General features: G+C 68.9%; 60 protein-coding genes (1 of these 60 running past the window's edge). 27 read left to right on the top strand and 33 right to left on the bottom strand.

What is annotated here, in order from left to right:
* Positions 1–40 precede the first annotated feature (40 nt).
* On the bottom strand, positions 41–1,138 hold the full coding sequence (locus tag MED01_RS07465; protein WP_238667767.1) for a DUF3419 family protein: 1,098 nt from the start codon (positions 1,136–1,138) through the stop codon (positions 41–43).
* Positions 1,139–1,791: 653 nt separating this feature from the next.
* Between MED01_RS07465 and MED01_RS07460 the strand changes: the two genes are divergently transcribed.
* From MED01_RS07460 to MED01_RS36030, 4 genes are all read left to right on the top strand, one after another.
* Positions 1,792–2,970, top strand: a complete 1,179-nt coding sequence (locus MED01_RS07460) for an MFS transporter (RefSeq protein WP_238667766.1) — start codon at positions 1,792–1,794, stop codon at positions 2,968–2,970.
* Positions 2,971–3,060: 90 nt separating this feature from the next.
* The gene (locus MED01_RS07455; RefSeq protein WP_238667765.1) at positions 3,061–4,152 is read left to right on the top strand and encodes a hypothetical protein; all 1,092 of its coding nucleotides are present in this window, start codon (positions 3,061–3,063) and stop codon (positions 4,150–4,152) included.
* Positions 4,149–4,283, top strand: a complete 135-nt coding sequence (locus tag MED01_RS35630) for a hypothetical protein (protein WP_274525390.1) — start codon at positions 4,149–4,151, stop codon at positions 4,281–4,283. Before MED01_RS07455 ends, MED01_RS35630 begins: the two co-directional genes overlap by 4 nt.
* Positions 4,284–4,343: 60 nt before the next feature.
* Complete coding sequence (locus MED01_RS36030) at positions 4,344–5,603, top strand: hypothetical protein (RefSeq protein WP_238667764.1); 1,260 nt, start codon at positions 4,344–4,346, stop codon at positions 5,601–5,603.
* Positions 5,604–5,797: 194 nt separating this feature from the next.
* Here the strand turns inward: MED01_RS36030 and MED01_RS07445 are convergent, their stop codons facing one another.
* From MED01_RS07445 to MED01_RS07405, 8 genes are all read right to left on the bottom strand, one after another.
* Complete coding sequence (locus tag MED01_RS07445; RefSeq protein ID WP_238667763.1) at positions 5,798–6,610, bottom strand: S-methyl-5'-thioadenosine phosphorylase; 813 nt, start codon at positions 6,608–6,610, stop codon at positions 5,798–5,800.
* 148 nt (positions 6,611–6,758) lie between these two features.
* Positions 6,759–7,463 (bottom strand): acireductone synthase, encoded by a 705-nt coding sequence (gene mtnC / locus MED01_RS07440; RefSeq protein WP_238667762.1) that lies wholly within the window; start codon positions 7,461–7,463, stop codon positions 6,759–6,761.
* A complete protein-coding gene (locus tag MED01_RS07435) occupies positions 7,460–8,041 on the bottom strand; it encodes a 1,2-dihydroxy-3-keto-5-methylthiopentene dioxygenase (RefSeq protein ID WP_238667761.1) in 582 nt (193 codons plus the stop codon). Before MED01_RS07435 ends, mtnC begins: the two co-directional genes overlap by 4 nt.
* Complete coding sequence (gene mtnB, locus MED01_RS07430) at positions 8,038–8,706, bottom strand: methylthioribulose 1-phosphate dehydratase (RefSeq protein WP_238667760.1); 669 nt, start codon at positions 8,704–8,706, stop codon at positions 8,038–8,040. Before mtnB ends, MED01_RS07435 begins: the two co-directional genes overlap by 4 nt.
* The gene (gene mtnA / locus MED01_RS07425; RefSeq protein ID WP_238667759.1) at positions 8,703–10,235 is read right to left on the bottom strand and encodes an S-methyl-5-thioribose-1-phosphate isomerase; all 1,533 of its coding nucleotides are present in this window, start codon (positions 10,233–10,235) and stop codon (positions 8,703–8,705) included. Before mtnA ends, mtnB begins: the two co-directional genes overlap by 4 nt.
* Positions 10,236–10,453: 218 nt before the next feature.
* Positions 10,454–10,873, bottom strand: coding sequence for a Rossmann-fold NAD(P)-binding domain-containing protein (locus MED01_RS07420; protein WP_238667758.1), 420 nt, complete (start codon positions 10,871–10,873; stop codon positions 10,454–10,456).
* Between the two features lie 1,040 nt (positions 10,874–11,913).
* Positions 11,914–12,945: a zinc-dependent alcohol dehydrogenase family protein gene (locus MED01_RS07410; protein WP_238667757.1), complete on the bottom strand. Its 1,032-nt coding sequence runs from the start codon at positions 12,943–12,945 to the stop codon at positions 11,914–11,916.
* Positions 12,946–12,950: 5 nt separating this feature from the next.
* Complete coding sequence (locus MED01_RS07405) at positions 12,951–13,373, bottom strand: hypothetical protein (protein WP_238667756.1); 423 nt, start codon at positions 13,371–13,373, stop codon at positions 12,951–12,953.
* A gap of 115 nt (positions 13,374–13,488) precedes the next feature.
* Here MED01_RS07405 and MED01_RS07400 point away from each other — a divergent pair, with 115 nt between their 5' ends.
* Positions 13,489–14,292: a helix-turn-helix domain-containing protein gene (locus MED01_RS07400; RefSeq protein WP_238667755.1), complete on the top strand. Its 804-nt coding sequence runs from the start codon at positions 13,489–13,491 to the stop codon at positions 14,290–14,292.
* 293 nt (positions 14,293–14,585) lie between these two features.
* Here the strand turns inward: MED01_RS07400 and MED01_RS07395 are convergent, their stop codons facing one another.
* A complete protein-coding gene (locus MED01_RS07395) occupies positions 14,586–14,966 on the bottom strand; it encodes a DUF4288 domain-containing protein (protein WP_238667754.1) in 381 nt (126 codons plus the stop codon).
* 838 nt (positions 14,967–15,804) lie between these two features.
* Positions 15,805–16,377 (bottom strand): hypothetical protein, encoded by a 573-nt coding sequence (locus tag MED01_RS07390; protein WP_238667753.1) that lies wholly within the window; start codon positions 16,375–16,377, stop codon positions 15,805–15,807.
* A gap of 220 nt (positions 16,378–16,597) precedes the next feature.
* Here MED01_RS07390 and MED01_RS07385 point away from each other — a divergent pair, with 220 nt between their 5' ends.
* Both MED01_RS07385 and MED01_RS07380 read left to right on the top strand, forming a co-directional pair.
* The gene (locus MED01_RS07385) at positions 16,598–17,674 is read left to right on the top strand and encodes a cellulose-binding domain-containing protein (protein WP_238667752.1); all 1,077 of its coding nucleotides are present in this window, start codon (positions 16,598–16,600) and stop codon (positions 17,672–17,674) included.
* A 304-nt stretch (positions 17,675–17,978) separates the two neighbouring features.
* The gene (locus MED01_RS07380; protein ID WP_238667751.1) at positions 17,979–18,335 is read left to right on the top strand and encodes a transposase; all 357 of its coding nucleotides are present in this window, start codon (positions 17,979–17,981) and stop codon (positions 18,333–18,335) included.
* Between the two features lie 6 nt (positions 18,336–18,341).
* Here MED01_RS07380 and MED01_RS07375 read toward each other — a convergent pair whose 3' ends face one another.
* Positions 18,342–18,944: a TetR/AcrR family transcriptional regulator gene (locus MED01_RS07375; RefSeq protein WP_238667750.1), complete on the bottom strand. Its 603-nt coding sequence runs from the start codon at positions 18,942–18,944 to the stop codon at positions 18,342–18,344.
* A gap of 66 nt (positions 18,945–19,010) precedes the next feature.
* Here MED01_RS07375 and MED01_RS07370 point away from each other — a divergent pair, with 66 nt between their 5' ends.
* Together MED01_RS07370 and MED01_RS07365 are read left to right on the top strand one after the other, a co-directional pair.
* Complete coding sequence (locus MED01_RS07370; RefSeq protein ID WP_238667749.1) at positions 19,011–19,709, top strand: alpha/beta hydrolase; 699 nt, start codon at positions 19,011–19,013, stop codon at positions 19,707–19,709.
* Positions 19,706–20,050: a nuclear transport factor 2 family protein gene (locus tag MED01_RS07365; protein ID WP_238667748.1), complete on the top strand. Its 345-nt coding sequence runs from the start codon at positions 19,706–19,708 to the stop codon at positions 20,048–20,050. The genes MED01_RS07370 and MED01_RS07365 overlap by 4 nt, the downstream gene beginning before the upstream one ends.
* A gap of 128 nt (positions 20,051–20,178) precedes the next feature.
* Here the strand turns inward: MED01_RS07365 and MED01_RS35620 are convergent, their stop codons facing one another.
* From MED01_RS35620 to MED01_RS07335, 6 genes are all read right to left on the bottom strand, one after another.
* Positions 20,179–20,508, bottom strand: a complete 330-nt coding sequence (locus MED01_RS35620; protein ID WP_274525387.1) for a cold-shock protein — start codon at positions 20,506–20,508, stop codon at positions 20,179–20,181.
* A gap of 162 nt (positions 20,509–20,670) precedes the next feature.
* Positions 20,671–21,090 (bottom strand): barstar family protein, encoded by a 420-nt coding sequence (locus tag MED01_RS07355; RefSeq protein WP_238667747.1) that lies wholly within the window; start codon positions 21,088–21,090, stop codon positions 20,671–20,673.
* Complete coding sequence (locus MED01_RS07350; RefSeq protein ID WP_238667746.1) at positions 21,087–21,590, bottom strand: ankyrin repeat domain-containing protein; 504 nt, start codon at positions 21,588–21,590, stop codon at positions 21,087–21,089. The genes MED01_RS07355 and MED01_RS07350 overlap by 4 nt, the downstream gene beginning before the upstream one ends.
* Before the next feature lie 101 nt (positions 21,591–21,691).
* A complete protein-coding gene (locus MED01_RS07345) occupies positions 21,692–22,147 on the bottom strand; it encodes a PH domain-containing protein (RefSeq protein ID WP_238667745.1) in 456 nt (151 codons plus the stop codon).
* Positions 22,148–22,566: 419 nt separating this feature from the next.
* The gene (locus tag MED01_RS07340; RefSeq protein ID WP_238667744.1) at positions 22,567–23,073 is read right to left on the bottom strand and encodes a hypothetical protein; all 507 of its coding nucleotides are present in this window, start codon (positions 23,071–23,073) and stop codon (positions 22,567–22,569) included.
* A 25-nt stretch (positions 23,074–23,098) separates the two neighbouring features.
* On the bottom strand, positions 23,099–23,260 hold the full coding sequence (locus MED01_RS07335) for a hypothetical protein (RefSeq protein ID WP_238667743.1): 162 nt from the start codon (positions 23,258–23,260) through the stop codon (positions 23,099–23,101).
* A gap of 158 nt (positions 23,261–23,418) precedes the next feature.
* On the opposite strand from MED01_RS07335, the gene MED01_RS07330 reads away from it, so the two are divergent.
* A complete protein-coding gene (locus MED01_RS07330; protein ID WP_238667742.1) occupies positions 23,419–24,183 on the top strand; it encodes an ATP-grasp domain-containing protein in 765 nt (254 codons plus the stop codon).
* 135 nt (positions 24,184–24,318) lie between these two features.
* On the opposite strand, the gene MED01_RS07325 is transcribed toward MED01_RS07330, so the two are convergent.
* The 4 genes from MED01_RS07325 to MED01_RS07310 all read right to left on the bottom strand — a co-directional run bounded on the left by MED01_RS07325 (position 24,319) and on the right by MED01_RS07310 (position 28,758).
* Positions 24,319–25,155, bottom strand: a complete 837-nt coding sequence (locus MED01_RS07325) for an NAD(P)H-binding protein (protein WP_238667741.1) — start codon at positions 25,153–25,155, stop codon at positions 24,319–24,321.
* Positions 25,152–26,045, bottom strand: coding sequence for an NAD(P)H-binding protein (locus tag MED01_RS07320; protein ID WP_238667740.1), 894 nt, complete (start codon positions 26,043–26,045; stop codon positions 25,152–25,154). The genes MED01_RS07325 and MED01_RS07320 overlap by 4 nt, the downstream gene beginning before the upstream one ends.
* 1,391 nt (positions 26,046–27,436) lie before the next feature.
* Complete coding sequence (locus MED01_RS07315; RefSeq protein ID WP_238667739.1) at positions 27,437–28,030, bottom strand: DUF4240 domain-containing protein; 594 nt, start codon at positions 28,028–28,030, stop codon at positions 27,437–27,439.
* A gap of 257 nt (positions 28,031–28,287) precedes the next feature.
* A complete protein-coding gene (locus MED01_RS07310) occupies positions 28,288–28,758 on the bottom strand; it encodes a GNAT family N-acetyltransferase (RefSeq protein WP_238667738.1) in 471 nt (156 codons plus the stop codon).
* An 86-nt stretch (positions 28,759–28,844) separates the two neighbouring features.
* Between MED01_RS07310 and MED01_RS07305 the strand changes: the two genes are divergently transcribed.
* Both MED01_RS07305 and MED01_RS07300 read left to right on the top strand, forming a co-directional pair.
* The gene (locus MED01_RS07305; RefSeq protein WP_274525383.1) at positions 28,845–29,426 is read left to right on the top strand and encodes a low temperature requirement protein A; all 582 of its coding nucleotides are present in this window, start codon (positions 28,845–28,847) and stop codon (positions 29,424–29,426) included.
* A 299-nt stretch (positions 29,427–29,725) separates the two neighbouring features.
* Positions 29,726–30,619: a sigma-70 family RNA polymerase sigma factor gene (locus MED01_RS07300; RefSeq protein ID WP_238667736.1), complete on the top strand. Its 894-nt coding sequence runs from the start codon at positions 29,726–29,728 to the stop codon at positions 30,617–30,619.
* Positions 30,620–30,679: 60 nt separating this feature from the next.
* Here MED01_RS07300 and MED01_RS07295 read toward each other — a convergent pair whose 3' ends face one another.
* On the bottom strand, positions 30,680–31,063 hold the full coding sequence (locus MED01_RS07295) for an ankyrin repeat domain-containing protein (protein ID WP_238667735.1): 384 nt from the start codon (positions 31,061–31,063) through the stop codon (positions 30,680–30,682).
* Between the two features lie 108 nt (positions 31,064–31,171).
* On the opposite strand from MED01_RS07295, the gene MED01_RS07290 reads away from it, so the two are divergent.
* Entirely contained in the window at positions 31,172–32,071 is a 900-nt protein-coding gene (locus tag MED01_RS07290; protein WP_238667734.1) for an ABC transporter substrate-binding protein, read from the top strand.
* A 70-nt stretch (positions 32,072–32,141) separates the two neighbouring features.
* Here MED01_RS07290 and MED01_RS07285 read toward each other — a convergent pair whose 3' ends face one another.
* Genes MED01_RS07285 through MED01_RS07265 form a run of 5 tightly spaced genes read right to left on the bottom strand, consistent with a single transcriptional unit; the run spans position 32,142 to position 37,278 of the window.
* Entirely contained in the window at positions 32,142–32,822 is a 681-nt protein-coding gene (locus tag MED01_RS07285) for an ABC transporter ATP-binding protein (RefSeq protein ID WP_238667733.1), read from the bottom strand.
* Positions 32,819–33,826 (bottom strand): ABC transporter ATP-binding protein, encoded by a 1,008-nt coding sequence (locus MED01_RS07280; RefSeq protein WP_238667732.1) that lies wholly within the window; start codon positions 33,824–33,826, stop codon positions 32,819–32,821. Before MED01_RS07280 ends, MED01_RS07285 begins: the two co-directional genes overlap by 4 nt.
* Positions 33,823–34,707 (bottom strand): ABC transporter permease, encoded by an 885-nt coding sequence (locus MED01_RS07275; RefSeq protein WP_238667731.1) that lies wholly within the window; start codon positions 34,705–34,707, stop codon positions 33,823–33,825. Before MED01_RS07275 ends, MED01_RS07280 begins: the two co-directional genes overlap by 4 nt.
* A complete protein-coding gene (locus MED01_RS07270; RefSeq protein WP_238667730.1) occupies positions 34,700–35,719 on the bottom strand; it encodes an ABC transporter permease in 1,020 nt (339 codons plus the stop codon). The genes MED01_RS07275 and MED01_RS07270 overlap by 8 nt, the downstream gene beginning before the upstream one ends.
* On the bottom strand, positions 35,689–37,278 hold the full coding sequence (locus MED01_RS07265; RefSeq protein ID WP_238668139.1) for an ABC transporter substrate-binding protein: 1,590 nt from the start codon (positions 37,276–37,278) through the stop codon (positions 35,689–35,691). Before MED01_RS07265 ends, MED01_RS07270 begins: the two co-directional genes overlap by 31 nt.
* A gap of 188 nt (positions 37,279–37,466) precedes the next feature.
* Between MED01_RS07265 and MED01_RS07260 the strand changes: the two genes are divergently transcribed.
* On the top strand, positions 37,467–37,982 hold the full coding sequence (locus MED01_RS07260; protein ID WP_238667729.1) for a signal peptidase II: 516 nt from the start codon (positions 37,467–37,469) through the stop codon (positions 37,980–37,982).
* Here the strand turns inward: MED01_RS07260 and MED01_RS07255 are convergent.
* Genes MED01_RS07255 through MED01_RS07240 form a run of 4 tightly spaced genes read right to left on the bottom strand, consistent with a single transcriptional unit; the run spans position 37,971 to position 41,500 of the window.
* Positions 37,971–38,603, bottom strand: a complete 633-nt coding sequence (locus tag MED01_RS07255; RefSeq protein WP_238667728.1) for a LutC/YkgG family protein — start codon at positions 38,601–38,603, stop codon at positions 37,971–37,973. The two genes, MED01_RS07260 and MED01_RS07255, sit on opposite strands and share 12 nt — an antisense overlap.
* A complete protein-coding gene (locus MED01_RS07250; RefSeq protein ID WP_238667727.1) occupies positions 38,600–40,045 on the bottom strand; it encodes a LutB/LldF family L-lactate oxidation iron-sulfur protein in 1,446 nt (481 codons plus the stop codon). Before MED01_RS07250 ends, MED01_RS07255 begins: the two co-directional genes overlap by 4 nt.
* Positions 40,042–40,752, bottom strand: a complete 711-nt coding sequence (locus MED01_RS07245) for a (Fe-S)-binding protein (protein WP_238667726.1) — start codon at positions 40,750–40,752, stop codon at positions 40,042–40,044. Before MED01_RS07245 ends, MED01_RS07250 begins: the two co-directional genes overlap by 4 nt.
* A 28-nt stretch (positions 40,753–40,780) precedes the next feature.
* Positions 40,781–41,500, bottom strand: coding sequence for a GntR family transcriptional regulator (locus MED01_RS07240; RefSeq protein ID WP_238667725.1), 720 nt, complete (start codon positions 41,498–41,500; stop codon positions 40,781–40,783).
* Between the two features lie 112 nt (positions 41,501–41,612).
* Between MED01_RS07240 and MED01_RS07235 the strand changes: the two genes are divergently transcribed.
* The 6 genes from MED01_RS07235 (at position 41,613) to MED01_RS07210 (ending at position 47,189) form a co-directional block, all read left to right on the top strand.
* Positions 41,613–42,452 (top strand): fumarylacetoacetate hydrolase family protein, encoded by an 840-nt coding sequence (locus MED01_RS07235; RefSeq protein ID WP_238667724.1) that lies wholly within the window; start codon positions 41,613–41,615, stop codon positions 42,450–42,452.
* A 26-nt stretch (positions 42,453–42,478) separates the two neighbouring features.
* A complete protein-coding gene (locus MED01_RS07230) occupies positions 42,479–43,240 on the top strand; it encodes an SDR family NAD(P)-dependent oxidoreductase (RefSeq protein WP_308193430.1) in 762 nt (253 codons plus the stop codon).
* Between the two features lie 12 nt (positions 43,241–43,252).
* Positions 43,253–44,161, top strand: a complete 909-nt coding sequence (locus MED01_RS07225; protein WP_238667722.1) for a hypothetical protein — start codon at positions 43,253–43,255, stop codon at positions 44,159–44,161.
* Between the two features lie 164 nt (positions 44,162–44,325).
* The gene (locus MED01_RS07220) at positions 44,326–45,324 is read left to right on the top strand and encodes an RNA polymerase subunit sigma-70 (RefSeq protein WP_238667721.1); all 999 of its coding nucleotides are present in this window, start codon (positions 44,326–44,328) and stop codon (positions 45,322–45,324) included.
* 4 nt (positions 45,325–45,328) lie between these two features.
* Positions 45,329–46,069, top strand: coding sequence for a DUF6069 family protein (locus MED01_RS07215; RefSeq protein ID WP_238667720.1), 741 nt, complete (start codon positions 45,329–45,331; stop codon positions 46,067–46,069).
* A 46-nt stretch (positions 46,070–46,115) separates the two neighbouring features.
* Complete coding sequence (locus MED01_RS07210; protein WP_238667719.1) at positions 46,116–47,189, top strand: carbohydrate-binding domain-containing protein; 1,074 nt, start codon at positions 46,116–46,118, stop codon at positions 47,187–47,189.
* A gap of 115 nt (positions 47,190–47,304) precedes the next feature.
* Here the strand turns inward: MED01_RS07210 and MED01_RS07205 are convergent, their stop codons facing one another.
* Positions 47,305–48,078 carry a FadR/GntR family transcriptional regulator gene (locus tag MED01_RS07205; RefSeq protein ID WP_238667718.1) on the bottom strand — a complete coding sequence of 258 codons (774 nt, stop codon included), beginning with the start codon at positions 48,076–48,078 and terminating at the stop codon, positions 47,305–47,307.
* 183 nt (positions 48,079–48,261) lie between these two features.
* Here MED01_RS07205 and MED01_RS07200 point away from each other — a divergent pair, with 183 nt between their 5' ends.
* From MED01_RS07200 to MED01_RS07170, 7 genes are all read left to right on the top strand, one after another.
* Entirely contained in the window at positions 48,262–49,500 is a 1,239-nt protein-coding gene (locus MED01_RS07200) for an ABC transporter substrate-binding protein (protein WP_238667717.1), read from the top strand.
* A gap of 75 nt (positions 49,501–49,575) precedes the next feature.
* Positions 49,576–50,523 carry a carbohydrate ABC transporter permease gene (locus MED01_RS07195; protein ID WP_238667716.1) on the top strand — a complete coding sequence of 316 codons (948 nt, stop codon included), beginning with the start codon at positions 49,576–49,578 and terminating at the stop codon, positions 50,521–50,523.
* Positions 50,520–51,335 (top strand): carbohydrate ABC transporter permease, encoded by an 816-nt coding sequence (locus MED01_RS07190; protein WP_238667715.1) that lies wholly within the window; start codon positions 50,520–50,522, stop codon positions 51,333–51,335. Before MED01_RS07195 ends, MED01_RS07190 begins: the two co-directional genes overlap by 4 nt.
* Before the next feature lie 7 nt (positions 51,336–51,342).
* Positions 51,343–52,491, top strand: a complete 1,149-nt coding sequence (gene dgoD, locus MED01_RS07185; RefSeq protein ID WP_238667714.1) for a galactonate dehydratase — start codon at positions 51,343–51,345, stop codon at positions 52,489–52,491.
* 31 nt (positions 52,492–52,522) lie between these two features.
* Positions 52,523–53,752 carry a D-mannonate dehydratase ManD gene (manD, locus tag MED01_RS07180; RefSeq protein ID WP_238667713.1) on the top strand — a complete coding sequence of 410 codons (1,230 nt, stop codon included), beginning with the start codon at positions 52,523–52,525 and terminating at the stop codon, positions 53,750–53,752.
* Complete coding sequence (locus tag MED01_RS07175) at positions 53,742–54,332, top strand: gluconokinase (RefSeq protein WP_238667712.1); 591 nt, start codon at positions 53,742–53,744, stop codon at positions 54,330–54,332. Before manD ends, MED01_RS07175 begins: the two co-directional genes overlap by 11 nt.
* A gap of 56 nt (positions 54,333–54,388) precedes the next feature.
* Positions 54,389–55,816, top strand: the 5' portion of a protein-coding gene (locus MED01_RS07170; protein WP_238667711.1) for an ABC transporter transmembrane domain-containing protein. The gene runs 279 nt beyond the window's last position; 1,428 of the gene's 1,707 nt are visible here — the first part of the coding sequence; the start codon lies at positions 54,389–54,391; its stop codon lies off the right edge, out of view.

The raw sequence follows: 55,816 nt of genomic DNA, 5'->3' as shown, positions 1-55,816 counted from the left end.
CATTTGGAAGTTGCCAACCGTGCGGTCTGCCTCGCGCCACTCATCGGGTGCCGCCAGCTCCTCGCACGAGCTCGCCGACGGTGACCTCGCGATAGAGCATCGAGCGCTCCTGCTCTGTCAGCTCTTTCGACAGCTCCTGACGGATCTCGAGGTGGTCACCGAACACCGGTGCCAGCTGCCCCTCGCCATACATACTCCGGTGCAGGACGATTGCTCCGTCGGCTGACGAAGCCTTTCGAGCCTTGCCCGCGAGGGCCTCGTGCTGCGAGGGGCTGCCCCAGTCGAAGATGTTGGACAGGTAGAAGGCGTCCACGTCCGTCACGGTGTCGAGGCACTGGTCGACCGTGCTGTTGACCAGTCGCATCTTGTCGATGTTGCGGCGTGCGGTCGTATATCCGTCGTCGGAGAGATAGGCGGGTGTGCCGTCGACCCGGTCGTGGAGGTAGCGACCGGTGAGCAGCTGATGTAAGAAGTAATTGTTGGCGACTGGCTTGCCCACGATGGCGTCCTTGATTTGCGCCGCGTAGAACTCGCCGAACTTGGACTCAGGGCTACGTGCGGACCACAGCGGTGGGTAGAAGTGCGACTGGGTCCAACGGCTGAACAACACCCGCACGGCGGTGTCCCAGCGGTCGTTGTCGAGGTGCTCGGCGAAGAAGGCACGCTGCTCGTCCATGGTCGAGCACGCGAAGAGGAGGTCGACGTTTTCGGCGCCGAGGATGAGCTGCGTCAGGTTGTCGCCGACCAGCCTGTAGAGGCGATCCGTCACGCCACAGCCGTTGATCCCCGACGCGATGCGCGCCTGGTGGCTCCGCCAATACGCGCGGGCTCCGTCGGGCAGGGCTTCTTCCAACTCGCGGAAGGTGCCGAGGCGGTTCACGGCAGGCCGCTCGCCGACGAAGGCGAGGTAGTCCTCCCGTTCGAGAGCGATCAGGGCGGCCTTCTTGAGCTCGATGAGCGCGCACTGGGCCGGGTTCGCGTCCACGACGACGAGGCTCTCCAGCTCGTCGTCCAGCAGCGAGAATGCCGTGCAGCCGCCCGAGCCGATGGTGAGGACCCTCCGGGCCCCGTAGCTGGCCTGTAGTCGACGTTCGATGCGTGAGTCCTCACGGATCTGTGCGAAATAGATCTCGCTCATCGACGCCACCCGATCGGACGTCTCGGATCCTGAAATCGGAATCGCAACTTGATCAGACCCCCGAAGTGAGAACAAGAAAATGGATCATCGCATTGTGACTGCAGGCGGTCAACCCCTCTATTTTGGAGTCTGGCTCCTCGCACGTGAGCTTCGATCGTCCGCGGCGAGGGGGTCTGCGTGTGGCGGCCGGCTGACTCGATGGCCGACGCGGACAGCCCTGCGCGCAGGATTCTGAGGCGCTCCGGGGTGGACTCGAGGAACGGCAGGGCGGACGAGCGCCGACTCGATGACGCCCAGCTCCACGAGGGGGTCGATGCTGTGAGCCGCGGAGCTGGATCCGGCGCCGGCAGTGATCGCCACGCGGCCCGCCGCCGCCTCGACCGAGATGCGGATGACCGCGATGCTCCGTCGTGGTCCAGGGTCGCGGCCTCTTCTTCGGATCCTGCCCCTCGACCTGGGTGAGACGGCTGCCGATATCCCATGGCACGCGCCACCGGTTACTTTGTCCGCATGAAGCACTCCACGTCGAGCCGGTGCGGCGACCTCCAACATGATCACGCGCTGCGGGGTCGACTATGCACCGTGAATACCGCGGGGTCGACTTTGCGCCGCCGTGGGTTAATGCGCGCGTGAACAAGGAATCCAGCACGGGGGTGCAGGCATACAGGGCCCTGCTCGGCGAGCGGGACATGCGCCGGTTGGCCGTCGCGGCCCTGGTAGCGCGCCTGACCATGAGCATGTGGTCGGTCGTGCTGTTCCTGCTCGTGGCCGACCGACGCGACGAGTCGTCGGCCGCCCTGGCGTTGGCCGCCTATACGGTGGGCCAGGCACTCACGGCCCCCGCACGGGGCCGATGGATCGACCGCCGGGGCGTGCAACCCGTGCTCCTCGTCACCACCAGCCTGTACATCCTGATGGTGGCCGTCCTGGTCGCCGTCATCGAGGGCTCGTCGATGCTGGTGATCGCAGGAGTCGCCGTGCTGAGCGGCGCTTTCATGCCGCCGGTCGCTGCCACGATCCGTGGACTCTGGATCGCCCTCACCCTCCCGGGAAAGGGCCGGCACACAGCGATGGCCCTCGACGCTGTCCTGCTCGAGGTGGCCTTCGTCGTCGGCCCCGCGGCAGCGGGCCTGGTGGCGACGTGGACGGATCCGGCCGTCGCGGTCCTGCCCGTCATCGCCCTGCTGGTCCTGTCCGCGGTCTTGGTGATCCGGTCGGAACCGGCCGAGCAGGTGCTTGCCTCCCGGAGCAAGGGCGGATGGGGGCCGGTTGCCTCTTCGCCGTTCAGGACGACCCTGCTACTCGCGCTGGTCCCGTCCCTGGTCAGCGCCGCCGTCGAGGTGCTGCTGCTGACGATCAGCCACTCCGGCGGCTACGAGTGGGCGGGAGGACTGCTGCTGGCCGGAATGGCAGTGGGCAGCCTCGTCGGAGGACTTGTCTTCGGCGCGTACGGCAGTGGACGTACTCCGCAGAGCTGGTTGCCGATCATGCTGCTGCTGACGGCCGGCGGCATCGTGATGCTGCTCCTGGGTCAGGCCGCGCCATGGAGCTTCATCGTCGTCGCTCCCCTGGTCGGCGCCACCACGGCACCCTGCCTGGCCACGGTCTTCTCGCTCTCGGCGGCGACCACCCCCCCAGGGCAGCGGACCGAGGCGCAGTCCTGGGTCAACACGAGCCTCGCGCTGGGCTTCGCCATGGGTGCACTCGTCGTTGCCCCCTTCGCCGATCAGGTCGATGTCGCCGTGGTGCTTCTCGTCGTGATCGCTGCGGTCGGCGCGCTGGCCGCCCGGCTCGTGGGCCCCTCGCTTGCCAGGCACGCGGGGCCGGAGTAGCACGGAGATCACCGTTATACTGGTCGATGTCAGACGACGCGCCGTGACGACGTCGATGCATGTGTCTGCGACAGACGAAAGCCGGAGGGAATGATCAGCTCCACTGTCCCCTCAGCCTGGCCCCAACCAGAAAGCTTCTACTCCTCGCCGAACTGGCTGCGCTTCGTCGACTCCGACGGCATCGGTCGTCCCGCCTACCTGATGAAGGACGGTGCCGGGCTCGTCGCCCACCATGCGCCGGACGAAGGTCATCCGGACTATCGCTTCGAGACCCTGCTCGACAGCGAGGACGACAGTGCGCGGCTGCTGCTCGGTGGACGCCGGGGATTCTGCTCCCCGGTGATCGGGACTCGCCGGTCGCCCGCAGCGCTGGCGGAGCTCATGGGCGCGGCCCTCGAGGCGTTCCCCGAGGTACACGGCGCCTGGTGGTGGCCATACCTGCCGTCGAAGGACGTGCCACACGTCGTGGCGGCCGCGCGTTCGCTCACCGGCGAGACCCCCGGGGTGCACCTCGTCGACGCCGACTGCACCGTGCAGCAAATTCCTGCGGATGGGCCCTTCGAGTCGAAGCTGACGAAGTCGCAGCATCGACACTGGCGCCGCGAGTGGCAGCGCTTCGTCAAGAGCGGCCTCGAGCTCCGGCAGGTGTCGATCGACGAGATTGTCGCATGCGGGGCTCCGCTGCTGCAGCAGGTCGAGCTCAAGTACGGCAACGAGCACGAGGAGGAGAACCTGCGGGCAACCCTCGGCCGCCAGGCCCGCATCCTCCGCGAGGAGGCCGTGGCGCACGCCGTCTTCGACGGCTCGCGCATGACCGGGTACTCGCTCGGCTACCGGTCGGGCCAGCAACTCGCGCTTCGTTCGATCGGCCTGAACTACGGGGAGCTGCGCAACGCCGCGGAGTACGCGGTGCTCCTAGTGCACGGGCCCGTACGGTTCGCCCAGGAGAACGGCATCGAGTCCCTGCACCTCGGCACCCGCAGCTACGAGGCTAAATGTCGGCGAGGCGCGCGGGTCCGCGGCCTGTGGGCGGTGGCACCTGGAACCACGACGTCGAAGAAGAAGATCGAGGAGCTCGCCGGGTCGGTCCTGGCCCAGCTTCCCGCCACGGATGCTGCGGCGTTCCGCTCGGAGATCGACGCGGTCCTGGCCTCACTCCTCGTCGAGAGTGGTCAGGCGTGACACTCCCTGTGTCAACCTCGGGCAGCGAGGAATTGGTCTTCTCCAGCTTGGAGGAGGCGTACCGCGTTGCCGTGCCGGGCCGGGTTGTCGACGAGGCCTCGAAGGGCGACCGCCACAAGCCCATCTGCTGATCCTCGCCGAGTTCCGACAGGACGTTACTTCCAAGATCTGATCGAAAGGATGGTGCCGTAGTGACCGCCCACGCCGTGGTCCTGACCACCGTGCGCCGCGCCTTCCCGTTCCGTCTGCTCGACGCTGCATCCGTCGACCACGTGACCATCGTGGCGGAGGCGGGCCATCCCCACCACTTCCCCGACGGCGGCGGCGCGTCCCGTCTACCTACCATGCAGGTCATCGAGGTCGACGACATCCGCGACACGACCCAGGTGCTCGTCGCCGTCCGGCGGGTGGCCGCGTCACGTCCTGTGGATCGCATCATCTCGCCGGTCGAGTTCGGTGTACCGACCGCTGGCTTCCTGCGGTCCTCGCTCGGGATCCCCGGAGATTCGTACGACGTCGCACTCGCCTTCTCCGACAAGTTCCTCATGAAGCGACGCCTCATCGAGGCAGGCCTGAAGACAGCTCAGGTCCAGCGGGTTTTCGAACCGACCGACGTCCCGAAGGCGGGCGACAGCCTGGGATGGCCGGTCGTCGTCAAGCCGACGTTCGGCGCCCTCTGCATGGACGTGACCCGGATCGACGGGCCGGAGGCAGCGAGGGCCTGGGCGACCGGGCCGACCGGAGCGCGTCTGCGCGCCGAGGAGATGCCGGTGGCCGTGGAGCAGTACGTGGCGATGGACCGGGAGTTCCACGTCGACGCCGTTCTTCACGAGGGTAAGGTGCTGTTCGCCGCCGTGTCGATCTACTTCGACCCGCTGCTCGGCCGGATCGACGACTTCGACGGATCGTGGATCGTCCCCCCCGACCACCCTGACCATGACGAGGCGCTGGAGGTCGCCAGCCGGGCCACGATCGAGTTGGGGCTCCGCGACGGGGTCGCCCACGTGGAGCTCTACCGGTCCCGCGACGGCTTCCGGGTCGGCGAAGCGGCGTGCCGGCCCGCGGGCGGCGGCATCGTCGAAGCCATCAGTCACCAGCACGGAGTCGATCTGTGGGAGGCATTCTGGTCCCTGGGGCTCGGGTACACGCCGGCGCTGGACGTCACGTCGACCGACGGCATTGTCGTCAACGTGAATCTTCCGATCCGTCCGGGCCGGATCGTCGAGATGTCCTCTGAGGAGGAGATCCGCGCGGCGATCCCTGGACTGATCGACATGCGGATGACCATGAGCGTCGGCGACGTGGTCACGTCGGACCTCAACTCGTCGTCGACGCCAGGGGTCGTCTTTTTCCGCGCCCGCGACGAGGCAGAGATCGCTCCCACGATGGCGGCGCTTCGGCGTGCCTTCCGGCTAGAGGTCGAGCCTACGGATGGGTCAACGATCGTGTGAAGAGCAGCGGTAAGGCTGTCCAGAGGCCCTGCCGTGGGCAGGTGCCGCAGCGTCGCCGGTCCCTCCGGCTCCGGCATGCCGATCGCCTCCGTCAGGTGCGCCTGAGGGTCGAAGTCGAGGATGAATACCCGGTCCCCGGCCTCGTCATGGTCACCGCCTCGAAGGTGCGCGAGATGAGGTGTATCAGGACCGTGTCAGCTGGGCACGGCATCCCGGGCGACTGCGATGCCGTCGAGGCTTTCCCGGCACGGGCAGGTTCGATCGGCAGGCAGGTCGGCCAAGGCATTCAGAACAATCGACCGGAGGCGGTTGGTGTTCTTCGCGAAGACGTCGAACACCTCCCTCTGATTCACGGCGGAAGCGCTGTCCAGACCGGCGTCGAGGTCAGTGACCAGCGCCACCGCCGTGTAGCACATCGCGAGTTCGCGAGCCAGAACTGCTTCCGGGAGGCCGGTCATGTTGACCACGGACCAGCCCTGAGCCGCGTACCACTGTGACTCGGCCCGGGTCGAAAATCGGGGTCCCTCGACGACGACCATGGTGCCTTCATCCGTCACGGGCATCCCCTCGCGACGCGATGCCGCGATGACTACCTCACGCCCCTGCGAGCAGTACGGGTCGGCGAACGGTACATGTGCCGCGCCGGAGTCGTAGAAGGTCTGCTGGCGGCCGCTGGTGCGGTCGACGAGTTGGTCCGGGACCACGAGGCTTCCCGGCCCGAGCTCGGGTCGCAGTGAGCCGACGGCGCACGGGGCGATGATCTGGCGGACACCGATCGAGTGCAGTGCCCAGAGGTTGGCGCGATAGTTGATCCGGTGCGGCGGGTAACGGTGGTCGCGGCCGTGCCGGGGGAGGAACGCCACATCGCGGTCGCCGACGCGACCAACAAGGACGGCGTCCGACGGTTCGCCGTACGGGGTGCTGACATGCACTTCGCGGGCTTCGTCCAGCAGCGAATAGAAGCCGCTTCCGCCGATGACGGCCAACGACGCTTGTAGCGCTGACATGATCTCTCTCCTCATGCATGGAACTTCGTGAGTCGATGGATTGCCCCGTCGGTGTCCGGGAAGCCCTGCCGAAGGTTCACCGAACCGGAGGCCTGGGCGAGCTCGGTCATCCCGCGGAAGATCGTCGAACTCTGATGCCGCGACCGGCTCATGTCGGCCTGCCGACCGGCTGCGGGCGCACAGACGAGAAATCAGTGACCCAGGCGTGGGCGCCGAAGTCCGTTGGCGGGTTCCCGGGTCGGTGCACACCCAGGGTATGCCAGCCGGCGGCGCGGGCGGCGGCCAGTTCGACGGGCCGGTCCGAGGCGAACAGGATCCGGTCCGCGGCTACGCCGATCTCCCGGCTGATCCGTTGGTACGCCGCGGGATCGGTCTTGGCGCCCATGCCCTGCGCGTCGAAGAGCCGGTCGACCAGCGGTCGCAGATCACCCAGCTCGGTGTGGCGCAGCCAGTCGTGTTGCGCCTGGACGGAACCGGAGGAGAACAGGTGCACGCCGAGGCCGTCGGCACGCCACGTCCGCAGCGCGGTGGGGACGTCGTCGAAGACGTGTGCGGTGAGCGCTCCGCTCGCGTACCCGTCCGCCCAGATCATCCCCTGCAGCGCCTTGAGCGGTGGCGCTTTGACATCCTGGTCGATCCAGCCGTTGATGACGACGACCAATTCTGCGCGTGTTGCCGTCGGCTTGCCCGCCAGAGCCGCGGTGGCCCGGAGGACGTCCTGGACATCCGTCGTGTCGCGTTCGAGATACGTGGCGACTCGCTCACGAGAGTAGGGAAAAAGAACATCACGGACGAAGGCGAGGGAACCTAACGTGCCCTCGACGTCCAGGACGACTGCGTCGGCTCGGCTCACCAATTAGCGCCGATCAACTCGTCGAGGTAAGGGATCTGACGGGCGGTCGGCTCGCCGGTGAAGTCGGCGATCCACCCGTCCTCCTCCTGGAAGAACCGGATCGCCGTGAATTGGGGCTGCCGGCCCATGTCGAACCAGTGCCGCGTGCCGCGCGGCACCGATAGCAGGTCACCAGCCTCGCACACGACGGCGTGCACCATGCCGTCCAGATTCAGATAGAAGCACCCGCGTCCCTCGACGAAGAACCGGACCTCGTCCTCGTCGTGCACGTGTTCCTCGAGAAACTTCTCCCGTGCCGCTCGGGCAGTGGCGGGCCAGTCCGGGTCGGCGTCGTTGGGCCGCATGCGTACGACGTCCACCAGCCGGTAGCCGCCGGCCTCGCTGATCCTGCGTACGTCATCGCTGTAGGCTTCGAGCACCCGACTGGAGTCGGCGGCAGCATCGAGCGTCCGGGTCGTGGCCCATCGTTCGAACACGATGTTCCAGCGGGACAGTTCGACGCGGATGCGGTCCTCGTCGGTAGTGCGCAGTCGAATGTCGTTGCCGTCGGTAGCCGGCATCACCTGAAGCAGTGTCATAGCAGACCCTCCTGGAATAGATCCGTGTTCGGTGAGGCACTTGCGGCGAGCAGTGTCAACTGGCACATCGCCTCAAGGCATTCGAGGCGATTGCGGGCCACCTCGAGCGACGGACCCCAGGCAGTGACGCCGTGCCAGGCGAGCAGGAACACCGGCGGTGTCGCTGCGGACTGCGCCAGGTGGTTCGTTACGTCGGTACCGATGCGTGCGACGTCCGGCCAGTTGGGAAAGACCGGGACATGGACGCTGGCCGGGTCGACGACGCCGAGGCCCTTGATCAGTTCAAGATCGGCGAACCGTACCGACGTCCGGCTGGCTCGGGCCGCCAACACGGCGACAGCGGTGGCGTGCGGGGAATGCACGTGGATGACCGCGCCACAGCGCGGATCGGCGGCGTAGATGGCGGTGTGGATGCTGGTCTCGGCGGACGGCTTCGGCCCGATGGGCTGCACGGGCAACCCGGTCCGCACGCTGACGGGTACGGTATCGCTCTCTGTCAGCCGTCCCTTGCTGCGTCCGCTCGTGGTGATGAGTATCGTGTCGCTGGCGTCGTCGAGCCGCGTGGAGAGGTTGCCGGACGTTCCCTCGAGCCATCCCCGCAGGTACAGCTCCCGGGCTTCCCCCACCAGGTGAGCGGCGCCGCGGGTGTCGATGATGCCTGTCACGCGGTGGCTCCTTCGTCAGCAAGGGCAACGACCAGGCGACGTCCGTTGAGGCGCTCGACACCGCCGAGCCCGGCGACCTCGAGCAGCACACCGAAGCCCGCGGTACGGGCATGGCTGGCGGAAACCAATTCGGCTGCGGCGGCGAGGGTTCCTCCAGTGGCAAGGACGTCGTCGACGATCAGCACCCTGGCGCCGGGAGCAAGGGCGTCCATCTGCACCTGCAGCGTGTCAGCGCCGTACTCGAGGCCGTACTGGACGCTGTGCACCGCGCCGGGCAGCTTGCCGGCCTTACGGGCGAACGTCAGCGGGCAGCCGAGCAGTTGCGCGACAAGTGTTCCGACGGGAAAGCCCCGGGACTCGATGGCGAGGACATGGTCGCACCGTCCGCGGAAGGTATCCGCCAAACGGCGGGCGAGGGCCGCAAGAGCACGCGGGTCCGTGTATACGCCAGCGAGATCGCGGAAGGTCACGCCTGGCTGTGGGAAGTCGGCTACGTGGCGGACAAGCGAAGTGTCGCCGATGCGGGTGGGCCGGATGACCCGGTCCTCGGTGACAATGGCGGTGATCAAGTCGATCGGTGTGACGTCGAACGCGGGGTTGTACACCGCTGTCCCGGGCTGCGCGATCTGTGCACCCGCGATCTCCAGTACCTCGTCGGCGGGCCGGTCCTCGATGAGGATGTCATCGCCGTGCGGCGTGGTGACGTCGACCGAGGACTCCGGTGCGACGACGATGAACGGGATGCCGTGGCGCGCTGCGGCCAAAGCCAACGCATAGGTACCGATCTTGTTGGCGGTGTCGCCGTTTGCGGCGATGCGGTCCGCCCCGACGATGACGCAATCGACCGAACCACCGGCCATGGCCGCCGCGGCGGCCGAGTCGATACACAGGCGGTGCGGGATGTCCGCCTCGGCCAGCTCCCACACGGTGAGTCGGGCGCCCTGCAGCAGCGGCCGGGTCTCGGTCGCGAGCACCGAACCCAGATCACAGCTGGCCGCCAGCTCTCGGATCGCGCCCAGGGCGGTCCCCCAGCCGCCGGTCGCCAATCGGCCGGTGTTGCAGTGGGTGAGAACGTGCATCGGCCGCCGCGGGGACACCTCACGGATGAGGGTCGCGGCGCGTGTCGCGGCGGCACGGTTCGTCCGCTCGTCCTCGGTGATCATGTCGAGGGCCTCTTGCAGGACGGCGTCCGGGCCGTCCGCCAGCCGGCCGAGCGCCCGCTGGACACCCCACCGCAGGTTCACGGCGGTTGGTCGGGCGGCCGCGAGCAGTTCGGCGTCCGCCCGTACGGCAGCATGATCAACCTCGCCGGCGACTGAATGTAGGTGCGCCGACAGAGCGACGCCGAGCCCACCCGCCAGTCCGAGGGCCGGAGCGCCCCGGATGGCCAGGCGCTGAATCGCTGTGATGATCTGATCGATGCCGGTCATGTGCAGGACCGTCATCTCGTGAGGGAGTGTCGTCTGGTCGACAGCGACGACGCAGCCGGGTTCCCAATCGACCGAACGCTGCATGAATTGCTCCTCCATCGACAAAAGGCTGAAGTCGGCAGGTCGATACGGCGCTTTGAGGCGTCCCGGAACGTGGATGCGAGTGGCTGCACAGCGTCCACAATTGTCGAGTTATGTTGATCACCAAGGTGGCTCCGCCTTGAGTGGCCTCCACCCCTTTCGGTTGTCTCGATACCACTGCACCGTCGCAGCCAGCCCGTACTCCAGATCGATGCGTGGCGCGTACCCGACCTCAGTCATGATCTTGCTGGTATCGCGGGAATGGCGACGGTCGTGGGCCCTTGCGGTCGGCGACTGGCACGGTCCTGTCCGGGCCGGCCTGGCGTTTCGTGCCGGGGCGCGGCGTCGGGCAGTGTCTGCGTGCCGAGCGCGTTGGTGGTGACGAACGGGGTGGCACCCGCAATGGAGCGGTCGACATGAGAATCAGCGGCGAAGCGGACGATCACGACATGACCCGCAGCCACCGCGTCGATGAGAGCGGTGTCAACGCCACAGTGGACGAGATCTGGGCGTGTGTCCTCACCCACGGTCTCGAGGTTGCGCAGGCTTCCGGAGTCGGCCAACTTGGTCAGCACAGTCACCCGGGCGGGCTCGACCGACGGTTCCCCCGGCGCGCTGCTCTCCGGGGTGCCGCCGGCCTGAAGGATCTCGCGCACCTAAGGATCGTATCCGCAGTCGATCGAAGTACGTCACTCCCGTCTCACGCAACAAGATCACGTAAACTCGCGGAGCGTGAAGATCATCGTCGCCGATGTAGCCGGTTTCATCCGGTCCGGATACGTGCGCATGCTGCGGCGGCCGGATGCCGGCTGTGGTCGCTCACCCTTGCGGTGTCCACACAGCTCATGCCGGTCTTTCACAAACCGATGATCTGCTGTCTACTGTCGACGTTGGTCTTGGCAGCGTGTCCGAAATCCTTGGTGCGGCAGCCGCCAATGGCTAGCTGACCGGGGCGTGACAGACCCAATGGCGGCTGCCGTACTAACTGTCGGTGACGTTACTAGCTCCAGGACCAGGCCACCAGAAGGACTCATTCAGAGGATGCGGTTCAATTGTGAGAGCCGCCAATGCGGTGGCAATCTCCTGCAACGTCGCCCGCACATAAGTGGCCACTGACAAGTGCGGTGATCGTGGGCGTGCTCCCCGATCGACCGATGCGGCCGCAGGAGCCGGCGCTGGTGCCAACCAAGGCACTGGGCCGGCAGCTCACGATCGGTCGGCGGCCCGGCGGCCCGGCGGCCCGGCGCGAGCCCGGTTTAGGGGGAGCAGATTGGGTGCAGGTTGGCGAAGAGGTCACCGCGACCGAAGTGCTCACCGACGCCGGACAGAGACGAGGACTCTGACCTGCGGTGCTGCGGCCGAGCGGTGCGCCGTGACCTCCCGGTAGAGATCGAAGTGGTCAGGCATGTCGTTCCGGGATGGCTGGGGTCGGCCGGTATCTCGAGTCGCCTAACGCCGTGCCTGTAGGTCTGCTGTAGATCGATCTGCGGCATTGTGGGCGAGCCTGCTGGAGTTCGTCACGGTACCGTCATCTGAGACGCCGATCCCACGGGCAGCGACGTGACAAGGCCCTTCAGTCTGGAGACCCCTTCGGCGGACCCGAAGTGGTCGGCCAGTTTGCTCCCGGTCGTCAGTCGAGCGGCGTCCGCTCATGTCGATGAGCGTGCGCGGCGGATTGCGCCGCCACGCACGCCGGTCATCGGATTTCGATGATGACCTTTCCGAACGGGCTGGTCGATTCGTAGTAGCGGAACGCCGCGGCGGCTTCCTGAAAGGGGAACACTCGGTCGATGACGGGCCGAAGCTGATGCGCGGCGATGATCTCGTTCAGCTGAGTGAACTGCGCGTAGCTTCCGACGGCCAGCGCTCGGATCGTCGCGGCGACACCGAACACCAGGCGAGGGTCGAGTGGCGGCCAGTCACCGGAAAGGGACCCTACGAACGCGACGTGCCCGTTGATGGCAAGCGACCTCAGTGACTGCCCCAATGTTCCGGCAGTGTCGACGACCCGGTCGACCCCTCGCCCGCCGGTGACGTCGCGGACCGCAGTGTGCCAGTCGGGAACGGCCCGATAGTTGACGACCTCGTCAGCGCCCAGGTCACGAAGGCGCTGCTCCTTTTCCGCCTGGCCGGTCGTGGCGATCACTCTCGCACCGAGAAGCTTGGCCAGTTGTACCGCGAACAGTGATACGCCGCCCGAGCCGGTCGTCAGTACGGTGTGCCCCGGTTGGATCCCAGGACCATCCCCGGTCAGCGCGTTCCACGCCGTGACTGCGGCGCACGGCAACGTCGCGGCCTCGGCGTAGGAGAGGCGTTCAGGGATCGGGACGAGGGCTTGCTCCGGCAGGACGGCGAGTTCGGTGAGCATGCCGTCGAGGGAGCCTCCCAGTTGTGGCAGGTATGACTGTTGCAGGGGGCCGTCCAGCCATTGCGGGAACAGCGTCGCGGTAACCCGGTCGCCCGGTCGCACCCGCTGAACACCTGGGCCCACGGCGATGACCTGCCCGGCACCGTCCGAGACGGGAATGACGTCCGGCTTCACCGGCAACACGTACTGCCCCCGCAGCACCAGCAGTTCGCGGAAGCTGAGCGAGACGGCGTGGACCGCGACCGCGACCTCGCCGATACCTGGCGTGCGCGGTTCGTGGCAGCGCAGCGACAGACCATCAATGCCGTCACCGCTGTTGACATGGTAGCTGCGCACGGACGGGGGCAGCGTCGCAGTCATCGCGGTCATCCCTCGATGAACTGGTAGTCGCGGACGATCCGTCCGTCGGCGCCGAGCACGAGGATCTCCAGCCCGACACCGGCCACGTCGCCACCGTCGCGAGGCACCATCTCCCAGCGAAACTTGACCACGTCGTGGAGCCGCTCGGCATCCCCGCGGGAGCGGAACACAAAGGTGCCCGGGGCGATGAACTCCTCGTACGAGCGCGTCACCCGCACCTCCAGTTCGTCATGCCCGCGCGCCTCCAAGACGAGACGATCGAACCCCAGGCCTTCGGCGGCCTGTCGCATTTCCTGAGGCGGCTGCAGGACATGGACCCCGTCGGTGGACCAGAGCTCGCGAACGGCCGCGCGGCGACGTTCCGGGTCGGGTTCGCTCCACACCGCGACGTAGCGGCCGGTGAGGTTCTCCAGGTCAATGTCAGCCATAGTGATCCTTCGGTCGTGGATGATCGTTGCGACCACGACTGTTCTGCGCCGGAGGCGCAGCGACAATTCCCCGGAGGGAATCGCCAACCGGCGCGGCACCCGGTACACAGGAAGAATGATCACCGAATCCGCGAGCGGCGGACTCGCGGGTGCGTTGCGCACATGGCGCACCCGACGACGCGTCAGCCAACTCGAACTGGCGGTGCGCGCTGGCACCACGCAACGGCACGTCAGCTTCATCGAGAGCGGACGCTCGACCCCCGGCCGGGCGATGATCATACGGCTGGCCGAGTCGCTGGAGGTGCCGATCCGCGATCGCAACGAACTGCTCCTCGCCGCAGGATTCGCGCCCGCGTACCCACAGACCGACCTGGACCATCCCCAGTTGGCGCCGGTCCGGACCGCCCTTAATCGCGTCCTGCACGGCCACCTGCCGTACCCGGCTGTGATCGTCGACCGGCACGGCGACCTCATCTCCGCCAACGCCGGCTTCCACATGATCACCCGCGGAGTGGACCCACACCTGCTCACCCCACCCGTGAGCGTCCCCCGAGCCCTGCTGCACCCCCGCGGTCTCGCACCTCGCATCGTCAACCTTGAGGAATGGGCCTGGCACATCATCGACAGCGTCCAAGCCGAAAGCGTCCGCAACCCGAGCGACCGGCTCCAGCACCTCGTCGAGGAACTCGTCGACCTGGCACCCCCGCGGCCACGGCAACTCTCGCCACACCACCTCGGGTTCGCGGTGCCGCTGCACCTGCGCACGAGCAGCCCGGACAGCCGGGAACTGCGGCTCATCACCACTCTCACCCACTTTGGTACCGCCACCGACGTCACCATCGCCGAACTGCGACTGGAAGCATTCCTACCTGCCGACGAAGCGACCAGCGCTGCACTGACCGAGCTCGTTACGTGGTGAACACCATCCGCTCATGCCGCTGACAAGGCGCGGTGACCGTGGGCGTGGCTCCCCGGTCGACCGATGCGACTACGGGAGTCAGCGCTGGTGCCAATCAAGGCACCGGGCTGGCAGGTCACGATCGGTGGGCGGCCCGGTGCCAGCCCGGTTGGGGGAAGCAGGTTGGAGCAGCGGGTGTCGGCTCCGCCTGAAGACTGACCACGTGGTTCCGGCTGAATCGGGACCACCTTTTGAAGCATCGGGAGGTGCTGAGCGTGGAGGACTGGGCGGAGCGGAATGAGCAGCAAGGCTGCTCAGGGGCGGCATCCCTCGTCGGATACCGCCCAGACGTCTCCTTGTCTCTCCTGGCCGGTATCGAAGTACGCCGTCAGGTATGCCTGCGGGTTCAGCTCGCTATCCCTGATCAGTGAGAAGATCTCCGCTCCATGTCTCGGGGCGTCGAACATTCGGTACGCCTGAGTGAGTCCCGCGAAAATCGTGTCTGTCCGGTCAGCCGCGTACCCGAGCGCCTCGGCCTCTGCAAGCTCGATCGCCTGGTCGAAACTCTCCGCACGCCACAGCGTCAGCCATTCCTCGTACGACTGACCCCTCGGATCGGACCCGACGCGGAAGACACACCGCACGGAGAACCAACCCACCTCACTCAACTGCGCCTCACCGCTCGGCCTGTCCATCCGCACATCATCCAGCAGGAGCCGTCCATCAGCGAGCCTGATATGCCTGTATAGTCGCGCTTTTGCCGCCGCCGGGCCCAGTGGGAGGCAGCCAGCGGGGGCCGCCGAAGCCCTTTGAACAGATAGATCCACTCGGGACGCAATGCCGCGATCACCTGCACGCGATCATCGTTGATGACGACTGCGTGCGACAGCCGCAGCACCACAGTTGCGGGAACTTCTGGTTGCGGCGCCGCATCTGCCAGTCGACGCGGTCGTCCCCTTCGTTGATCACCCGATACGCGAACGCGTGATCGCGACGTCGATGACCTTCTGCGGTTGCCACCACCACGCCCGGACACGCAGCTCGCCGCGATGCACGAACTGACCCGCATCCTGTAACCCCGGTCCCTGCACGTGGCGGCGGTGATCTGCCCGCTGGTGCGGCGCTGGAATTCCTGCAGTGACCAGCAAAGCCCGGACTGGTGGCGACGATCAGAAGGCTTCCGGTGCCACCGGATCGGTAACTGGTGTAGTCAGCTGAGACACCAACTCCACCGGATGGTGTCCTAACCAGCGCATCCGCTGTGACGACCTCTTCGGCGGATCTGAAGGCGTTAGCGTTGGCATCCCGCAGATGCGGTATCGCGGCTTCCCTTCACAGCCGATGACAGGATGCCGGAGCCGGCGTGGCACTGAACCACACCGTCGACTCAGTCCTGCGTTCACCCACCGACTGGCCTCACCGACCTATGGCGCAATGCCACACAGCAGCTTCGAGAGCCCGGGCACCCTTATTGCCCGATTGCGCTGCCCGTGGCCAGAGGCCGGCCCTCTCAAGATGGCCGGCCTCTACGCGTCACGCTGCCGCCCGGCTCATCGCGGCGCTGGCTAGCCCGTTCAACGTGGTCAGGTCGGCCGCCCCCAGGTACGAGTCCGACATCATGACCACCACCACGTAGTGGCCGACCGCGGCGGCGACATAGCCGACGTAGCGGTCGCCCTCGTCGTAGGTGCCGAGGAACAGCACCGTGTCCGGCCCGAGGTGGTCCTCGGCGACCGGATCGAAGCCCTCCTCGTCGCCGCCCACCCCGCACCGGGCGAACTGCGCCTTCAGTTCGGTGATGTATGCGTGTGCCCCATCGCCGCGGTACCAGGCGACGTTTTCGTAGATCCGAAATCGGGTACCGAGATCGGTCGCCTCAGTGCGGCTCACGACCGGCTGCGGCACCGGCGTGTCCGCGCACGGCTGGGGTAGCAGCGACCACACCAGCCCGTCCTCCGCCGGCCCCGGCGCGGCCCCGCCGAGATCGTCCGGCTGCAACATGACCCGGTCGGGGATCCCCCGTGGCCGCTGCTGCCCCGCCGCCGGCCCGCTCGCCGACACCAGCCCCAGGATCACGGCCGTCATCACCATCAGTGTCCTTCGCATGCGAACCATCCTCTACATCGCTGGTAACCGATGGATGGGCAGGCCTACCTAGCTTTCCCTAAGTACACGTACTCCCCACCGGGCCGCTACCGATCAGCCCTGGCGGGCTGTCCGTTGTCCTGCCGGCGGCAGGACTGCCGTGCGTGCCTTGACAGGAAGGCGGAGCAGCAGGACAGTCGACACAGTCATAGACGTTCAACTATCTACGACGAGGTGTGCCATGCGGAAGTCGCTGACTGCTGTGGCCGCCATCGCTGCTGCCATGGTCGCGATGATGGCCGCGATCTCACACGCCAGTGCGGCGAACGCGGCGGCCGGGTGTCGGGTGAACTACGTCGTCACCAGCCAGTGGACCGGTGGCTTCCACGCCGACATCGCGGTCACCAACTTGGGTGACCTAGTCAACGGGTGGACGCTGCGGTTCGCGTTCCCTGCAGTCGACCAGCGGCTCACGCAAACCTGGAGCGCCACCTGGGCCCAGGCGGGCCAGCAGGTCAGCGCGACCAATCTGGGCTGGAACGCGACCCTGGGCACCAATGGCTCCGCGAACATCGGTTTCGTTGGCGCCTGGTCGGGCAGCAACCCCATACCGGCGTCGTTCACGCTTAACGGCGTAACGTGCACCGGCGGCGTCCTGCCCAGCGTGACGCCGACCCGGACGACCACACCGCCGGTCGCTGACTACCCAGCGATCGTCACCTGGCTCAGCCCGACCGCCGGCGCGGTGTACACCACGCCGGGAACCGTCCCGCTGGCGGCGACCGCGACCGTGGGAGGCGGACACAGCATCACCTCGGTGTCGTTCCGGGTGGACGGCGTCACGGTGGCCCGGGGGGTGAGGACGACCGGTGACCGGTACGAGGCGCTGTGGACACCACCGATCGGGGAGCCCGGCACCAGCACCACCTTCGTGCTGTACGTCTCGGCCGGCACCGACCAGTCGCTGCCTGGCGCTGCGCCGCCGCTGCTGGTCACGGTGGTGACGCCGGCGTCCACCGGCACCAACCACCCGCCGGCGGTGGCGTTGAGCACCCCCGGCGGGCAGACCTACTTCCTCGAGCCGACGACCGTCACGCTGGTCGCCGACGTCGCCGACACCGATCCTGGGGACCTCGTCACCCGGGTGGAGCTTTACCTCGGCGCAACCCGGCTGGCCGTGACGCCGACCAACAGCGGACAGCGCTACCAGTTCCAGACGGCCCTGTCGGCCGGCACGTCGTCCACCTTCACCGTGCGGGTCCACGATTCCCACGGCGGCCTCGGCATCTCGAACCCGCTGACCTTCACCATCCGTTAGCGCCTCGGCCCTCCGTTAAGGGCTGACCAAGTTCCTTCCACTGGCCGTCTACCCGACCTCGCCACGTCGTTGTGGTCGTACGGGCGCGGTAAGGAGTCGTTGATTGGCCTGGCCTTGCAGCTGGGAGCAGGTTGGGTGCAGTTTGGCGAAGTGGTATCCGCGCCCGAAGCCGTCAGCGTTGGCACTCCCGTGGAGGCAGTAGGGCGACGTCCGCACATAGTCGATGAGCGGATGTACCGACGCGCTTTGAGCCGGTGCGCGAAGCCGTCGAATCCGAGGGCCGTCCAGCTCGCCGGTTTCGTAGGTGCTGTCATCGACCTGCTCGACTGCTACCCGCCCATCGCCGGCCGCCCGGGGCCGGCCACGGCGCCGCTTCGACGTCCTGCTGGCCGACAAGGGTTACAGCAGCCAAGCCTTCCGTCAGGCCTGCCGCGAACGCGGCACCGAACCGATCATCCCCAAGTCCAAGACGCCGGGGATCAAGGGCCTGGGCAAGCTGCGCTACGTCGTCGAACAGACCTTCGCCCTGCTACACCAGTTCCGCCGCCTCGCCGTGCGCTGGGAAGGCCGTCTTGACATCCACGACAGCTTCGTCAGCCTCGCCTGCGTTCTGATCTGCTGGCGCAGATTGATCAACTGGACCAAACCGAGATCGTGTTAGGAGCAGTTAGGCCGAGTGTGAGCGACTCAGTCGTTCACGTATGTCGCCCTTGCCGGCGGTCGTCAGGAGGACGAGAGCGTCCAGGAAATCGTCGAAGGCGCGATCGGCTCGTGGCGTGTCGCCGGTGGCCTCGACGTCCATGATGAGGCCGCGGATGACGGCCAGCACTAGGGTGGCGAGTTCGGGGCGGCCGACGGTACGCATGCCGTCCTCAAGGGGCTGCAGCCAGTCGGTGGTGGCCTCGCGCCGGAAATTCGGCCACAACTGCTGTTCAGCGTCCTGGCGGAGCTGACCGAACATGGTGAGGTAGGGGCGGCCCTCGGGGCCGGTCATGGCCTGCCACGTGCGCCGCAGCGTGCTCAGGTAAGGCTCGCCCGGCTTGGGGGACAACAGGTCGCAGTAGAACTCGCGTTGAAGCTGCCGCGCCCGGCGCAGGGTCTCGCGCAGCAGCGCGTCGCGCGTCCCGAAGTGGTAGATCAGCATGCGGGTCGAGCAGCCCGACGCCCTCACCAACGGTTCGAGACGGTCGGGCAGGCCGTGGGCGAGCGCGTGATCGACGCAGGCGTCGAGGATGCGGTCGCGGATCTCGGGTTGTTTGTGACGTCCCACCACCACATTTTTTCACGTAACTGGCGGTACGTCTATCGTTGATCCCAGCCGAAGAAGGAGGCAGAGATGCGAGTGGTATTTGTGCACGGTGCGTGTGTCCGGGACGGCGCCTGGTGGTGGCACCCGACCGCCGAAGCACTGCGCGAGCGGGGAATCAGCAGCGTCGCGCCGGCGTTGCCGAGCTGCGGTGAGGGCGACCGGCCCGCCGGTTCGAACGGTCCCGGCCTGCCGGAGGACGTCGCGGCGGTGCGGGCGGTGCTGGCCGCTGGCGATGAGCCGACGGTGGTCGTGGGACACAGCTATGGCGGGATCGTCGCGGCCGAGGCCGCAGTGGGCGTCGCGTCGGTGCGGCACATGGTCTTTGTGTCGAGCTATCTGCCCGAGCCGGGCGAGTCGCTGTCGACCTTCGGCGCTCCGGAACCGCCGCCGTTTCTCGACTTCGACCCTGAGGGCGGCACGTTCGGCGCGGTACCGCAGTTGTTCGCCGAGACCTTCATGCAGGACTGCCCGCCGGACATTGTCCGCGAGGGTGCGGCTCGCCTGATCCGGCAGACGATTGCCGTCACCCAGCAGCCGGTGCGGCAGGTGGCGTGGCACGGCCTGCCGACGACGTATGTGGTGTGCGCCGACGATCGCGGCACTCCAGTATCGGCGCAGCGCGAGTTCTCCCGCCGCGCCGGCAAGGTCGTCGAACTGCCGACGGGCCACCATCCGTTCCTGTCCGACCCGCAGGCCGTCGCCGACATCCTGACCGGGCTCTCATGACCACGCCGCCGGAGTTGGTGCGCCGCATGTACGCCGCCTACAACCGGCGGGACGCCGACGGCCTGCTCGCCCTGCTGGCCAACGACGTCGACTGGCCGGACGGCGATGCCAGGCTGCACGGCAAGGATGCGCTCCGCCGCTACTGGCTTGAGCAGTGGACCCGGGTCCACACCCACGACGAGCCCATCGAGCCGGTCGAGCTGGGTGATAGGCGCATCGCGGTCCGTGTCGACCAGACGGTCCGCACGCCGGACGGGTCGCCGTTGTCGACGGCGCGCTTCGTCCACCTGTTCCAGATCCGCGATGGACTGACCGCCCGAATGGACATCAAAACAGCTTGAGCAGGGCTTCTTGAACGGTGATCTCGTCGGCGGCACTGAAGGCGTCAGCGTCGGCGCCCCGCAAAGGCGGTACGGCCGACGTCCGCACATGTCGAGATGCGGATGTCTACCGGAACGACCGGCCACGGCTACTCCTGCGGCCAGGTCATGTCGGTTCGGGTCGGATCATCGAATGTCAGGGTCAGCGAGCTGCTGTAAGCGTTGGAACTGCCCTGAACGCGGGGGTGGCCGGGCGGCTCGATGTCCTCTGTCCAGACCTTCACTGCTCGGAAGCCGAACCCCTCCTGGTTCGCTGCCTCGGCACGGAACGAGACGAGCTGTCCTTGCACCAACTGCCGGTATCCATCCGTGGCAATGGCGGAGAAGTGCACCCAGCATCCGCCAGGCACGTCCGGAGCGTCGATGACACCCCAACCTTCGTCCGGATCAAATGTGCGCACTGAACCGACGCTCGTCATCGCTCCAGTCTGCATGACGCTTGCTGACATTCGCCCGCGCCCGGCCTCGTCCTCATTTGCCGCGGCTCGCGCGTTGCTGGGAGTCGTGGCCAGCGGAGGCGCGGTCCGGGTCGGCGGATGCCGCTGGGGTCGGGCAGCGACGGTCAGGAGGGACCCGAACGGTTAGAGCAACTCGAGGATGATGCCGTCCTCGGATTCACTGCCGCCTGGGCCGTGTTCGTGGATGATCTCTACGAGAATGTCGAACAACGTCTGACCTTGGCGACGCTGTGCGTCGTTGAGCCTGGCCTTGATGCCCGCGCGGTGCGATGGGTGGCAGGTGAGGAGGGTCTGCTCCAGCCATCTGACCGTCGCGTCATGACCGAGCGCGATGCGGGAGGAGTCAGAGTTGACCCACTTGAGTACCCAGCCAGTCTCGGGGGTGCCGAAGCCCTCGCGCAGGATGTCGTTGAAGGCATCGAGATTTCCGTTCCAGGTTCCGTGACAAAGTAGCTGCGAGAACTCGCGTATGAAGCCGGCGAAGTCGGCGAATGTGACTCCGTCGATGACGAGCACGGGGAGGGCATCGCTCTGCTTGGTCACAGGGCAAGTATGGGCACGACCCCAGCATCCGGATCTGCCGCCAAGCGGGCGCGCGCTGTCTCAGCGCGCCGATCACGCTGAATACTGCTCGCCGCGTCTGCCACAGTGAGTAGTGCTTGCGTCGCGGCGTGGTTGTTTCGGACGGCCCATTCGAAGGGCGACAGCCCGTTGCCGTGGTCTTCGCGGAGGTTCGGATCTCCGCCCCGGGCAAGGAGTTCGCCGACGACCTCGGCATGCCCCCACGCTGCGGCTCCCGTCAAGGGTGTGCCCTCCTCGCCGCGCCCGCTCTCGATATTCGGGTCCGCACCGGCGTCGAGGAGGATCCGCACCGCCGCGCGCTTGTTCTGCAGCGCGGCCAGGTAGAGAGGCGTGGTGCCGTCACGATCCGCCGCGTTCGGGTCTGCCCCCGCGCGCAACAGCGCACGCACCGCCGGAAGATCGTCACGCAGCAGCGACGCCATCAGACGGGCGGTGAGCTTCTTGCGCTGCCGGACGTTCACCAGCACCAGAATAGGCCGTCCGGTTCACCACGAGCAGTCCACCGCGCGGCTCCAGGACATCCGCTCATGCCGCTGGTCGGGCGCCCGCCTCTGCGTCTCGGTCAGGAACGCGCGGCGCTGGCCTTGAGGCTGTGCAACTGTTCGACCTTGCGCTCGGCGTCCTGCCGCGAGTACGAGCCGATCCCCGATAGCGGCATGGCGTCGTCGCCGAGACGGAGGACGGGAGCGTAGAGCGGCAAGTCTCCCCGTACGTCGATCTGTACGCAGTCGACCGACTGGATCGCGCTCCACGGTGTGACCTGGTCACGGCTGTCGAAGCCGCGCACACGGACACCCTCTCCGCCGATTACCACGCCGAGTCGAAGAGCTCGCCAGATCCCGGCCATGCCGCTCGTGACGAGTAGGCATCCCAGCACGACGCCGAACCAGTCGCGCTCGGCCAGTACGTCCCCGGGGGTGAAGTACGTGACGCCTAGCAGGGTCCACACAGCGAAGATCGCGACAGGACTGGAATCTGGATGCGTGGCCTGAGGACGATGCCCTGCATGGCGGAACATGCTACGGAGGCATGTCCGGCCAATTGGCGTAGTCCAGTCCGGCTGCGGCGTTGGGGACCAACAGATCGTCGTCACGATCGATGCACGGATCTTCCGCTGACAAGGCGCGGCGATCGTGAGCGTGCTGCCCGATCGACCGATGCGGCTGCGGGAGCAGTGCTGGCGCCAATCAAACACTGGCCGGCAGCCCGCAGTTCCGCCCCGGGCGGACTCGATTGGCCGCGACCCGCGGGACCGGTGGTACGGGGGTCTGCTCATCGCGATCGCGACATCGATCGCGGCGAGCATCCTCCTGTGCGGACTACGACAGGCACTCGGCGACTGGTACGTGCCCCACGAACCCACCAACTGAGTGCCTCAGCCCAGCCCATGATCACCATCCGTTGGGCTACGAGTGCTGAACTTTTGGATCGTAGGGATCAGCCGCGGCCGGCGATCTCTACGAGAGTCTCCGGAGCGAGGGGTTTTCCGTTGACGTCGAGTGGCGTCACCGGAACTGCCCGATCGGTCGATCGGATCACCGACGTAGAGACGAGGAACACTCCGGAGTGAACCCGGGCGCGCACAGGTGTAGGCGACCCGACCGCGACGGCCGTCGCGCCAGCAAGGGACAACTGGCCCACCAGCCCATTGAGGACCTCGCTCACGCTGGACTGGTCGCCACCACTGCCTGCTCCGACGGCTGCCTGGTGCCGACCGGACAGCATGCTCTCGACATACCAGCCGGACGGCCCGGTCCAGAGCCGTAACGTGTGCTCGTCGTCGAGCGAGACCGTGTCGGCCAGGACATAGCCAGCTGGTGGTCGCCAGTCGCGTTCAGGTACAGCAGGGTTCGGGGCGACACTGATGATCGCCGCGACGGCCAGGCAGACGGCCGCCAGCCCGATCAGCCTACGCATGTTCGAGCGGAATCCGGCGATGGCCATGATGCGATGCTCGCAGCAATCGGGGTCAGTCGGAGTGTCGGATCTTTCGCATGAGCATCGCCCACACTCCGTATCCGGAACCGACGTTGCCGGTGATCGTGCCAGCGGCCGAGCCCATAGACAGGGCGTTCGCGCAGTCCGGGCAGACTTGCCGGCCGGTGATGGTCTTCTCGAACGGCTTGCTCACGCGCCGACCACAGTCAGGGCAAACCCTGCCAGACAATCCCATTCACGCCTCCTCCAACAGGTGCTCGAGAGGATATCTCTGCGTCTTCATCGTCGAGGTCGCCGATGAGCAGCAAACCGCTGTAACTGCGACGGTGTATTCAGGCAGGATCATCGGCCGTGACACTCGTCCTGCCGCCGCGCCTGACAGCCTCGGCTCAGAGCTTGCGCGACGCCGCTCATCGACGCGGACTACGCACCGTCCAGCTCGGCTCTTTCGAAGTACCCGCCGGGTTGCGTGCTGATCACCTTCACGCGGGACCGAGCTTCGCCGACGTCGTCGCACCGCTGCTCGGGATCGCGCCCCTGGAGGCTGAACCTGGCTGGCTGACTAGCCTTCCTCGTGAACTCACCGGCCGCGAGATCACCTTGGTCGCCATTGGCGAATCCTACGAGCTCCGTCGACCGGCGTTCATCAAGTCGCCCAACGACAAGGACATCCCGGCGATGATCTACACCGATGGTTCCCGCCTGCCCGGCCCGGATGCTGTCGATCGGCGGACTCCAGTGCTCGTCAGCGACATCGTCGACTTCACCGCCGAGTACCGGCTACACCTGCTCGACGGTGTGGTCTACGCAGGCAGCCAGTACGCCGCGCACGGCCGGTTGCACCTCGGCCCTGCGTCGACCGACGCGCTAGCCTTCGGCACCGATCTCATCGCCGGATATGGGCACACGTTGCCCTCCGCCATCGTCGTAGACGTAGGACTGGTCGACGGCCACTGGGCCGTGATCGAGGCGAATGCCGCATGGGCAAGCGGCGCCTACGTAGCGGATCCAGACCTGGTCCTCGATGTCGTCCTCCGAGCGGCCAGCCCAACGGCTTCGGTGACCGCCCGCGACAGACAGTTCATCCGACGGCCTCAGCCGACCGCTGCGCTTTAAGCCAGCAGGTCCATACCGGTGTACTGATCTGCCGAGTTGGGGATGTTTGCGCGGAGTGTGCGTTGCGTCGTGCTGGGTTGACGGTCGTGTGGGGCATGTGGCCCGGGCGGCCCGCCATGCCCCACGATGAGCGGTCTAGCGGAAGTCGGCCGCGTGGTCGGTGGCCCATTGCGCGAATGTCCGCGCGGGTCGGCCGGTCAGGCGCGGGACGATGTCGGCCCACTCCTGGTTCGTCGGGGCAGGATCACGCGCGGATCCCGCCCACATGGTGAAGATCCAGTCGACGAACGTCTCCGGATAGCCGTTGCTGATCCACTCGGCCCGGGCCTCGGCCGGATCGAGTTCGTCGAACCGCACCGTGGCACCGATCGCCGTGCCGATCGCGTCGACCTGCGCGACGGTGGTGAGCGCCTCGGGGCCGGCGAAAGTGTAGGTCCGTCCGGCGTGGCCGTCCTCGACGAGCACCGTCGCGGCGACCGCGGCGATGTCCGCCTCATGGGTGGGCTGGGTCACCGCAGCCCCGTATGGGCGGCGAACCACCCGACCTTTCTTGATGGCCGGGGCCCAGTCCAGCCAGTTCGCGGCGAACTCCCCGGGCCGGACGTGCGTCCACTCCAGACCGGAGTCCTCGACCGCACGCTCGACCGGCCGGTACCCGTCCTCGCTGTCGTCGGTGTCGGCCAGCGCCCCGGACAGCACGACGATGCGCCGCACGCCGGCCCACTTCGCAGCAGAAACGACGTCACGCGTCGTCCGTCCGACCGAGAACAGGTACATCCTCTCGACGCCGTTCAACGACGGCTCCAGGGACGGCGGGTCCGTCAGATCGCCGCCGACGACCTCCACCCCATCCGGAAGACTCGCCGCCGACGGCGTCCGCGTCAGTGCGCGGACCCGATGGCCGGTCTTCACCAGTTCGGCGACGACGTGTCGGCCCACCATGCCGGTGGCACCCGTAACCAGAATCGTCATCGCGTCACCTGTAGCCGGAAGTCGGCGGCGTGATCGTTGGCCCACTGGGCGAACGTGCGCGGTGGTCGCCCCGTCACCTGCAGATAGGTGTCCGTTGGCGGCAGCGCACCCGTCCCGTCGACCGCGTCGGCGAGCAGCGCGATCATCCAATTGGCGGTCTCCTCATCGAAGCCGTCGCGCAGCCACTGCCTGCGCGCCTCGGTTGGATCGAGCTCCTCGAACCGCACCTGCACGCCGATGGCGGCACCGATCGCGGTGACCTGCTCCGCCTGCGAGACCTTCACCGGGCCGGTGACGGTGTATGCAGCACCGACATGGTCGTCGGTCAGCAGCGCCGCGACCGCCATGTCAGCGACGTCGGCCTCGTGGACCACCGGGTAGCCAGCGGCCGCGTACGGCCCGCGCACCACCCGTCCGGTCCGGATTTGGTCGGCCCACTGCAGCGCATTGGCGGCCAACAGGCCCGGCCGCACATGGGTCCACTCAGCGCCGGAGGCCTCCACCAGCAGTTCCAGCCCGCGGTGCGCTTCCCGCTCTTCGGTCAGGTGCCGCCCGAGGGCGCCGTTGCCTCCGGTTCCGGGTGCGAACCCGGCCGCCGCCGCGGAGTGCACGACGAACCGGGTGACGCCGGCCTTGACCGCCTCATCGACGAACCCATGGTCGGTCGCGGCGTACGCGAAGGGGAACAGGTACACCGACTGCATTCCGTCCAGCGCCGCTCGCCAGGTCTCGGGACGTTCGAAGTCTCCCTGGACCACCTCGGCCCTATCCGGCAGCCGACCCGGGTGCGGCTGGCGGGTCATCGCCCGCACCGGTCGCCCGGCCCGGACCAGTTGGGCCACCACCTGGCGACCCACATTTCCGGTCGCTCCGGTTACTAGGATTGTCACGTTGCTCCTTCCCGAATACCTGGAGTGGGGCAATAGACCGCCGCCGCGAATCCACGGCCCATGGCGCGGCGGCGGTCACCACACGCAGGCTAGGCGGAGATCTCAAAAGTCGCACATCGTACATATGTACGACATGCACGGCCACCGCAGTCCGGTTGCGTCGGTGTTCCGGTTGGCGCGGGTACCCCTACGCACGGCGTTGCTCCGCCGGTGCGCTGCGCGCCGCCAGGGTCGACGCCGCCCGGCTGCTCCACCTCGAGGCTCGAGGATGAGACAGCCGCGGGCCAGGAACACCTGACCGCGCGACAAACGGCGCGGCTCAAGCCCAGTGAGTATCCGGATCTGCCGCGATCCGCGCGACTGCGGCTCAACCGTTGGGTCCCGGTTGAGCCGTTTCGGGAGCCCGCTCACAATGAGCGGGCTCCCCGGAGCCTGGCCCGGCTTGAACGGTGCTGCCATCCCTGGATCAGTGACGTGCGGTACCGGCGCCGCACGTTGGGCAGGCCGGCCTCCGAGGTTAGTGCGTCCAAGCCCTGGCGGGGAGTTCGTATACCTCGCCGCCTGTTCCTGCTCCCCATTCCGGTGGGGCCCGGCCATCAGCCATGGCGCAGCTGCGACGAGGTGGCTGCTCCGATGGCGGTACCTCGGGCCAGTGTCCGTGATCTGGCGAGGAACGACCTGCGGGACTATCCACCGCCGGTCGACCGCCGCAGCCCAGCTACGAGCCGGGGATCGGGGGAGCAGGTGGGGAGCAACAGGGTGCACTGAACGGCCTTCATCTGCACTGAACTGCACCCGACGGCCCGCAACTGCACCCACCCCTGCCTGCGGTTTCTCATCTCCGCAGGTCAGAGTCGGTGCAGCGTCCTGTTTCCCGCGGAGTGCTCTGCGGTTCTGCGCTTCGGTCGACAGCGCTCTATGTCGCCTGGCAGGGGAGTGTGCGCAGGTCAAGGCGGTAAGGAGCAGTTGGTTGCGCGGGCCTTGCATCTGGGAGCAGGTTGGGTGCAGGTTGGCGAAGTGGTCTACACGCCCGAAGTGCTCACCGACGCAGGGCAGAGACGAGGACTCTGACCTGCGGTGGGGCCGTCGAGCGGCACGGTGTGACCACCCAGTAGAGGTCGAAGTGGTCAGGCGTTGCTGCGTCCGGGATGGCTGGCGCCGGCCGGCGTCTCGATCAATGTGGAGCGTTGCGGGTGAGCTATTTGGGTCGGCCGCGGTTCCGTCATTCGAGACACCGATCCCACGGGCAATGTCCTGAGCAGGCCCTTCAGGCCGGAGACCTCTTCGGCGCACCCAAAGGCGTCAGCGTCCCCGCCCCGGGGAGGCGGTAGGGCGGTGTCCGCTCATGTCGACGAGCGCGTGTGAGACCCGAGGTAGTCGACCGTCTGCCTTCAGATGTTCAAAAGTGGCCCGTTTGCTGCGTGTCCGAGGCTCATGGATGGAAATAGCGCACTGAGCCGCGGGAGGCGCCGGCTCATCTCGGTCTCGTCGTCGAAGGCCCACCGGTCCCCGGTGGGCGCCGGGTCTTCCGGATAGTCGTGGTGGAGTGCCCGCAACGCGTCGATGATGCCCTCGCTCTCACCGGTCGCTGTGTCATACGCCTGACGGCTGACATAGTTGAGGGCCTCCCACTCCGGCCAGTCAACGTCGGTCCACTGGTCCACCCTCATAGTGGCCAGCCGGCGCACCTGCGGGACCTCGGCGAGCGCGTCGGGGTCGGCGGTGAGGCGGTCGAAGCTGTCCCGGCCGAGACCGACAAGCCACGGTAGGAAATACCAGAAGCCGTCGCCGGAGCACAGTCCGGACGTGATCCGATATGCGGCGGCCCACATCGTCCACGTCTCGGCCCGGCGGCGCGCCGCGGTGAAGGCGACGTCGAACTCCACGATCTCGGCCGGCGTCCGGGCCGCGAGCCGACACTCGATCCACCCTGCCCGGTCCGCGTGCCCCGCAGAATCCTCGATCAAGGACCAGAAGTCACTCACGCCGGGACGATAGCTGTGGCCAAGAGGCAGCACCCCGGCGGGCTCAGCGAGCCTTGAAACCATCCCCAACCGGCGCTACTGCACCGCGCCGATCCATATCTCGGATCAACCGACATGGACCTCGGGGCAGTACGTCAATGGCTCGACCACCGAGACGACGCCGATCGACCGGCCGCGCACGGATCTGCCGCCGACCGTGCACGCTGGTGGTGTAATCGCAACTGCGTCTACGCGATCGAGAGCGGCCGCCGTTCTCGTCAGAGAAGTAGCTCGTAGCGGCTGACAAGCGTTCGGGTGCCGCCGCCGGAACGCTGACCGGGAGCGCCGCCGACTTCGACGTCACCGCGGTGGTGAAAGCCGGCGGCCTCGTAGTAGGCGCGCAAGCCGGGATTGGTGGCCACGCAGTCGAGCCGTAGCACGGCGGCGTCGTGGGCGCGTGCCCGATCCGCGGCCCAGGTCAGGATGGCGCTGCCGGTACCGGCAGCCCACCTTTCCACCGCCATCCGGTGCAGGTAGCCGGCTCGACCCAAGCAGTCGCTCCATACGGGATCGGACCAGTCGAGCGTCACCGTGCCCGCGGTGCGACCGTTGGCACGTACCAACCAGGTTTCCCCGCGCTCAACGGCCGGTGTTATCCATTCGGTGACAAACCGGTCGGGCCATTGCTGGATGCCGGCGGCGGTGAGCCAGGCTGCGGCGTGGTCGAGAACCGCCAGGACGTCCACCACGTCCGCGGCCGTCGCACGAACGAACAGCAGATCCCCGTGGATTCGGCTCGTCATGCCACCAGTTTCTCAGCGCCATTCCGGTTCGCTTGTCCCGACCCCGGGCCACGCCAAGCGGAGGGCCGCTGCGACATAGGCTTCTGCCGCTGACAAGGCGCGGCGGTCGTGGACGTGCTTCCCCATCGACCGATGCGGCTGCGGGAGCCAGCGCTGGCGCCAAGCAGGTCCCGCTGGTCATCGGGGTGCTCTACATTGCCTTGGGCATGGAGCAGGTACTTGATCAACTGGCGCACGAGTCGGCCCAGCGCGGAGCCGAGATGCAGCTGAGCTGGATCGCTACGGCCACACTATTTGGCGGAACCGCGCTGTACTTCGGCGCCCGAGCAATCTTCATGAAGGTTGCCGCCGGCTATTCCATCCGGGGGGCGCTCATCGCGGTCGGCCTGGCCGTCCTCCTGATACCTGCCGCCCGGGCTCTGCCCGCGATCGCCGCGCTCGGCCTACTTACCGTCTTCGTGCTCGCCCTGGTCGTTCAGGAATGGGGCAGCCCGCCCGGCTACGACCCACCGCAGGTGGTCGGCGAGGCGCCTGAACGTACTGCAACGGGTGACGTGTTCCGGGGCCGCGGACAGCAGTTCCTATTGCCTCGTCATGCAGCCTTGAACAGGTAGTCGGGGTGGCGGATCTTGGATCTGGTGGCGAATCCGGATTTCGGGCGGGCTCGCTGGTTGCGCCAGCGGATGTAGTCGCCGAGGGCGGGGTCCTGCGAGGCACGCCAGCAGGCAGCCTGACCTCGCATCAAGCCCGATCCGATTACGCCGCCGAGAGTTACACCGAAGAGGTCACTGGTTCGATACCAGCATCGCCCACTCTCAGTTTGCGCAAGTCAGAGGCCGCTTCCCGGCCGTGTCACGTTCGTCGTACCTGAGGGCTCATCTCTGTGGGCCTTGGTGATGGGATGGTGTGACCGATGGACGAGAATGACTGGTTGGCCGCGCGCTTCGAGCAGCACCGACCCCGGCTGCGGGCGGTGGCTTATCGAATGCTCGGTTCGCTGGCTGACGCGGACGACGCTGTTCAGGATGCCTGGTTACGGCTGAGCCGGTCCGACGCGGATCAGATCGACAACCTCGGCGGATGGTTGACCACTGTCGTCGCACGGGAGTGCCTGCACACGTTGCGTTCTCGCCGACGCCGCCGGGAGGTTCCGTTCGCCACGCACCTGCCCGACCTGGTCGTCATCCCGGACGGGGACCTCGACCCCGAGCAGGAGGCGTTGCTGGCCGACTCGGTGAGCTTGGCCCTGCTCGTCGTGCTCGACCAGCTCACTCCTGCTGAGCGGTTGGCGTTCGTGCTGCACGACATGTTCGACCTGCCCTTCGAGGAGATCGCCGGCATCGTGGGCCGCACCCCGGCCGCCGCGCGACAACTCGCCAGCCGGGCACGGCGCCGGGTGCACGGTGCCGAGATCCCTTCAACCGGTCCGGATCTGGCGCGCCAGCGGCAGGTCGTCCGTGCCTTCTACGCGGCTGCGTGGACCGGTGACTTCGACGCCCTCGTGCAGGTCCTCGACCCCGACGTCGTCCTGCGCACCGACTTCGGCACCGCCAGGCCGGCGACCGTCGTTCGCGGCGCGGCGGCCGTGGCCAAGCAGGCGCGCGCACCACGCGGTGGCCAACTGCGCCCCGCCCTGGTCAACGGCGCGATCGGAACGTTGATCAGCCGCGACGGGCAGCCGTTTTCTGTCATGGCCTTCGCTGTCGCGGCCGACAAGATCGTCAGGATCGACGTTGTCCGCGACCCCGACCGCGTCCACCGCCTCGCGTCCGCCCTCCTGAACCAGGCGGAGCGAACAATGGGGTGAATGCCAAGCCTCACTTCCATGAGCTGTGGGTCTGATGCCGCCTGACCGGACGGCGCAGCATCAGGCCAGGGACTCGAGATATTTCTGGGTTTCCCGCTTCTTGAAGTACTGCGCCCAACCCGCCGGCTGCGCGTTGAACCCTGGTTCGCGGGTGGTGTGGTCGGCACCGTGCTCGACCAGCAGGCGCGCGATCGACAGTTCCCCCGCTGCCGCCGCATGGTGCAGGGCGGTGGCCCCGGCGGCGGTGACACCGTTGACGCCGAAGCCAAGATCGATGAGCAGCCGGACCGTTGACCAGTTGCGCGCCTCGGCCATCCGCGTAACCAGGTCTGCATGCCGATCGCACAGTCCAGGGTCGGCGTACAGCATCGACCGCATCGTCGCTTCGTCGGCGGCCTCGGCGGCTTCTTCAAACTGCATTGTGTACTCCTCGCGTGTCTGCACTCGTGCTCATGAGCCCAGACGAGGAGCCGATGTGACAGGGCGAGCCGCCGTGATCTCTCTCTGTCGGGGAGTGGACGTGGTTCGGTCGCGCCTGGTAGGCAGGCCGGTGTGCGAATCGTCTCCCTGTTGCCGGCGGCCACGGACATCGTGGCCATGCTCGGCCTGACCGGGCATCTGGTCGGGCGTACCCACGAGTGTGACTGGCCGCCGGGGGCTCTGGTCGACGTCCCGGCGGTGACCGCGACGTCCCTGCCGGAGACCCTGACGAGCCGGGAGATCTCGGCGGCGATCGCCGGTAACCCGCACCGGGGATCGTCGTTGTACCAGCTCGACGTCGCCGTGCTGGAGGGGTTGAAGCCGGATCTGATCCTGACCCAGGATCTGTGCGACGTGTGTGCGGTCTCCTACGAGCGGGTCAACGACGCGGTTGGTCTGATCGATCTCGACACCACTGTGATGTCCCTGGAGGCGAGGACCATCGCCGGGATCCTCGACACTGTCGATGCCGTGGCCGCGCTGACCGGCACCGAAGGCAGGGCGGCGGAGATCCGAGCCGACGCCGAGCGTCGCCTCGCCGCGTTGCCGGGGTCGGCGCCCGGCGGGCCGACGGTGTTGTTCGTCGAGTGGCTCGACCCGCTGATGCCTGGTGGGCACTGGGTGCCGGAGCAGATCGCCTACGCGGGCGGGCGCTCGCTGCTGCTCGGGCCGGGCGCGCACAGCACCCCGCACCTGTGGTCGGTGGTCGCCGACCTGGCTCCCGAGGTGGTGGTGTTCGGGCCGTGCGGGTTCACGCCTGAGCGAACCTTCGACGAATTGTCCGTGGCGGTCGGGCAACCCGGCTGGGCGGACCTGCCCGCGGTGCGTAACGGGCAGGTGTGGGTGGTCGACGGGCCTGCCTACTTCAACCGCCCCGGCCCGAGGGTCGTCGACGGCGCGGAGATCCTCGCCGGCATCCTCGCCGGCCGCCCCGACTCCCGCGCTCGGCGGGTGCCCCTCGACGTCGGCTGACGCTGCCGCGTCCGAGTGGTGGAGGCCGATCGCCCGTTGCCCCGGCATTCGCACCGCACCGCACCGCGGTTCAGGAGCGTGCCCCCGCTGTGCTGGCGAGGTCGACGATCCGGTCGCTCCAGCGGGCCAGCAGGGTCTGGTCGTGGGTGATGACCAGGACACCGGCCTGCTGGGTCCGCTGGTAGTCGCGGATGACGGCGGCGACGTGCGCCTGGGTTGAGGCGTCGAGCATCGCGGTGGCCTCGTCGCAGAGCAGGTAGTCGGGGCGGTGTACGAGGGCCCGGGCGAGGCAGGCGCGTTGCAGTTGCCCGTCGGACACCGCGTGGGGACGCCGGCTGCGCAGATCCGCTGTGAGGCCGACGAGGTCGGCGAGTTCGGCCACCCGTTCCCGGACCGCCGACTCGGGCGTCCGGGTGGCGCGCAGCGGTTCGGCGATGAGATCGGTGAGGCTCAGTCGAGGATCGGCTGCGGCGCGCGGGCTCTGGAAGAGGGCGGCGACGCGGGTCCGTAGGGCGACCGGCACGGCATACCGAACGGCGTCGACAGGGGTGCCGTCGATGCTGACCCGGCCCTGGTCGGGGCGGTGCAGCAGGGCCAGGACCCGGACCAGTGTCGACTTCCCGCAGCCGGACGGCCCGCGCAGTCCGACCGTCTCTCCCCGGCCGATCCGCACTGTGACGTCGTCGAGGACCACCTGGCGGCCGTAGGAGACGCTCACCTCGTCGGCGAGCAGGTGCTGCGCGCTGGTCACGTGGTGGCTCCGGTGGTGGGGATCGGGTGGTGGCAGGCCACTGTGCCGCCACCGGCGACCGGTGTCGGCTGTGGTCGGTCCGCGCAGGTGTCGGTGCGGCGTGGGCAGCGGGGCGCGAACGCGCAGCCCGGGGGCAGCGCGGTGAGCATCGGCGGGTCGCCCGGCACCGGCCGGAAGGCCCGGTCCGGCAGGGCGTCGAGCAGCGCCGAGGCGTACGGGTGGGTCGGCGCGGTGAACAGCTGGTCGGTGGGGCGGTGTTCCACGATGCGGCTGGCGTACATCACGGCGACGGTGTCGGCGACCCGGTGTGCGGCGGCCAGGTCGTGCGTGATGAGCACGACTGCCGCGCCGTTGTCGCAGCGACGGCGCAGCAGGTCGAGGGTGTGGTCCACCAGCGGCCGGTCCAGCCCGGTGGTGGGCTCGTCGGCGATGAGCAGCGACGGGTCGGGCGCCAGTGCGAGCGCGGTGACCAGACGCTGTGCCATGCCACCGGACAGCTCGTGCGGGTAGCGGTCCAGGTCCGCCGGGTCGAGTCCGACATCGACAGCGAGGCGGTCGGCATCGGCGCGGTCGCGGCCGTGCGCCCGCAGCGTCTCGGCGAGCAGTCGCCGTCCGGTGCGGACCGGGTTCAGGGCGGTGGCCGGGCTCTGCGGGACCAGTCCGACCCGGCGCCCGCGTACCCTGCGGGCAAGCTGGCGTTGGCCGCAGGTGACCAGGTCGACCGGGCCGGCGCCGGGGTGGTGCAGCACGGCGTGACCGGTGGTCGTGGCGTTGCCCGGCAGGAGGCCGAGCAGGGCGTGGGCCAGGACGGACTTGCCGCAGCCGGACTCGCCGACGACGGCCAGCAGTTCGCCGGGCCGCACGGTGAGGCTGAGATCGCTGACTGCGCGCACGCGCGCGTCGCGGAGCCGGAACTCGACGCCGAGGCCGTCGACGGCGAGCAGCGGCTGCCGCGCGGCGGCGTGGGGCGACGCCTCGGCGGTAGCGGATTCGGTGGTGGTCACAGGTGCAGCTCCGCTCGGATCCGGGGATCGAGGCGGTCGCGCCAGCGGGCGGCGAGGACCGCGATGGCGAGGGTGACGACCACGATGACAGCGCCCGGTGCCAGGCTGGCCCACCAGGCACCGGTCAGCAGCGACCCCTGGCCGTCGTTGATCATGTTGCCCAGCGAGGCGAGGTGTGGCGGCAGGCCGAGCCCGAGGAACGACAGCGCGGTCTCGTGCCACACCGCGTGCGGGATCATCAGGGTGGTCGCCAGGGCCAGCCGGGGCAGGACGTGCGGCAGCAGGTGCCGGGTGAGGACCCGGAGCCGGCCGGCTCCGCCGCTGATGGCGGCGTCGACGAACGGTCGGGTCCGCAGGCTCAACAACTCGGATCGGACGATGCGGGCGGTGGAGAGCCAGTGGGTGAGCCCGACGGAGGCGATCACGGCACCGAGGCTGGGACGCAGCATGGCGACGATGAAGATGCCCAGCAGCAGGTGCGGCATCGCGGCGATGGTGTCCACGATCCGCATCAGGATCCGGTCGACCCGGCCGCCGAGCGTGCCGGCGATCCCGCCCACCACGCCCCCGAGGACTGTGGCGACGAGCGCGGCGACCGCGCCGACGAGCAGCGAGACCCGCAGCCCGTAGACGGCGCGGTGCGCCACGTCGCGGCCCAGGTCGTCGGTGCCGGCGAGGTGGGCCCAGGAGGGCGCCAACCGGGTCTGGTCCAGTGCGACAGCGCTCTGGTCGAGCGGCCAGACGAGCGGAGCGAGCAGCGAGCCGGCGACGGCCACCAGCAGGACCAGGCCGGCCGCGACGGCGCCGGCCCGGCCGGAGCGCAGCCGCAGCCGCGACCGGGCCACCCGGAGCAGCGGCGGTCGGGCAGCGAGGTCAGCCATCGAGTCGTACCCTCGGGTCCGCGGCGGCGTAGGCGAGGTCGGTCGCGAGGTTCGCGGCCAGCACCACCGCTGTGGTGACCAGCGTGATCGCCGCCAGCAGCGGAAAGTCGCTGCCCAGCGCGGCGGCGACAGTGACGGCGCCGAGGCCCGGCAGCGAGAAGACCGTCTCGACCAGCACCGCCCCGCCGACCAGTTCGGGCAGGTGGGTGCCGACCAGGGTGAGGAACGGCAGCAGCGCGGTCCGCAGCGCGTGTCCGAACAGCACCGTCCGACCGGGCAACCCGCGGGCCCGCGCCGCGAGCACGTGGTCGTCGCGCATGCTCTCCGCGACAGCGTCCCGGACGAACAGCACGAACCACGGCGCCTGCGACACGGCCAACACCCCGACCGGCAGGATCAGGTGGTGGGCCACATCGGACCAGGACGTGCTGGTCGCTGTGACGTCGGTGAGCCCGCCCGCCGGCAACCAGCCCAGGGCCAGCGCGAACACGGCGATCGCGGCCAGGCCCAGCCAGAAGACCGGCATCGACTGCACCGCGTACGCGGCCGCCCGCAACGCGCGGTCGAACACACCACCGCGCCGGTACGCCGCCAGCGCGCCCAGCAGCAGGCTCGCGACCAGGACCAGGGCGAGGGACACACCGATCAGGAGCAGCGTCCAGCCGGCCCGGGCGGCGAGCACCGAGGCGACCGGTTCGTGGCGGCTGGTCGACCAACCCAGGTCGCCCTGCACCAGGTTGCTGATCCAACGCAGGTACTGCACCGGCAGGGGATCGTCGATGCCCCAGTTCGCGCGCAGTTGGGCCAGGTTCTCCTCGCTGGCGGTGAAGGCCGCAGCGCCCGCGTACTGCTTCGCCGGGTCGACCGGCGAGGCGGCGCCGAGGGCGAACATCCCGACGCTGGTCGCGGCGAGCACCGGCACGGCGATCAGGAGCCGACGCCGGACCACCGCGCCGGCCCCGGCCAGTCGGCCGGAGCGGGTCACGACCGCGTCCAGGTGTCGATGTTCCACCAGAGGCTGTTCGCCACCCCGTGCTCGTGCGCCTCGACCCGCGGCGCCACACCCTCAACCGAGGACTTCAGCACGTAGGTGTGCCGCAGGTAGGTGAGGAACAGCCACGGTACGTCGACGGCCAACTGCTTCTGGAACTGCGCGTACGCGGCCTTGCGAAGGGCGGGGTCGATCTGGTCGCGGCCCTCCTGCAGGGCGCGGTCGGCGACGTCGGAGCGGTATGAGCCGGGGTTGAAGTAGCCCTGCCCCGCGAACGTCGAGCCGAACAGCTTGTACGAGACGAAGTCCGGGTCGTACGGCGTGCCGTAGCCCATCAGCAGGGCGTCGGACTTCATCCGTGGGTCGATGGCGTCCCAGGTGAGGCCCGCCGGAGTGACCTCGATGCCGACCTTCTTCGCGTCGGCGGTGACGGCGAGGGCCAGGTCCTTGCGCAGCGTGTCGCTCGCCGGGTACATCAGCGTGAACCGGGCCGGCCGGCCGTCCTTGACGCGCACCCCGCCGGGGCCGGGGGTCCAGCCGGCCGCGTCGAGCAGCGCTCCGGCCGATGTCGGGTCGGCGGTGGGTCTGCCGATGATCGACGGGTCGGCGAACTCGGAGGTCGGCGGGATCGGCCCGAACGCCGGTTCGCCGGCGCCACCGAGGAGCCCGGCCACCATCGCGGCCCGGTCGACGGCCAGGTTGAGCGCTCGGCGGACCGCCGGGTCGGCGAGGATCGGGTTGCCCGTCGGCAGCATCACGCCGCGGTAGTCGGCGGTCGGCGCCCGCTGCACCCGGTACGTGGTGTCGGCGTCGAAACCGGAGGCCAGCTTCGGCGGCAGTTCCGCGGCGTCGAACTCGCCGGCGCGCATCCGCTGGGCGCGGACGTTGTCGTCGGCGACGAACGCGACCACCACCCGGTTGTTCTTCGGCCGGCCACCGAAGTAGCGCTCGTTGGCGGTGAGCACCAGGCGGTCGCCCGGGGTCCAGGAGTCGACCCGGTACGGCCCGGTCCCGATCGGCTTGCGGTTGAACGGTGCGGTGTTGATGTCCTGCCCGCTGAGCAGTTTCGCCGGCACGATGCCGAGGGTGAGCCGCTGCAGGAACGGCGCGTACGGGTAGCGCAGCCGGAACACGACAGTGGCCGCGTCGGGCGCGGTCACCGACTCCACCATGTCCAGGTCGGAGCGGAGCGTCGAGTCGACGGTCGGATCCAGCACGGCCTGGTACGTGAAGACGACGTCCTGGGCGGTCAGCGGGGTGCCGTCGTGGAACTGCACGCCGTCGCGGAGCTTCGCGGTCACTGTGCGGCCATCGGGTGACAGCTGCGGCAGCGCCGTGGACAGGCCGGCGACGAGGCGGTTGTCGTCGTCGCGGCTGACGAGGCCGTCGAAGATCAGTGAGGCGCCGTCGACGCCGTAGTTGAGCACCGGGTTCAACGCGTCCGGCTCGTCGGAGGTGGCGACGACCAGTGTTGCGCCGCCGGATGAGCCGTCGGGGTTGGCCGGGGCCGAACATCCGGCGAGGACGAGCATCCCCGCCGCCGCGGTCGCCGCCGTGAGGCGTCGGAAGGTCGGACGCATCCGGGTCACAGAGGGCTCCTGTGGTGTGGGGAGGAATCGTTTGTCGGGTGGGCGCGACGCCGACCCCGTTGATCATCACGGTGACACAGTTGCCACTCTTTGGCAATTACCAAACGTAGGCATCTTCTGGTTGATCAGGAGCCATTCGTCGGTGGTGACGGTCATCGGCGACCGGCTAGGGTTCCGGAATGTTCCGCGCCGTCGTGTTGATCGCTGCTGTGGTGCTCGCCGCGGATCAGCTCACCAAGTACTGGGCCGAGTCCGCGCTCTCCGGCGGGCAGACCATCACCGTTCTCGGTGACCTGCTGCAACTGCGACTCCTGTACAACCCGGGCGCCGCCTTCTCGATCGGGTCCGCGTACACCTGGATCTTCGCGGTGGTCGCGGCGGCGGCGGTGGTCGCGGTGACGGTCGTGGCGTGGCGGGTCACGTCGCGCGCCTGGGCGGTGGCGTTGGGCCTGGTGCTCGGCGGCGCGGCGACGCACCTGCTGGACCGCCTCCTCCGGGAGCCGGGGTTCGCTCGCGGGCACGTGGTGGACTTCATCGACTACGCCGGGTTCTTCGTCGGCAACGTCGCCGACATCGCCCTGGTGGTCGGCGTGGGCATCGTCATGCTGCTCAACGTGCGCGGCACTCCGCTGCGCGCGACCGCCACCCCCGGCGAGAGCCGCAGCGACGAGCAGCGGTCCTCGTCAGACGCCTGAGCCGCCCGCTGGAACGACTTCGTCGTCCGGGCTGATCAGGACGACCTCCAGCCGGCGCGGGCCGTGCACTCCCTCCACACGGTTGAGTTCGATGTCGCTGGTGGCGGACGGGCCGGAGATCCAGGTCAGCGGGGCGTGCGGGTCCAGTCGGGTGAGCGCCTCCGGCAGCAGACCGACGACCTGGTCGGTGCGGACGACGCAGATGTGCCGGTCGGGCACCAGGGTGAGCGCGCGCCGCCCCTGCGTCGGGCCGGCGTCCAGGATGATGGTGCCCGTGTCGGCGACCACGACGGCGCAGCCGGTCAGGACCGCGTCCAGGTCGTCGAGCGCTGCCGGTGACAGCGGGGGCGCGTCGCGGTGCACCTCTCCGGCGTAACCGGCCAGCCAGTTCGCGGGGACGTCAGTGGGAACGGCGAGCCGGTCGACAGCGCCGAGCAGTCGGGGCAGGGCGTCGATGCCCCTGTGGACGACGGCCCGGTAGTCCTCCAGGCGGTCGACCAGGGTTTCGATCACGTCGGAGCGGTGGTCGACCCGGCGGTACCCGCGGGGCACCTGCACCGGCGGCGGGCTGTCGGCCAGCGCGGTCCGGAGCCGCGCCAGGATCTCGTCACGGGCGCTCACTGCTTTCCCCACCATTCCCTGAAGGTCTGCGGCGCGGGCAACGGCAGGTCGCGCGACCGGGTCCACGCCGAGGCGGGCCAGGGCAGTCGCCGCAGCGTTCGAGCGCCGGTGCGCCGTTCACGGTACGCCCCGAGCGGCCCCGCGCCGGCCCGAGCCAGGCGCAGGGCGGCGGCCCACCGTCGGGGGCTGCGCATCACCCAGGACAGGACGCGCATGGCGGCCCGTTCGACGGGCGGGTGCGGTGCCTGCTGGCGGAGATGAACCAGGATCTCCGGGATGTTGATCTTCACGGGACAGACGTCGTAGCAGGCGCCGCAGAGGGTCGACGCGTACGGCAACGAGGCATTGTCGGCCACACCGGTCAACTGCGGCGACAGGATCGCCCCGATCGGCCCCGGATACACCGAGCCGTACGCGTGCCCGCCGGCCCGCTCGTACACCGGGCAGACGTTGAGGCACGCGGAGCAGCGGATGCACGACAACGCCGGCCGCCCGACCGGGTCGGCGAGCACCGCGGACCGGCCATTGTCGACGAGCACGATGTGCACGTCCTGCGGGCCGTCGCCGGGGGTGACGCCGGTCCACATCGAGGTGTACGGGTTCATCCGCTCGCCGGTCGAGGATCGCGGCAGCAGTTGCAGGAAGACCTCCAGGTCGGTGAAGGTCGGCAGCAGCTTCTCGACGCCGACGACGCTGATCAGCGTCTCGGGGAGGGTGAGGCACATGCGGCCGTTGCCCTCGGACTCCACCACCACGAGTGTGCCGGTGTCGGCGACGGCGAAGTTGGCGCCGGAGACGGCGACCCGGGCCGAGAGAAAACGCCGTCGCAGGTGGGCGCGGGCCGCCTCGGCCAGCGCGGCCGGTTCGTCGCTCAGGTCGGCCGGCGCGTCGGCCATGCGACGTTGGAAGATCTCCCGGATCTGGGCCCGGTTGTAGTGGATCGCCGGCACCAGGATGTGCGAGGGGGTGTCGTCGCCAAGCTGCACGATCAGTTCCGCCAGGTCGGTCTCGTACGCGGCGATCCCGGCGGCCTCCAGCGCCTCGTTGAGCTCGATCTCCTGGGTCGCCATCGACTTGACCTTCACGACCTCGTCGGCCCCGGTGGCCCGGGTCAACGCGACAACGATCCGGCACGCCTCGGCCGCGTCGCGGGCCCAGTGCACCGTGGCGCCGGCAGCGGTGGCGGACGCCTCGAACTGCTCCAGCAGCTCCGGCAGGCGACGTTGGACGTCCGCCTTGATCGCCGAGCCGGCGTCCCGCAGGGCCTCCCAGTCGGGTACCTCGTCGACGACCCGTGCTCGCTTGGCGCGGATGGTGCGGGTGGCCCTGTGCAGGTTGGCCCGGAGTTGCGTGTCGGCGACGGCCGGCTTGGCGGCGGTGGGGAACGGCAGCGGGGTGCGGATCCGCCCGCCCCCGGTGGCGGGTGCGACCGGATGGCTCATGAGAGGGCTCCCGTCTCGGCGAGAATCTCGGCGTAGTGCACGGCCCGTACGCCCGAGCGGTGGCGGTCGAGACCGCCACCGATGTGCGCCAGGCAGGAGTTGTCGGCCGCGGCGAGCACCCGCGCGCCGGTGTCGCGGACCCGGGCGCACTTGTCGGTGAGCATCGCTGTGGAGACGTCCGGGTTCTTCAGTGCGAACGTGCCGCCGAAACCGCAGCACTCCTCGGCGTCGCCCAGCTCGACCAGCTTGATCCCGCGCACCTGGCGCAGCAGGGTCAGCGGCCGGTCGCCGAGGCGCAACATGCGCAGGCCGTGGCAGGTCGGGTGGTAGGTGACCGTCTCCGGGAACTCCGCGCCGACGTCGGTGACGCCGAGAACGTCGACGAGCAACTCGGACAGCTCGTACGTGCGGGCGGCCACCGAGGTGGCGGCCGGGTGCAGGCGCGGGTACTGGTCGCGGATCATCGCGGTGCACGACCCGGACGGCGCGACGATGGCGTCGTAGGAGTCGAAGACGTCGACGTAGTTGCGCACCATCGGCATGGCCTCGGCCCGGTAACCAGTATTGGCGTGCATCTGCCCGCAGCAGGTCTGCTCGGCGGGGAAGTCGACTGTGTGGCCGAGTCGCCGCAGGATGCGGGTGACCGCGATGCCGGTGGCCGGGAACGCGAGGTCGTTGACGCAGGTGATGAAGAGGGCGATCCGCACGGCGGCTCCTCGGATGGGTGGGGGTGGGTCACGCCGAGTCGCGCGGTGTCGCGGGGACGGGGAGCTGGTCGAAGGCGGGCAGGTGACGCTCCCGGGCGGCGCTGAGGTGGGAGCGCATCGCCCCGGTGGCGGCTGCCGCGTCACCGGCGACGATGGCGGCGGCGATGCGCTGGTGCTCGGTGTTGGTGTCCGCCGCGCCGGCGACCGGGAAGTACAGCCGGTGCAGGTGCAGGTGTGAGTGCAGCCGCGTGATGCTGTCGCGCAGCAGCGGGCTGCCGGAGACCTCGGCGATCAGGTCGTGGAACCTCGCGTCCAGCGCGGTGAACGCGGCGTGCCGGCGATAGCCGTCGCCGGCCTCCACGTCGATGCTCGCCGCCGCCTCGGCACTGATCCGTTGGCGGGCCTCGGCGGAGGCATGGGTGGCGGCCCGTCCGGCGGTGGCGCCCTCCAGCAGTTGGCGCACGTCGAACAGGTCGTCGAACTCGGTGCGGCTCAGCAGCGGCGTGGTGGTGTAGCCGGAGAGCGGGCGTTTCCGGACCAGGCCGTCGGCCTCCAGCCGGGCGAGGGCCTCGCGGACCGGGGTGGGGGAGACGTCCAGCTCCCGGGCCAGCGCGTCGATGTTGACCCGCTCGCCGGGGGGAAGGATGTGGTCCATGACCAGCGTCTTTATCGACTCGTAGACGTCCTCGGTGAGGGTGAGTCGCCGGGCGGGACGAAGTCGACCCTCGCGAGGTTCCTGCTGGGCCATCTCGTCTCCTCAGCAAGCCCTTGACTGTGCCGGTGTGAGCGAGTACACACGAGCCAAACAACATCCTATAGGAAATTGGGTCCTTTGCGACCCATGCGCTGGAGGTCGGTTCGTGAGATTCATGCGCGTCGGGCCCGTGGGGCGGGAACGCCCCGTGCTGTACGTCGACGGGCGGCACTTCGACCTCTCGTCGCTCACCGTCGACATCGACGGCGAGTTCCTTGCCGGCGACGGCGTCCGGCGGGCCCGCGAGGCCACCGACCTGCCCGAGATCGACGTCACCGGTCAGCGGGTCGGCGCGCCGATCGCCCGGCCGGGGGTGGTGCTCTGCGTGGGGCAGAACTACGCCGCGCACGCCGCCGAGTCCGGTGCCGCCCCACCGACCGACCCGATCATCTTCTACAAGGCGCCCAACACCGTCGTCGGCCCGTACGACGAGGTTCTGATCCCGCGCGGCTCGACGAAGACCGACTGGGAGGTGGAGCTGGCGGTGGTGATCGGCCGATCGGCCCGCTACCTCGCCTCACCGGCCGACGCCCTCGGGCACATCGCCGGGTACGTGCTGTCCAACGACGTCTCCGAGCGGGACTTCCAGCTCGCGGTCTCCGGCGGCCAGTGGTCGAAGGGCAAGTCCTGTGAGACGTTCCAGCCGCTCGGCCCGTGGCTGGTCACCGCCGACGAGATCGGCGACCCGCAGGCGCTGCGGCTGCGCTCCTGGGTCAACGGCGAGCCCCGCCAGGACTCCAGCACCAAGGACATGATCTTCGACGTGGCGCACCTGGTCTGGCACCTGTCCCAGTACACGGTCCTGGATCCGGGCGACGTCATCAACACGGGCACCCCGCAGGGAGTGGCACTCTCCGGACGCTTTCCGTATCTGGCCGCCGGCGATGTGATGGAGGTCGAGATCGACGGCCTCGGTCGGCAGCGCAACACGCTCCGGGACGCCTGATGCGGTGCGACGGTCTCGTGGCGGTGGTGACCGGAGGTGGATCGGGGATCGGCCTTGCCTGCGTGCGGGCGTTCGTCGCCGCCGGTGCCCGGGTGGGTGTCCTGGACCTGGAGCTGTCCGGTCTGCTGGAGGATCCCGGCGTCATCGGCGTCCGGGCGGACGTGGCTGACCGGTCCTCCCTCAGCGCGGCCGTCGCCTCGGTCGCGGAGGCGTTCGGCGGCATCGACATCCTGGTGAACAACGCCGGCATCTCGGCCGTGGGCACTGTGGAGGAGGACGACGACGAGCAGTGGAGCCGGGTGCTCGACGTCAACGTCTCCGGCGTGGCCCGAACCAGCGCCGTCGCCCTGCCGTACCTGCGTCGGTCGTCGTCCGCGGCGATCGTCAACATCTCCTCGATCGCGGCGACCGTCGGCCTGCCCCGACGCGCCCTGTACTCGGCGTCGAAGGGCGCTGTGCACGCCCTCACCCTCGCCATGGCCGCTGACCTGGTGACGGAGGGCGTCCGGGTCAACTGTGTGGCCCCCGGCACCGTGGACACTCCCTGGGTGGCCCGCCTGCTCGCAGGCGCGCCCGACCCGACGGCCGAGAAGCGGCAACTGGCGTCCCGGCAACCGACCGGCCGCCTGGTGACAGCCGACGAGGTTGCTGCCGCCGTCGTCTACCTCGCCTCGCCCGCGACCGGGTCGGTGACCGGTTCGTCGCTGCCGGTGGACGGCGGCATGTCCGGCCTGCGCCTGCCCGCCCGGGTCCCGCCCGTGGCCGGCACTGCCGAACCGGGCGCGTGACATGATTGCGGGATGGGGAAACAGCAGGACGTCGGCGCAGCCGACAGTCACAGCGGGTCCGGCACCACCGCCCACCGTCCGATCGGTGGCAGCGCTGACGCTCGGCTCGCCCTCGCGCAGGACCCCACAACGCCACAAATGACCCTTATCGACCTGGCGTCCGATCCGTCGGTCCTGGTCCGCAAGGCGGTCGCCTCTCGGGCCGACGCACCCGCGCAGGCCCTCCGACCGCTTACCCGCGACCATGATCGTCAGGTCCGGGAGGCCGTGGCGAGGAACCCCTCCACCTCGATCGCCAACCTCATGCGCCTGGTCAAGGACGCCGACCGGTGGGTCCGCTGGGCGGTCGCCGGCAACCCGGCCTGCGACGAGTCGATCCGCCAGGTCATGTCGCAGACTTCGGACAAGGAGCTTCGCGGTCTCCTCGCGGAGAGTCGTGACCTGGAGCCGGAGCTGGCCGCCAAGCTGATCGGCGACGTGTCACCCGAGGTACGGGAACGACTCGCCACGCACACCCACGACCCCGACGTGATCAACGCCCTGCTGGCCGATCGCACCGCACGCGTACGCAAGGGGGTTGCCCGCAACCCGCGCACCACCGCCGAGCAGCGCAGCGCGCTCGCCGCGGACCCGGTGGTCGACGTCCGCGCCGCGCTGGTGCGGGCCGTCGAGCTGAGCGAGGCGGACCTCGCCCGCCTGGTCGACGACCGTGCCGTGCAGGTCCGACTGGCGATGGCGACCTCCGAGGTCGTTCCGCCGCACATCCGGCAGGCGCTCGCTCGCGACGCCGACGAGATGGTGGCCAGCGCGGCACGGGACTACCGCCCGGGGTCGGGCAACGCCTCCGCCGTGCGGGCACCCCGCATCGCGCACCGGCCCTCCGCCGGTGCGGGCCGATCGGGTGGCGGCACCGCCCGGTAGGACCGCCGCGCCGCCGCGCCGCCGCGCCGCCGCGAGCGGCGGATGCGCCAGCGAGCGTCATGACTCGCAGATACTCACCATCCCGATCAGACCCGGGTGATGAGTTGTCGCGTCCGCGCCCGTCATACCTACGACAGGACATGACGAGGCGGAAGGATGACGTGATGAGTGCGGACACGCGGCTGGAGGAGCTGGGCGTGAGCGGTCTGGGCGAGGTCGACGAGCCGGCGTTCGTGGGGCTGGCGCAGCGGCACCGGCGGGAACTGCACGTGCACTGCTACCGGATGCTCGGGTCGTTCGAGGACGCCGAGGACACAGTGCAGGAGACGTTCCTGCGCGCCTGGCGGCGACGGGAGACGTTCGAGGGACGGTCGACGTTCCGGGCCTGGCTGTACCGGATCGCCACCAACGTCTGCCTGGACCTGCTCGCCAAGCGCCGCCCGGAACCGGCGACCGGCGGTGAGGTGCTGTGGTTGCAGCCCTACCCGGACCGGCTGCTCGACGAGCTGCCCGCAGCCGACGCGGACGAGCCGGAGACCGTCGCCGTCGCGCGGGAGACGATCGAGCTGGCGTACCTGGTAGCGGTGCAGCACCTCGCGCCGCGTCCGCGGGCCGTGCTGATCCTGCGCGACGTGCTCGGCTGGCCGGCGAAGGACGTCGCGGAGCTGCTCGGAGACTCGGTCAACTCGGTCAACAGCGCCCTGCAGCGGGCTCGCGCCGGGATGCGGGAGCACCTGCCCGCCGAGCGGCAGGACTGGACCGGTGGCGAGGAGGACGCCGGCACACGCGAGCTGGTGCGCCGCTTCACCGACGCCAGCGTGACCACGAACATCGACGCGCTCGCCACCATGCTGCGCGACGACGTCCGCTGCTCGATGCCGCCCACGCCGGGCCTGTACGTCGGCCGCGACGCGGTGGTGAACAACTGGGTCGAGGATGGCTTCGATGGCATGACGGGCCTGCGCGCGGTCCCCACCTCGGTGAACCGCCAGCCCGCCGTCGCCTTCTACCACTGGCGCAAGCAGGACGGCGCGTACCTGCCGTTGACGATCGACGTCCTGCGCATCACCGGCGGCGCGATCACCGAGATCGTCACGTTCCACGACGACCAGTTCCCACGGCTCGGGTTGCCGGACCGCCTGCTGGCGGACGGCACGGAGTAGTCCCGTGTGGACGCTCACGCTGCGCCGTGGCGCGCGTGCCGCGGTGGTCACGGCGGAGTGGTACGACGCGTTCGGCGTCGTCACCAGTGGGCGGGTGCAGCTGGAGTTGCGCGACGGCGAACCCGGGCCGGTCCTCGGCCGCGATGCCGGGTTCTGGCTGCGTGGCACCGGCGTCCGCGCGCTGCGCAACCCCGGCCGCCGCACGGCGAGGGTGCGTGTCTTCACGCCCGGGGCCGTCACACGCCAGTCAACACATCCTGTACGCCAGCCTCATCATGAGGGAGACGACGTGAACAGCACGAAGGACACCGAGACCGTCGCCGGCCCGACAACGGGCCGCCCCAGCTTCCCCCACCGATTCCGCGGGCTCATCGGCACCGGCGTGTTTGCCACGCTCGCGGCGATGGTGACCACCACCGTCGCCGCCGCGCTGGCCCGGGCCGCCGGCGTCGACTTCGAGATCCCCGATGGCGGCGAGACGATTCCGTTGTCCGGGTTCACCGTGGTGACCGGCTTCTTCTCGGTAGTGGGCGTCGTCATCGCCGTGGCTCTGCTCCGGTGGAGCGCTCGGCCCGCCGACCGGTTCGTCTGGACGGCCGTGGCGCTGAGCGCGCTCTCGCTGGTCCCGGCCCTCATCTCGGGGGCGAACGCGGCCACCATCACCGCTCTGCTCGGGCTGCACCTCGTCGCCGCGGCGGTGATGATCCCCGTCCTGACCCGGAGCCTCCGCACCCGGACCAATTGACGCTGACAGTCTCCGTTGCGCGGGTGGGGGCTGGCCGACCGTCCGGGTGACTGTCGACGGCGTCAACGTCGGCCAGACCACAATCGTCAGCGCGACCAGCTACGGCACCTATCCGGTCGGCACGGCGGTCGGCGGCGGTCAGCACACAGTGCGGATCCAGTTCGTCAACGACTTCAGGGCCGACTCCTGCGACCGCAACGTTCATGTCGCGTACGCGCTGATGGAGACCGCGGGCACCACCGACCCGAAGTTCAGCTTCGCCGTCCTGCCGGACACCCAGCAGGAGGTGCTCAACAGCTCGGACACCCGGTTCCTCAACCGCACGAACTGGTTGGTGCAGAACCGGTCCGCGCTGGACCTGCGCTTCGTGACCTCCTCCGGCGACGTGGTCAACTGGGACACCCCGGACCACGCGCAGTACGTCATCGCCCGTAACGCGATGCGACCGATCGAGAACGCGGCCATCCCGTACGCGCTGGCGCTCGGCAACCACGACACCCAGGCGACCGGCGTCGGCGGGTCGGCCCGCGACCCCGCCCGCACCCGCGAACTCATCCGCGACACCGGCGTGTTCAACCAGTACTTCACAGTCGGCCAGTACCGCGCGGTCCGGGGGCAGTTCGAGGCCGGCAAGGTCGACAACTCGTATTCGACCTTCACGGCCGGTGGCGTGCAGTGGATGGTGCTGACCCTGGAACTCTGGCCCCGGGTCGCGGCCGTGAACTGGGCCAGGAGCGTCGTCGCCGCCAACCCCCGGCACAACGTCATCGTGGTCACCCACGACTACATCGACGGCAACGGCGCCATCGAGCAAAGCGCCGGGTACGGCGCGACGAGCCCGCAGTACCTCTTCGACAACCTGGTCAAGCAGTACGCCAACATCCGGTTCGTCTTCTCCGGTCACACCGGCATCGCCGCCAACCGGGTCGACACCGGAGTCAACGGGAACAAGGTCTATTCGTTCCTCCAGACGTTCCACTCCAACAGCACCAACCCGGTACGTCTGGTCGAGGTCGACACCGCCGCCAACTCGCTGCGCACCTGGATCTACGCGCCGTACACCAACCGGTCGTTCACCGAGTACGACAGGTCGTTCACGGGCATCGGCGTGGTCCGCTGAGGCGTATCCAGTGGGCTCGGGCTGCGTGATCGACTCGGCTTCACTGATGTCGGGGTGTCCGGGTGCTCCGATACCGCGACTTCCGGATAGCCGAGTCGATCATAGGGGCGCCTGGTCAGCGAGTGGTCGCCTCGCGGTCGGGTGCGCCGGTCTGTTCCCACAGCGACTTCATCTCGTCGAAGGCCTGCTCCATCAGCCGCACCATCGCCTGCCGGGCACGCTCCCCGTCGCGTCGCTGGATCGCCTGGGCGACGTCGGCGTGCATCTGGAGGGCCTGCTCATGCGGGTGGTGCGGCATGAGGTGGTGCTTGTGCCGGCCGGTGAGCACCTCCGCCACCAGCTCCTGGAGCCGGACGAACATCTCGTTGCCGGAGGCGAGCAGGACGAGCCGGTGAAACTCGATGTCGAGGTGCAGGAAGCGCTCCTCGTCGCCGGCCTCGCCGGCGGCCCACATCTTCGCCGCCAGCCCGACGAGATCGCTGGCCTCGTCCCGGCCGATCCGGCTGGCCGCCAGGTAGGCCGCGTGCGGCTCGACGGCGGTGCGCAGCTCGGTGATCGAGCGGAGCTGGGCCATCCGGCCGGCCGAGGCGAGACGCCAACGGATCACCTGCGGGTCGAAGACGTTCCACGCGCTCGCCGGTCGGATCATTACACCTACCCGTCGGCGCGCCTCGATGAATCCGATCGAGGCCAGCACCCGTAGCACCTCGCGCACGACCGAGCGGGACACGGCGTACCGGTCGACCAGCTCGTCGATGTTGAGGACCGATCCGGGTGCCAGCTCGCCGCCGCAGATGGCGGTGCCGAGGTGGTCGAGGACGCGCGCGTGCAGCCCGGACTCGGCGGGGAGGGTCGGAGCGGCTGCAACCTCTGGTGAGGACGGTTCCACTCAAAGATCATATCATTTGTATCTACCTCTTGAGGTAATCAGCTTTTTCGGCCTAGCATCCGGTTGTTAAGCGGATGTAACGCCGAGGTAGCGGCTCTTACAAGGGCGGCGGCCACGACAGAAGGAGAGACAAGCGTGCGACGTCGATCGATAATCGGCACTTCTCTGGCTGTGGTCGCCGCCATGAGCCTGACCGCCTGTGGCGGCGACGGCGGCGGCGAGGGCTCGAAGACCCTCCGCGTGACACTGGTCAACCACGTGTGGACAGAGAACATCAGGAAGGCCCTGCCGGAGTTCGAGAAGCAGTCCGGGCTCACTGTCGAAGTCACCCAGCTCGGTGAGGACCAGCTCTCCGACCAGTACAACGTCAAGCTGAACGCCGGGTCCGACGACCTGGACGTGATGATGTACCGGCCCCTTCAGGAGGGGAAGCTGTTCGGCAAGAACAAGTACCTCGCCGACCTGAGCGAGAAGGTCAAGTCCGACAGCGCCTTCGAGTTCGGTGACTTCCAGGCCGGGCCGCTACAGGCGACGACCTATGAGGACAAGGTCGTCGGACTGCCGATCATCACCGAGCAGGAGGTCCTCTACTACCGCAAGGACCTGCTGACGAAGTCCGGCTTCGCAGCGCCGCCCAAGACCCTCGACGAGCTCAAGGCGCAGGCCGCCAAGATCGAGGCGGACAACCCTGGCGTCGCCGGCTTCGTCGCTCGTACCGGTAAGGCCGCAGCGGTCACGCAGTTCTCCAGCTTCCTCTTCAGCTTCGGCGGCGACTTCGTGGACGCCAGCGGCAAGGCCACTGTCAACACCGAGCAGGCCAAGCAGGCGTACGCCTACTACGGCGGACTTCTCAGGGACCACGGCCCGGAGAACATCAGCACCGACATGAGCTGGTCGGAGGCGATGGCGATCTTCACGCAGGGCAAGGCCGCCTTCTACACCGAGGCCAACTCGCTCTACAAGAACGCCACCGACCCGACCAAGTCCAAGGTCGTCGACTCCGTCGGCTTCGCCGCGTTCCCGGCCGGTCCGGCCGGATCGAAGCCGTACAACATCCCGTCCTGGGCGCTCGGCGTGAACGACAGCTCGGAGAACAAGGACAACGCCTGGAAGTTCATCCAGTGGGCGGCCGGCAAGGAGCAGGCGCTGGCGCAGCAGACGGCCGGCGTACCCGGTGCCCGCACCTCGGTCTGGGCGAACCCGGCGGGTACCGCCTCCTACCCGAAGGACCTCGCCGAGGCCAACACGGTCAGCACCGCCAACGGGGTCGGTCACGACCGTCCGCTGGTGGTCAAGGTGGCCCAGGCGCGGGAGATCGTCGGCCAGCCGATCGTCGACGCGATCACCGGCAAGGACGCCGCCAGCTCGGCGGACACGGCGAACGCGGCGTTCCAGAAGTTCCTCGACGACGAGGCGAAGTAACCAACGCGCAGGGCGGCGGAGCCGACGTGCTCCGCCGCCCCGCCGGGACCTGGCCCCCGAACCCGGAGACCCCTCATGTCCGTCATCACCCCCCGCACCGACACGCCCGAGGCCCCTCCGGCGGCCCCGGAAGACTCCGCCTTGTCACGGTGGGCGAACGAACACCGCAAGTGGCTCTTCGCGGCACCCGCCATGGCGTTCGTCGCCGTGCTGATCATCTTTCCGGTGGCGTGGACCGGCTACCTGAGCCTGACCGACGCCGAGGGCTCGGTACGCGCCGAGTCCGAGTTCATCGGTTTCCAGAACTACCTCGACGTGCTCACCGACACCGACCGGTTCTGGCCGGCGGTCTGGCGTACGGTCCTCTTCACCGGCGTCGTGTTGTTCTTCGAGGTCGTTCTCGGCATGGCGATCGCCCTGCTGCTGTGGCGGCCCTTCCGCGGTGAGAAGTGGGTCCGCGTCGCGATCCTGCTGCCGCTGGTGGCCACCCCGGTGGCGGTCGGCATGATGTGGCGCCTGATCTTCGACCCCAACATCGGGATGGCGAACCAACTGCTCAGCTGGATCGGCATCGGCCCCCAACCCTGGCTGGCCGGGCAGCAGTCGGCCCTGCCGACGACGATGTTCATCGACATCTGGCAGTGGACCCCGATGGTGGTGCTGATCCTGCTCGCCGGGCTCACCTCGCTCTCCGACGAACCCCAGGAGGCGGCCCGGATCGACGGCGCCAGCAGCTGGCAGCGGTTCCGGCACGTCACCCTCCCGCTGCTGATGCCCACGGTGATCGTCGCCATCCTGCTGCGCGGCATCGACGCGCTGAAGACGTTCGACATCCTCTACGCCACAAAGGGACGCGGCGGAGGCTCCTTCCACGAGGTCGAGACCCTCAACGTCTACGCGTACGGCCTCAGCTTCGACTACAACGACTACGGCGTCTCGTCGACAGTCCTCATCATCTTCTTCCTGATCATCATCGGGGTGATGTGGGCCCTCACCTATCGCAAGAAGGGGCTGGGCCGATGAAGCCGAGCAAGCCGTACCGGGCGTTCCGCAACTCGGCTCTCGTCGTCGTGGTGTTCGCGCTGATGGCGCCCCTGCTGTGGATGATCGCCGCGTCGTTCAAGACCAACGTGGACATCTACGACACGGCCAAGGCGTTCGTCTTCTCGCCCAGCCTGAAGAACTACGAGACGGTTCTCCAGCAGGCGAACTACCTCGAGTTCATCGGCAACAGCCTCTGGGTGGCGTTCGCGGCCACCACGCTCTCGCTGGTGCTGGGGGTGCCCGCCGCATACTCGATGAGCCGGTTCAGCATGAAGAAGTCCGCGCTCGTCGTGCTCATGGCCCGGGTCATCCCCGGCGTCTCGCTCCTGGTGCCCTGGTACTACGTCTTCTCGAACCTGAAGATGGTCGGCGGATTCACGGTGCTGATCCTGAGCCACATGTTCGTGTCGCTGCCGCTGATCGTCTACATCATGATGGGGTACTTCGACGGCCTGCCGGCCGAGTTGGAGGAGGCCGCGCTGGTCGACGGGCTGACCCACATCGGCGCGTTCCGACGGATCACACTGCCGCTGTCGGTGCCCGGCGTCGCGACCGCCGGCATCCTCTCCTTCATCTTCTCCTGGAACAACTTCATGTTCGCCCTGGTGCTCTCGGGCTCGGACACCAAGACACTTCCCGTCGCGATCTTCGACTTCGTCGGCTACGCCAGCATCGACTGGGGCGGCCTGATGGCTGCCGCGACAGTGGTCACCCTGCCGATCATGCTGATCGCCCTGTTCGTGCAGAAGTACGTCGTCTCCGGCCTCACCGCCGGTGCCACGAAGGGCTGACCGGGACATGACGACGATCGCGAAGGTGGAGACGTTCCTGGTCGCGCCCCGCTGGCTGTTCGTCCGGATCGAGACGCAGTCCGGCATCGTCGGCTGGGGCGAGGCGACCTGCGAGGGCAGCTCCGAGACCGTGCGCACGGCCGTCCACCAGCTCAGCGAGCTGCTCACCGGACGGGACGCGCTGCGCATCGAGGACCACTGGCAGGTGCTGACCAAGGGGTCCTTCTACCGGGGCGGCCCGATCCTGGCCAGCGCGGTGTCCGGTCTGGACCAGGCGCTCTGGGACATCGCCGGTAAGCACTACGGCGCCCCCGTGCACCAACTCCTCGGCGGGCCGGTCCGGGACCGGATCCGGGTCTACGGCTGGATCGGTGGCGACGAGCCCGCCGAGATCCGCGACCAGATCAGCGCCCGGATCGAGGCGGGCCTGACCGCTGTGAAGATGAACGCGTCCGGGCGGATGGGCGCGCTCGCCTCGGTTGCCGACCTCGACGCGGTGGTGCAGCGGGTGGCCGTCGCCCGCGAGGTCCTCGGCGACGACCGCGACGTCGCTGTCGACTTCCACGGTCGGTTCACACTCGCCAACGTCCGCCGGGTCGCCCCGCTCCTGGAGCCGTACCGGCCGTTCTTCCTGGAAGAACCGGTGGTGCCGGAGAACTCGCACCTGATCGGTGAGGTCGTCCGCTGCACCACCACCCCCATCTCGACGGGGGAGCGGCTCTACAGCCGGCAGGAGTTCCTGCCCGTGCTACAGGCCGGCATCGCCGTGGCTCAGCCGGACCTCGCGCACGCCGGCGGCATCACCGAGGTTCGCAAGATCGCCACGTTGGCCGAGCTGTACGACGTGCAGCTCGCCCCGCACTGCCCGCTCGGGCCGATCGCCCTCGCCGCCTGCCTCCAGGTCGGCTTCGCCACACCCAACTTCCTGATCCAGGAGCAGAGCATCGGCATCCACTACAACCAGGGCGCCGAGGTGCTCGACTACTGCCTCGACCAGACTCCGCTGACCTTCGTCGACGGGTACGTGCAGCGGTTGACCGCGCCCGGTCTCGGTATCGAGATCGACGAACACGCCGTGCGGACCGCTGACAAGCGCGGCCACGCCTGGCGCAGCCCGACCTGGCGGCACCCCGACGGCTCCTACGCGGAGTGGTGAGACCCCGACCGGCGAGAACGAAAGGCACCCCGTGAAGATCGTCGCAGCAGACATCATCGTGACCAGCCCCGACCGGAACTTCGTCACCCTCAAGATCACCACTGATGAGGGCATCACCGGCCTGGGCGACGCCACGCTCAACGGCCGCGAGCTCTCCGTCGCCTCGTACCTGCGTGACCACGTCGCCCCCCTGCTGATGGGGCGGGACCCGCACCGGATCGAGGACACCTGGCAGTTCCTGTACCGGTCGGCGTACTGGCGGCGGGGCCCGGTCACCATGGCGGCCATCGCGGCGGTGGACGTCGCGCTCTGGGACATCAAGGCGAAGGCCGCCGGCATGCCGCTGTACCAACTGCTGGGCGGCGCGTCGCGCACTGGCATCATGGCGTACGGGCACGCGTCGGGGCGCGACATCCCCGAGCTGTTCGACTCGATCCGCCGCCACCTCGACGAGGGCTTCCGGTCGATCCGGGTGCAGACCTCGGTGCCGGGGATCAACGCGGTCTACGGCGTGGCCGCGCAACCCAGTTCCACCGGCCAGCGCTACGACTACGAGCCCGCGCAGCGCACCCCGCTGCCCGCCGAGGAGGACTGGGACACCCGCGCGTACCTGCGCCACCTGCCGTCGGTCTTCGAGGCGGTGCGTGGCGAGTTCGGCCCGGAGCTGCCGCTGCTGCACGACGGTCACCACCGGATGACCCCGATCCAGGCCGCCAAGCTCGGCAAGGCCCTCGAACCGTACGACCTGTTCTGGCTGGAGGACTGCACCCCGGCCGAGAACCAGGAGGCGCTGCGGCTGGTCCGCCAGCACACCACCACCCCGCTGGCGATCGGTGAGGTCTTCAACACGGTCTGGGACTACCAGACCCTGATCCGGGAGCAGCTGATCGACTACGTCCGGTCCGCTGTCACCCACACCGGCGGCATCACCGCCATGCGCAAACTGCTCGACTTCGCCGCCCAGTACCAGATCAAGTCCGGCATCCACGGCCCCACCGACATCTCCCCGGTGGGCATGGCCGCGGCCCTGCACCTGGACCTGGCCATCCACAACTTCGGGATCCAGGAGTACATGAAGCACACCCCGCTGGCCAACGAGGTGTTCCGGCAGTCGTTCACCTTCGCCGACGGCTACCTGCACCCGGGCGACCAGCCGGGGCTCGGGGTGGAGCTCGACGAGGCGGCGGCGGCCCGGTTCCCGTACGAGCCGGCGTACCTGCCGTTCAACCGGCTCAAGGACGGCACGGTCCATGACTGGTGAGCGGCGCGGTGCCCGGCCCACCCGGCACGTCGTGGTGATGGGCGTCTCCGGGGCCGGCAAGACCACTGTGGCGCGTGGGATCGGCGCGGCGACCGGGCTGACGTTCGCCGAGGCGGACGAGTTCCACTCCCCGCAGAACGTGGCGCGGATGCGCTCCGGCGTACCGCTGGACGACGCCACCCGGTGGCCCTGGCTGCGGGACATCGCCGGGTGGATCGCCGATCGCGGCGCGGAGGGCCGCTCGACGGTGCTGGCCTGCTCGGCGTTGAAGCGGTCGTACCGGGACGTGCTCCGTCAGGGCCCGCTCCGGGTGGACTTCGTGCACCTGGACGGGCCGGCGGAGGTCATCCGAGCCCGACTGGCCCGGCGCGAGGGGCACTACATGCCGGCCAGTCTGCTGGAGTCGCAGCTCGCCACGTTGGAGCCGGCCGAGCCGGACGAGTCGGTACTCGTACTCGATGTCTCGTTGACCCCGGAAGCCCTGGTCGCGGCGGCCGTCAAGGGTCTTGGTCTGCCCGCTCCGGTGCCGGTGGGGGAGCAGCGGGACCGTGCGTCCGATCCCACTTCGGGGGCATGTTAGGTTAGCCTGCCCTAAGCATAAGTGGAGTCTGTCGCCGTGCCCTCATCGATCCGAGCATGACAGTCGCCGAGACCACCGGTGGGGTGGTGCTCCGTCGCGCGCTGCGTCGGCAGCGCGCCCGGGTGGCCGCCGGCATCGCGCTGCTCTGCACCCACCAGGCCACCGAAGCCCTCGTCCCGGTGGCCATCGGCGTGGTCATCGACAGTGCGGTGGCCACCGGGGACGTCAGCGCCCTGCTGCTCTCGCTGGCCGGCCTGGCCGCCCTGTTCACAGTGCTCGCCTTCGCCTACCGGGCCGGCGCGCGACTGGCGTTCGCCGCCGTCGAACACGAGGCGCACGCCACCCGGGTCGAGATCGTCCGCAGCGCCCTCGACCCGCGCGGACGCCGGTCAGGCATGCGTGACGGCGAACTGCTGTCAGTGACGGCCTCCGACGCCGAGCTGTCCGCGCTCGTCGTACGGGTCGCGGGACTCACCGCCGCGGCGCTCACCGCCATCGTGGTCGCGGCCGTCGCGCTGCTCGTCGTCGACATCCCGCTCGGCCTCGGGGTGCTCATCGGCGTACCCCTGCTGGTCGTCGCCCTCCAGCGGATGGCGCCGCTGCTCACCCGGCGCAGCACGTCGCAGCAGGAGGCGCTCGCCGCCACGACCGCCCTCGCCGTCGACCTCGTCAGCGGCCTGCGCGTGCTGCGCGGCATCGGCGCACAGGACCACGCCGCCCGCCGGTACGCGGGAGCCAGCCGTCACGCGCTCGACGTCACCCTGCGTGCCGCCACCACCAAGGGTCTGCACCTCGGACTCACCACCACTGTCAACGGCCTGTTCCTCGCGACGGTCGCCGGATTCGCCGGTTGGCTCGCGCTACAGGGCCGGCTCACCATCGGCGAGCTCGTCGCCGTGGTCGGGCTGGCCCAGTTCATCGCCGAGCCGGTGCAGACGCTCGGGTACTGCGTCCAGTTGTTCGCCATGGCCCGAGCCTCCGCGGGGCGGGTCGCCCGGGTCCTCGGCGCCGCGCCGGTCGTCCAACCGGGCGACGCCGGGCCGCCCACCCCGACTCCGTTCCGGCTCGCCCTCGACGGCGTCTCGTACGCGGGCCTCGACGACGTCAGCCTGCGCGTCCGCGCCGGTGAGATCCTTGGCGTGCTCGCCTACGACCCGGGCGAGGCCGAGGCGCTGGTCGCGCTGCTGGCCGGTCGGGTGCCCCGCGCGGATCACCGGGGTACGGTCCGCGTCGACGGCGTGCCCGCCGACGAGCTGCACATCGACGCCGCGCGCGCCGTGGTCCTGGTCGAGCAGCATGACGTGGCGCTGTTCGAGGGGACGCTGCGCGCCAACCTCAGCGCCGGGGCCTCCGTCGACGACGAGGTGCTGCGTGCCGCAGTGCGGGCTGCCGCAGCCGAGGACGTGCTCGCCGCGCACCCGCACGGATTCGACCGTCTGCTCACCGAACGCGGGGCGAACCTCTCCGGTGGGCAGCGGCAGCGG

The organism is Micromonospora alfalfae, from assembly GCF_022230925.1.
Taxonomy (GTDB): domain Bacteria; phylum Actinomycetota; class Actinomycetes; order Mycobacteriales; family Micromonosporaceae; genus Micromonospora; species Micromonospora alfalfae.
Note: the sequence above shows the minus strand (reverse complement) of the source record. Positions and strands in the feature narration are given on the sequence as shown.

Coding starts and splice junctions, on each gene's coding strand:
- MED01_RS07340 (WP_238667744.1), bottom strand. CDS start 23,073: ATGGCCATCGCCGGATTCCGCTCGAACATGCGTAGGCTGATCGGGCTG.
- MED01_RS35620 (WP_274525387.1), bottom strand. CDS start 20,508: ATGACGAGCGTCGGTTCAGTGCGCACATTTGATCCGGACGAAGGTTGG.
- MED01_RS07300 (WP_238667736.1), top strand. CDS start 29,726: ATGGACGAGAATGACTGGTTGGCCGCGCGCTTCGAGCAGCACCGACCC.
- MED01_RS07410 (WP_238667757.1), bottom strand. CDS start 12,945: ATGACTGCGACGCTGCCCCCGTCCGTGCGCAGCTACCATGTCAACAGC.
- MED01_RS07200 (WP_238667717.1), top strand. CDS start 48,262: ATGAGCCTGACCGCCTGTGGCGGCGACGGCGGCGGCGAGGGCTCGAAG.
- MED01_RS07405 (WP_238667756.1), bottom strand. CDS start 13,373: ATGGCTGACATTGACCTGGAGAACCTCACCGGCCGCTACGTCGCGGTG.
- MED01_RS07225 (WP_238667722.1), top strand. CDS start 43,253: ATGGGGAAACAGCAGGACGTCGGCGCAGCCGACAGTCACAGCGGGTCC.
- MED01_RS07385 (WP_238667752.1), top strand. CDS start 16,598: ATGCGGAAGTCGCTGACTGCTGTGGCCGCCATCGCTGCTGCCATGGTC.
- MED01_RS07190 (WP_238667715.1), top strand. CDS start 50,520: ATGAAGCCGAGCAAGCCGTACCGGGCGTTCCGCAACTCGGCTCTCGTC.
- MED01_RS07195 (WP_238667716.1), top strand. CDS start 49,576: ATGTCCGTCATCACCCCCCGCACCGACACGCCCGAGGCCCCTCCGGCG.
- MED01_RS07390 (WP_238667753.1), bottom strand. CDS start 16,377: ATGCGAAGGACACTGATGGTGATGACGGCCGTGATCCTGGGGCTGGTG.
- dgoD (WP_238667714.1), top strand. CDS start 51,343: ATGACGACGATCGCGAAGGTGGAGACGTTCCTGGTCGCGCCCCGCTGG.
- mtnA (WP_238667759.1), bottom strand. CDS start 10,235: ATGGAGGAGCAATTCATGCAGCGTTCGGTCGATTGGGAACCCGGCTGC.
- MED01_RS07400 (WP_238667755.1), top strand. CDS start 13,489: ATGATCACCGAATCCGCGAGCGGCGGACTCGCGGGTGCGTTGCGCACA.
- MED01_RS07265 (WP_238668139.1), bottom strand. CDS start 37,278: ATGCGTCCGACCTTCCGACGCCTCACGGCGGCGACCGCGGCGGCGGGG.
- MED01_RS07435 (WP_238667761.1), bottom strand. CDS start 8,041: ATGACACTGCTTCAGGTGATGCCGGCTACCGACGGCAACGACATTCGA.
- MED01_RS07465 (WP_238667767.1), bottom strand. CDS start 1,138: ATGAGCGAGATCTATTTCGCACAGATCCGTGAGGACTCACGCATCGAA.
- MED01_RS07260 (WP_238667729.1), top strand. CDS start 37,467: ATGTTCCGCGCCGTCGTGTTGATCGCTGCTGTGGTGCTCGCCGCGGAT.
- MED01_RS07240 (WP_238667725.1), bottom strand. CDS start 41,500: ATGGCCCAGCAGGAACCTCGCGAGGGTCGACTTCGTCCCGCCCGGCGA.
- MED01_RS07365 (WP_238667748.1), top strand. CDS start 19,706: ATGACCACGCCGCCGGAGTTGGTGCGCCGCATGTACGCCGCCTACAAC.
- MED01_RS07175 (WP_238667712.1), top strand. CDS start 53,742: ATGACTGGTGAGCGGCGCGGTGCCCGGCCCACCCGGCACGTCGTGGTG.
- MED01_RS07250 (WP_238667727.1), bottom strand. CDS start 40,045: ATGAGCCATCCGGTCGCACCCGCCACCGGGGGCGGGCGGATCCGCACC.
- MED01_RS07220 (WP_238667721.1), top strand. CDS start 44,326: ATGAGTGCGGACACGCGGCTGGAGGAGCTGGGCGTGAGCGGTCTGGGC.
- MED01_RS07370 (WP_238667749.1), top strand. CDS start 19,011: ATGCGAGTGGTATTTGTGCACGGTGCGTGTGTCCGGGACGGCGCCTGG.
- MED01_RS07395 (WP_238667754.1), bottom strand. CDS start 14,966: ATGGACAGGCCGAGCGGTGAGGCGCAGTTGAGTGAGGTGGGTTGGTTC.
- MED01_RS07455 (WP_238667765.1), top strand. CDS start 3,061: ATGATCAGCTCCACTGTCCCCTCAGCCTGGCCCCAACCAGAAAGCTTC.
- MED01_RS07275 (WP_238667731.1), bottom strand. CDS start 34,707: ATGGCTGACCTCGCTGCCCGACCGCCGCTGCTCCGGGTGGCCCGGTCG.
- MED01_RS07345 (WP_238667745.1), bottom strand. CDS start 22,147: ATGTTCCGCCATGCAGGGCATCGTCCTCAGGCCACGCATCCAGATTCC.
- MED01_RS07325 (WP_238667741.1), bottom strand. CDS start 25,155: ATGACGATTCTGGTTACGGGTGCCACCGGCATGGTGGGCCGACACGTC.
- MED01_RS07445 (WP_238667763.1), bottom strand. CDS start 6,610: ATGTCAGCGCTACAAGCGTCGTTGGCCGTCATCGGCGGAAGCGGCTTC.